Below are 52,297 nucleotides of genomic sequence, written 5' to 3' on the forward strand. Positions count from 1 at the left end.
CCCAAAAACGACTGATCGATTCCCGCCGCCATGCTCGCGTTGCGCAAATGGTTGCTGTCCGGCCTGCTGGTCATCGTGCCCCTGGTCATCACGCTGGGCGTGCTGAACTGGATCATCGGCACGCTCGACCAGACGCTGTGGCTGCTGCCCGAGAACTGGCAGCGGTGGCTGTCGGAGCACAAGGTGCGCGGCCTAGGCGTGCTGCTGACGCTGGCCATCCTGCTGGTCGTCGGCGCCGTCGCCAGCAACTTCATCGGCAAGCGGCTGTTGGGCTGGGGCGATGCCGTGGTGCGCCGCATTCCCGTGGTGCGCTCGATCTACTCCAGCGTCAAGCAGGTTTCGGACACGCTGTTCTCCGAAAACGGCAACGCCTTCCGCACGGCGGTGCTGATCCAGTGGCCTCGTGAAGACGTCTGGACCATCGCGTTCGTGACGGGTGCACCGGGCGGCGAGGTGTTGGCACAGTTGGGCGGCGGCGACTACCTCAGCGTCTACGTGCCCACCACGCCCAATCCCACGGGCGGCTATTTCGTGATGCTCAAGCGCAGCGATTGCATCGAACTCAGGATGAGCGTGGACGACGCGCTCAAATACATCGTGTCGATGGGCGTGGTCGTTCCTGGCGGCCCCGCAGTCATCGCAACCAGATAAAACATCGCGCCCCCGACGGCGCCGGAAATCGACCATGGCCATGCGTTCTCAATACTGCGGTCTCGTGACCGAAGCCCTGCTCGGGCAAACCGTCACCCTTTGCGGCTGGGTCAACCGCCGCCGCGATCATGGCGGTGTGATCTTCATCGACCTTCGCGATCGCGAAGGCTACGTGCAGGTGGTGTGCGACCCCGACCGCGCCGCCACTTTCGCCACCGCCGAGGGCCTGCGCAACGAGTTCTGCGTGCAGGTCACGGGCCTCGTGCGTTCGCGCCCCGAAGGCACGGCCAACGACAACCTCAAGAGCGGCAAGATCGAGGTGCTCAGCCACGAGCTCAAGGTGATCAACCCGTCCGTCACGCCGCCCTTCCAGCTGGACGATGACAACCTTTCCGAAACCACACGACTGACCCACCGCGTGCTGGACCTGCGCCGCCCGGCCATGCAGCGCAACATGATGCTGCGCTACAAGGTCACGATGGAGGCGCGCAAGTTCCTCGACGACAACGGCTTCATCGACATCGAGACGCCGATGCTCGGCAAGTCCACGCCCGAAGGCGCGCGCGACTATCTCGTGCCCAGCCGCGTGCACGACGGCAGCTTCTTCGCGCTTCCCCAGTCGCCGCAACTCTTCAAGCAACTGCTGATGGTGGCCGGCTACGACCGCTACTACCAGATCGTCAAGTGCTTCCGCGACGAGGACCTGCGCGCCGATCGCCAGCCCGAGTTCACGCAGATCGACATCGAGACCTCGTTCATGGCCGAGGACGAGATCCGCGAGATGTTCGAAGGCATGATCCGCAAGGTGTTCCGCGCTGCCGCGCAAGTGGAGCTGCCGCCTTTCCCTGTCATGAGCTACGCGGACGCGATGCACAAGTTCGGCTCCGACAAGCCCGACCTGCGCGTGAAGCTCGAGTTCACCGAGCTGACGGACGTGATGCGCAACGTCGAATTCAAGGTCTTCGCGCAGGCTGCGAGCATGACGGGCGGCCGCGTGGTCGCGCTGCGCGTGCCCGGTGGCGGCGCCGAGGGCGGCCTGTCGCGTGGTGACATCGACGCCTACACCGAGTTCGTCAAGATCTACGGGGCCAAGGGCCTGGCGTACATCAAGGTCAACGATGCGGCGCAGGGCCGCGAGGGCCTGCAGAGCCCGATCGTGAAGAACCTCAACGACGCGTCGCTGGCCGAGATCATCGCCCGCACCGGCGCGCGCGACGGCGACATTCTCTTCTTCGGTGCCGACAAGGAAAAGGTCGTCAACGACGCCATCGGCGCACTCCGCGTGAAGATCGGCCACAGTGCCTTCGGCCGCAAGAACGGGCTGTTCGAGGAACGCTGGGCACCGTTGTGGGTGGTCGACTTCCCGATGTTCGAGTTCGACGAGGAAGGGCAGCGCTGGTCCGCCGTGCACCACCCCTTCACCTCGCCGAAGGACGGCCATGAAGACCTCATGGACACCGCGCCCGAGAAGTGCATCGCCAAGGCCTACGACATGGTGCTGAACGGCATCGAGATGGGCGGCGGCTCGGTGCGTATCCACCGTGAAGAAGTGCAGAGCAAGGTGTTCCGCGCACTCAAGATCAGCGCGGAGGATGCGCAGCATAAGTTCGGCTTCCTGCTCGACGCACTTCAGTACGGCGCCCCGCCCCACGGCGGCATCGCCATCGGCCTCGACCGCTTGGTCATGTTGATGACCGGCGCCGAGTCGATCCGAGACGTGATCGCCTTCCCCAAAACCCAGCGCGCGCAAGACTTGCTCACGCAGGCGCCGAGCCCGGTGGACGAGAAGCAACTGCGCGAGTTGCACATCCGACTGCGCAATACGCAGCCGGCCGCTTAAGACGCGAGAGGCAGCATGGTTCGCCGGCGCTTTCCCGGGGCGCGAAGCCTTCCGCGCTAAGCGCCGGTGTACCGATGTCCGAGCGCCCCTGGAAGATCCCCGAGTCGGTGCTGGTCGTCATCCACACGCCCGCGCTCGATGTCCTGTTGATCCAGCGCGCGGATGCCGATGATTTTTGGCAATCCGTGACCGGCAGCAAGGATCATGCGGACGAGCCGCTCTCTCTCACCGCCGCGCGCGAGGTCGCCGAGGAAACCGGCATCGATTGCCGCGAGGACAGTGCGCTGGCCTGCGAACTGCGCGACTGGGGCTTGCAGAACATCTACGAGATCTACCCGCGCTGGCGCGCCCGCTATGCGCCCGGCGTGACGCACAACACCGAGCATCTGTTCGGCCTGTGCGTGCCCGAGCGCCTGACGCCGACGCTCGATCCACGCGAGCACACGGCTTGGCGCTGGCTGCCCTATCGCGAGGCGGCGGATGCCTGCTTTTCCCCCTCGAACGCGGAAGCCATCCTGCTGCTGCCACAATTTGCGCAATGAACGCGCCGACCAGCCACCTCCGGGTTGCGACTTACAACATTCACAAGGGTGTGCAGGGCATCGGGCCCACCCGGCGACTCGAAATCCACAACCTCGGCCACGCCATCGAGCAACTCGATGCCGACATCGTCTGTCTGCAGGAAGTGCGCAAGATGAACCGGCAGGCCGCCGCACGGTTCCGGCACTGGCCCGAGCTGCCGCAGGCCGACTTTCTCGCGCCGGAAGGCTACACCGCCGTCTACGAGACCAACGCCATCACCAAGCATGGCGAGCACGGGAATGCCTTGCTGACCCGCTGGCCGGTGCTGCGCAAAACGCACCAGGACATCTCCGATCATCGATTCGAGCAGCGCGGCCTGCTGCACGTCTGCATCGACGTCGACGGCCGGCCGGTGCACGCCATCGTGGTGCATCTGGGCCTGATCCGCGGCAGCCGGGTGCGGCAAGTCGCGCTGCTGCGCGAGTTCATCGAGCGCGAGATTCCGGCCGGCGAGCCGCTGGTGGTAGCCGGTGACTTCAACGACTGGGGCGCTCGCATGCGTTACGCCATGAATGCCATGGGCCTGCGCGACACCAGCGACCTGCGGGGGCCGCGCACACTGACCTACCCGTCCCGCCTGCCCGTGACCCAACTCGATTTCATCTACGGGCGCCAGGTCGAGGCTGTTTCGAGCACCGTGCCGCGGGGGCCGATCTGGGCGCGTATGTCCGACCATTTGCCTCTGGTCGCAGATTTTTTGCTATCGAAACAATAGCTTCGAGGGCAGGCGAAATGGGCGCTGCAGGAGCATTCGCCTGCTCTCCATTCACTGTTAGGATGCGCCGATGCTGAGAAAAATAGACACCGCCGGGCCCGCCGAACCGGACACCGGGGACGAGGGCACGCCCGTCTCCGTCAAGATCCGCGAACGCCTGCTCGCTGCCCGCCAGCGCTTCAACGCCAACGACAACATCGCCGAGTTCATCAAGCCCGGCGAGCTCGAGGGCCTGCTCGACGAGGTCGAGCTCAAGATGAAGGACGTGCTCGAGAGCCTGGTGATCGACCTCGAAAACGACCACAACACCGGCAACACCGCCCGCCGCGTCGCGAAGATGTACGTGAACGAGGTGTTCAGGGGCCGCTATGTCACGCAGCCCTCGCTCACCGAGTTTCCGAACGCCGAGCATTTGAACGAGCTCATGATCGTCGGCCCCATCACGGTGCGTAGCGCCTGCTCGCACCATTTCTGCCCGATCATCGGCAAGCTCTGGATCGGTGTCATGCCCAACGAGAAGACCAACGTCATTGGTCTGTCCAAGTACGCGCGCCTGGCCGAGTGGGTGATGAGCCGGCCCCAGATCCAGGAAGAGGCGGTGGTGCAACTGGCCGACCTGATCCAGGAGCGCACGCAGCCCGATGGCCTGGCACTGGTGGTCGAGGCCGAGCACTTCTGCATGCAGTGGCGCGGCGTCAAGGAGATGGACAGCAAGATGATCAATTCCGTGATGCGCGGCGTCTTCCTGAAGGACTCCAACCTGCGGCGTGAATTCCTCGCGCTGATGCCGCGCCGGAGCTGAGGCCATGCTCGTACGCCTGCTCTACGCCAGCCGCGCCGTCGACACCAGCACAGGGGCAATCGAAGCCATCCTGGCCCAATCGCGCACGCACAACACCGCCTGCGGCATCACCGGCATCCTTTGCTACGGAGGGGGCGTGTTCCTGCAGGCGATCGAGGGCGGGCGCATGGCCATCAGCGAACTCTTCGGCCATATCCAGCGCGACGCCCGTCACAAGGACGTGGTGCTGCTGCACTACGAGGAAATCTCGGAACGCCGCTTCGGCGGCTGGACCATGGGGCAGGTCAACCTGTCGAAGCTCAACGTCTCGACGCTGCTCAAGTATTCCGAGAAGCCCGAACTCGATCCCTATTCGGTGTCCGGCAAGGTGTCGCTGGCACTGCTCGAAGAGCTGATGGCCACCGCCGCCATCGTCGGCCGCCACTGAGGTCGGCCGCGGAGCCCGATCTGCTGCTGGGCTGCGACTTCTCGAGCGCGCCCACTGCGCGCAAACCCATCGTCGTTGCCGTCGGTCACCCCGTGCAGGGCGGCGTCGCGCTCGATCGGCTCGAAAGCTTCTCCTCGCTCGATGCATGGGGCCGGTGGCTCAAGGAGATGCCGGCCTGGGTGGGTGCGTTCGACTTCCCTTTCGGCCTGCCACGCGAGCTGGTCGAACAACTGGGCTGGCCCTTGCAGTGGGCGGCGTTGATCGCGCACTACGCCAGCCTCGAACGCGCCAGCATCCGCCAAGCCTTCTCCGCGTTTTGCGCAGCGCGGCCGGTCGGCGGCAAGTTCGCCCATCGCGCGACCGACGGACCGGCGGGTTCCAGCCCATCGATGAAATGGGTCAATCCGCCGGTGGCTTTCATGCTGCACGCGGGCGTACCGCGGCTGGTGGAGGCCGGAGCGACGCTGCCCGGGCTCTACGCACCTTCGGAACCGGGCGCCGGCTTGCGCGTCGCGTTGGAGGCCTATCCGGGGCTGCTGGCGCGCGAGTTCATCGGACGGCGCAGCTACAAAAGCGACGACGCGGCGCGGCAGACAGCCGAGCGGCATGCCGCGCGCAGCGATCTCTTGCACTTGTTGGAAGTAGGTTCTGCCCGCATGGGCGTGCGCCTGGCGCTAACCCCCGAGCAACGCCGCCAACTGCTCGCCGATGCGCAGGGCGACGCGCTCGATGCCGCGCTGTGCCTTGTTCAGGCCGGCTGGGCCGCAGCCCGACGCGACAGCAGCCCGGGGCCCGGCTGGGGTCTTCCGGCGGTGATGGACCCGCTCGAGGGCTGGATCCTCACCGCCTGAGCCATTTTGGCTCGGGGCGCGCTCAGTGACCGAGCCAGTCCTTCAGCTCGTCCGCATGCTCTTCCTCGTCGGTGAGGATTTCTTCGAGCATGCGCCGCGTCGTCGGGTCCTTGTCGCCGATCAGCGCGATCATCTGGCGATAGGTTTCAATAGCGATGCGCTCCGCGACCAGGTTGGCCCGCACCATCGCCTGCAGTTCCGTCGATTCGTCATAGCCGGCATGGCTGCGCTCTTGCAGCGTCTTCGGGTTGAAGTCGGGTTCGCCGCCCAGTTGGACGATGCGCTCGGCGATCTTGTCCGCGTGGGCCGACTCTTCGTTGGCATGCACGAGAAACTCATCGGCGATCGCCGGCGAAGCAACCCCGTTGGCGGTGAAATAGTGACGCTTGTAGCGCAGCACGCAAACCAGCTCCGTCGCCAGCGCGCCATTGAGCAGCTCGACGATGTCGTCGCGCCAAGGGCCATAGCCGGGGGTCACCGCGCCATCGTCCAGGCTCTGTGAAGCCGCCTCGTTGATTGCGGTCTGATCGAGTACCAGGCGTTGGTGAGGCTTGTCTTTTTGGTCAACTGCGGTCGTCATGGAATGTCCTTTCGTGGGGGTTCGGGTGTCTTGTGCATCAGCGTGGTCACGAGATCGGCCACGTCCGAAGTCTTGAGGAGCATTGCCACGACCGCCGTCACCGACAGCAGCCGCCATGGCTTCACGAGTACCAGCAGCGCACCCGTACCGGCGGCTCCTGCGATCAACTTGCCGGGCTGCTCACGTGCGTAGCGCTCCAGGAGCGGGCGCGCGAGCTGGGTTGCCGCATTGGCAGGGTGGCGCTGCCACCAGCGCCGAGCGACTTGCCGGCCGACTTGCAGCCAGGCGATGCGGTCCAGCATGCTTTCGTGCGGAGGAGAGGGCGGTTCGTCGAACCCGACCTCGGGAGCCTCGAACCCGGGTGCTGCATGCAGCCGTGGGTTGCGGCCCTGCAGCTGGGCGACGAGAGCCCTTCGCGACATGGCCAGCCGCTGCTGGGGCGTCAAGGGGTTGTGTTCAGCGGCCATGCCGGTCTCCTGCCGCCTTGAGCGCGCCGATGTCTGCTTCGATCTGGGTCCGCAAGTCGGCGAACCCGTGAAATTCGGATGGACGCGCCGCGATGTAGCCGGCGACGACCGCAATCAGGACGGCGACGCCGGGCACGATGACCAGCACCCAATGGAAGGTGCCATGCAGCATGCCCATCATGACGGCGGTGCCTGCCAAGACAAGCGCCAGCATGACGCTCACCGCGGCGAGCACGCCCGCCACCAGCCTGGCGATCAGTCCCCTGCTGGCTTCGGCCGCCTCCAGTCGCAGCAGCGCTGCATAGTTGGCGGCATGGTCTGCGATCAGCTCGGGATGCCTGAGCACCGTGGAAAAAATGGGATGAAGCATGGTGCTGCAGGCGGCGCCGATGGCGATCGGTTCTCAGGTCAGTAGTCGTCCCGGCTGCGGCGGCTGGCGAGCACGATCAGCGCGGTGATGGCGGCGCCGGCCGCCGCAGCGATCAGCACCGAGCGAACCGGCTGGTCGGCGATGTAGCGACCCGTGACGTCTGCTGCCGCTTCGAAGCGACGTTGAGCGCGGGCGCTCGTGGTCGACGCGGCGTCGAGGCCACGCTGCACGGCCTGCTGCACGCGGGCAGCAAGTTGCTCGACGGTCGGCTCCGCATCGCGGCGCAGATCGCGGACCTTCTCGCCGGCGGCGTTCACCGCGTTCTGCGCATAGGCGCGGGTGGTGTCGATCGCGTCGTTGGCGGTCTGCCGTGCCTCTTCGGCCAGTTGCGATGGGGTCTTGGTCGTGCTCATGAAAGTCCTTCCGGAAAAAAATGGGGCGAGGAGCCTGCGCATCGTAACGATGCTGTCATCGTCGCATCAAGCCCGCGATGAAGCTCGCGAGGGCCAGCACGATGAAGATGATGAAAAGAATCTTCGCGATGCCAACGGCGCTTGCCGCGATGCCACCGAAGCCGAACAGGGCGGCGACCAAGGCGATCACGAGGAACACGACGGCGTAATACAGCATGCTGAACTCCTTTTTTGTGCGAGGGCGTCTCGATGTTGTGGATTCATGCCCCCTCGCATGCACCGATGAATGTCGGCACGTCGAGGAGCTTGAGTCATACGTTAAAGGCGACCCCTCTGCCGACGTGTCAGCAGCCTCGGGCTGGAGGCGTAGGAAAGGGCCGAATCGCGGCCGATTCGGAATTGAATGACGCGGCGCGCGGCCGCGTGTTCAGGCCGGCTGCCCCGCTGTGGTGGCGGGGGCCGCGCTGGACGGAAGGCTGGCGCTCAAGCGCGTGCCCTGGCCCGGCGTCGACGCGATGGCCAGCTTGCCGCCGGCCGCCTCTACGCGGTGCCGCATGCCGGCCAGCCCGTGCGACGCGACGCGTGCGGCGCGTGCATCGAAGCCACGGCCGTTGTCGTTCACTTCGACCACCACGTGGTTGTTGTAGTTCTTCATGACGATGCTGGCTTCGCTCGCGTGCGCGTACTTGCCGATGTTGGTCAGGCTCTCCTGCACCATGCGATACACCGTGAGCTGATTGGCCTCGTCGAGTGCCACGGGTTCCAGCACCATCTCGATCTCGACACCGGAGCGCTCGGCGAACTCGCGGCCGAGGATTTCCAGCGAGGCGATCAGGCCGAGGTTGGCGAGCGACGATGGCCGCAGGTCTTCGATGATCCGCCGCTTGAGCGCGATGCCGCTGTTGAGAAGATCGTTCAGATGCTGCAGCCGCTGGGTCGCGTCGGGCGACTCGGCCAGGCGCGACTTGAGACGGGCCACGTCGAGCTTGGCCGCCGTGAGCAGCGACCCGAGCTCGTCGTGCAGCTCGCGGGCCAGGAAGCCGCGCTCGCTTTCCCGCACGTCCTGCAGGTGGGTGGCAAGCTCGGCGAGCGAGGCGGTACGGTCGCGCACTTCGTCTTCGAGTGCATTGCGTTCGCGCTGCAGCGCTTCCTGCTGACGCTCGCCGGCCGAGCGCAACGCATGCGTCTGGCGCAGATACAGGTAAAAGGCGAGCAGGCCCGCCAGCGCGACCAGCGCGATGCCGATGCGGGCGATGCCCAGCGACTTCGAGATCTGCGCCTGCCCGCGCGTGAGCGCTTCGTTGCTCATCGAGATCAGCTCGCCGGCCTGCTGGCGGATGGCCTCCATCTCTTCGCGCCCGACGTCGGTCGTGATGACGAACTTCCAGGCATCGTCGTTGCCTTCCTGGCGCAGCCGCACGCTCATGTCGATCTCTGCCAGCTTGCGGGCCACGTGCTTGGACAACTGCGCCAGCCGCGCCGCCTCGGCCGGGCGGTTGGCATAGAGCGCCTGCAGGGCGGCCAGTTGGCCGTCGACCTGCTTGATCGCGCCGTCATAAGGTTCGCGATAGCGGGCTTCCCCGGTCAACAGATAGCCGCGCTGGCCCGTTTCTGCATCGACGATGCTCTGCAGCAGGGTGTTGAGGGCCAGCCTGACGCGCTGGGCTTCGCCGACCTCCGTCAGGGCCTTGGTGGACTGCTGGTAGCCCGCTTCGTTGATGCCGACCAGCGCGAGCGCGGCGAGCATCGCGAGTGCCAGGCCGGCGGCCATCTTCGGGAAAGCTAACCAGCGCATGGGGTCTCCGCGAGATGCGAGCAGATCAATTTCGGGAATAATCGTTGTGAACCAGGGAGCGGTTTGCTGCGACGCAAAAGGCCGCGACAGGACTAAGAAGGTATCAGATGATCAAAATCGGAATTGTGGACGACCACGCCATCGTGCGGTCCGGATTGCGCCAGTTCTTTTCGGAGCACGTCGATCTGCGTGTCGTCGGGGAGGCGGCCAGCGGGCGCGAAGCCATCGAGCTGGTGCGCACCACCGAGCTCGACGTGCTGGTGATGGACTTGTCCATGCCCGGGCAGAGCGGCATCGATGCGCTGGCCATGATCCGGGCCAAGGCGCCCGACGTCGGCATCCTGATCCTCAGCGGCTACCCCGAGGAGCACTACGCGATGAACCTGATCCGGCAGGGCGCGAGCGGCTACCTCAACAAGGAATGCGAGCCGATGGAAATCGTCAACGCGATCCGCACCATCTCGCTGGGCCGCCGCTACATCACGCCGGCCGTGGCCGAACTGCTGGCTCGCCAGCTCGACCGCAAGGACGACGCAGCGCCCCACGAACAGCTGTCCGAGCGCGAGTTTCAGGTGTTCCTCAAGCTCGCCAAGGGCGAAACGGCAGGCGACATCGCCAAGACCCTGTCGCTGTCGGTGAAGACCGTGAGCACGTACCGCACGCGGCTGATGGAGAAGATGAACCTGTCCTCCAACAGCGACCTCACCTACTACGCGCTCAAGAACAAGCTCATCGATTGATGGGTGGTGGGCGGCGCTCCGGCGCCGCCGCGAATGCCGAGTGGCTCGTACGGCCATCGGCGTGTTCTCGTTCCCGGGTCAGTTCGAGCCCGAAGTCTGCCGCAGCAGCGCCGATTGCTGGATGCAGAAGTCGATCAGCGCATCGATCTCGTTGGACTTGTCGAACACTGCGTCGACGCCGAACTGCGCGCAGCGCGTCCGGATGTCGGGGGTGGCGTAATTGCTGAGTACCACGATCTTCTGGTGCGGCTGGCGGGCGCTGACGGCTTGCAGCACGCCGAGCCCGCTGCCTTGCTTGAGGAACAGGTCGACGATGGCCAGCTCCCATTGATCGCTGTTCTCGGTCAGCCACTTCACGGCCTCCGATTCGGTTTCAGCAAAACCGACCGCCGAAATACAGGTGAGTTCTTCCAGAGTGCCGACGAGGTTCTCGCGGATCGTGACGTTGTCTTCGACGATGTAGGTTTTCAATCTGGAGTCCATGGAACCGCGCGTCTGTCGGGCGATTGGAGCTGCGAGAACCTTAGCTTATGGCTGAAGTGAAAGCTATGGTCGTAAATGCTATGGGTGGCACCGCCGGATGATGCATCCTCCGACAGGCCGAGCTTGTAGGCTTGTTCTTACGAGCACTGTGGTCGTGCAGCCCGTAGGCGGCGCCCCACAGTGGCTGCGGTCCAGCGCCGACCCTGCGCGATGATGCGCGGCACTTAGGCTCTTCACACATTCCGGCCGCCGCGATCCCCGTTGCGGCCGCACCCTTATCCCGAAGGTGGCGTGATGAAGATGCTGTGGAATTACGGAGCCGTTGCACTGCTGACCTTGGCTGCCGCCGCCATCGTTGCCGGCGGTGAGCCTGCCAATGCAGAACTGCGGCTGGCCGAAGCCGCCCGGTCCGCTTCCGTAGCGGAGACGGCTGCACCGTCTGCTCCCTCCATGTCCACTTCCACTTTCACTTCCGCCGCACCCGATCGAAAGCACACTGTCCCGTGACCGATCTCGCTGTCCCCAAGTCTCGTTCGCCACTCTGGGTCAAGATCGGCGCGGTGCTGCTGGGGCTGCTCGTCGCGTTGCTTCTGGTGCTGGTGTTCTTCCCTTGGGATGTGCTCCGGTGGCCTGTCAATCGATACGTCAGCGACCTCACGGGGCGCAAGTTCGAGATCACGCGCCGACTCGACGTCGACCTGGGTTGGCGGGGCGCCACGATCAAGCTCGACGGCATCGAGTTCGCCAATCCGCCGTGGGCCCGCGACCCCTATCTGGTCAAGGCCGAGCGCGCCGAATTCGAGCTGCGCTTCTGGCCACTGCTGTCGAAGCGCGTCGTGATCCCGCGCATTGCGCTCCAATCCCCAGCCTTGGGCCTGCAGATGGAAGAAGACGGCCGGCGTACCTGGGCGCTGGGCAAGGACACCTCCGATTCAGGCACGGCGCCGGTCATCGGCCTGCTCGAAGTCGACAACGGCACGCTCGATTTCCTCGCCGACTACCAAGGCGTGGACATGCATGCCGACTTCAGCTTCGACTCGGCCCGCGGCGACATGCCGCTGTCCTATCGCATCAAGGGGCGCTATCAGCGTCAGCCGCTCACCGCGCAGGGCCGCACGGGGAATGTGCTGCAGATCGAGGCGGCAGGGCAGCCGCCGTTCCCGATCGAGATCGATGCCACCGCCGGCCGCACCCGGCTCAAGGCCAGTGGCACGGTCGCGGCGCTGGCGACGCTCGACGGCGTCGATGCCAACTTCGACCTCAAGGGCCAGAACCTCGGCGACCTGTACAACCTGCTCGGCATCGCCTTGCCGCAGACCTCACCCTATGCGATCAGCGGCGAGTTGCGCAAGCGCGCCAAGCTGTGGGAAGCCATCGGATTGAAGGGCAAGCTCGGCCTGTCGGACATCGGCGGCGACATGCGCTTCGACCAGTCCGCCAAGCTGCCTTACCTGTCGGGCGCATTGCGTTCCCGGGTGATGGACATGGACGATCTCGGTCCGCTGATCGGCCTGCCGCCCACCGAGCGTTCGGCGAAGGCTGTGGAGGGCGTGGCCCCGCCGCCGACGATCACGGAGGTGAAACGCGCCAAGCGCGATCCTGGCTTGAAGGTGCTGCCGACCACTCCGCTGGATTTCGAACGCCTGCGCGCGATGAATGCCGACGTCAAGTACACGGCGGACAGCATCCGCAACGTGCGCGACGTGCCTTTGGACAAGGGCTCGGTGCAGGTCAAGCTCAAGGACGCCGTGCTGACGCTCGACCCGCTCGCGCTGGGCGTGGCCGGCGGCTCGCTGGCCGGCGCCATTCGCATCGATGCCGCGCAGAACCCGGCTGACATCCGCGCGGCGCTCGACATCCGCGCGATGCAGCTCAACCGGCTGATCCCCAAGGTCGAAACCATGCGGACGAGCTTCGGCAAGCTGGACGGGCGCGTCAATCTGTCGGGACGCGGCAATTCGGTGGCGGGCTGGCTCGGCGGTGCCTCGGGCGACGTGGCCGCGCTGACGGGCCGTGGCGAATTCAGCAACCTGCTGCTCGAGTTCATGGGCCTGGACGGTGGCGAGGTCATCAAGTTCCTGCTGCGCGGCGACCGCAACGTGGTTCTGCGATGCGCTGCGATGGCCTTCGACGTGGACAAGGGCACCATGCACAGCCGGAGCGTGGTGATGGACACCGAGGACACGGTCTTCCGGGTGAGCGGGCAGGCCAGTCTGTCGAAGGAAACCCTGGACTTCGTCATCCGGCCCGAACCCAAGGACATGAGCATCTTGTCGCTGCGGACCCCGCTGCTGGTCAAGGGCACCTTCGGGTCGCCGAGCGCAGGCGTCGAAGCCGTGCCATTGATCACCCGCGGCGCGGCGGCGCTGGCTTTCGGAGCCATCAATCCGCTGCTCGCGCTGGCCGCGACGATCGAGACAGGCCCGGGCTCCGATGCCGACTGCGGCGAGGTGCTGGCCCAGGCCAAGAAGCCTGCGTCGGGTGAAGCCGCCAGCGGCGCGGCCAAGGCCAAGAAGCAATAGGGCGGTACGGCTGAAGGGCAGGCGTTCCGATGGGGGCGCTCAGGCCACCGCCGCCCGGTGCCCGCAGACGCTGCATGCCGGATCGCGCGCCACGCGCAGGGTGTCGAAGGCGCTGCGGCGCCCGTCGAACATCAACAGGCTGCCGGCCAACGATGGCCCGATGCCGGCCAGCAATTTCAGCGCCTCGCTCGCCTCGAGCGTGCCGATCGTGCCCACGACGGGGGCGAACACGCCGAGCACTGCGCAGCGCGTCTCTTCGAAATCCGCGTCCGGTGGGAACAGGCAGGCATAGCACGGCGATGCCGGATCCCGCGTGTCGTACACGCTCAGCTGGCCGTCGAAACGGATCGCCGCACCGGCCACCAGCGGCGTGCCATGCGCCACACAGGCGCGGTTGACGGCATGCCGGGTCGCGAAGTTGTCGCTGCAATCGACCACCACGTCGGCCGTCGGAACCAGTGCGTCGAGCAAAGCCGAATCGGCCCGCTGCACGTGTATGTCGATGCGAATCTCGGGGTTGATATCGCGCATTGCCGCGGCAGCCGACGCAACCTTGGCCTCGCCCACACGCGCGGTAGTGTGGGCGATCTGGCGCTGAAGGTTGGTGAGGTCGACCTCGTCGTCGTCCACCAGCGTGATGCGGCCGACGCCTGCTGCCGCGAGGTACAGCGCCACTGGCGAGCCAAGCCCCCCGGCGCCGATCACCAGCGCGTGCCCTGCGCTGACGCGGGCCTGCCCGTCGATGCCGAATTCTTCGAGGAGGATGTGGCGCGAATAGCGCAGCAGGTCCTGGTCTTCCATGCGCCGCGCGGGCCGATGCCGGCGCTCCCGCGAGGCGGGAGCCGGGAAGACGTGAGCGAATCCGGCAGGGCGGTTCGCGGCTTCCCGATGTGCCGGGATCAGTTTTCCTTCTTCTCTTCCTTGTTCTCGACGATCACCTGCGTCTTGCTGACCAGCACCGGCTGGCCCTTCAGACGGTTCAGCGCCTGCACGAGGGGGAAGTCTTTCTCGTTGCCGAACTCGGGTACCTTGCGGTCCTGCGGCGGCTTCTTGGCTTCTTCCTCGAGGCGCTTGCGGGCTTCGTCGCGGGCCTTTTCGCGTTCCGGGTCCTTCGCCTCCGGGCCTTGGCCGCTGGCGAGGTGCTTTTCGAGGTCGGCCTCGCGCATGCGCAGGGCCGCGAAGGGGCTGCCCTCGGCGCTTTCGTCCACGAGCACGTTGGGCACGATGCCCTTGGCCTGGATCGAGGTGCCGCTCGGCGTGTAGTAGCGCGCCGTCGTGATCTTGAGGCCGGTGTCGGGGCCGAGCGGACGCACCGTCTGCACCGAGCCCTTGCCGAAGGTCTGGCTGCCCATGATCGTGGCGCGCTTGTGGTCTTGCAGGGCGCCGGCGACGATTTCGCTCGCGGAGGCCGAGCCTTCGTTCACCAGCACCACCAGCGGCACGTTCTTGAGTGCGGCGGGCAGGCTGCGCAGCGGGTCGCTGCCGGCACGGCGCTGGTAGTACTCCGGCGCCGCCTTGTAGACCGACTTGCTCTCGGCCAGCTGGCCGTCGGTGGAAACGACGGTGACGTTCTGGGGCAGGAAAGCGGACGAGATCGCCACGGCCGCGTCGAGCAAGCCGCCCGGGTCGTTGCGCAGGTCGAGGACCAGGCCCTTGAGGTTCGGGTCCTGCTTGTAGAGCTCGTCGACCTTCTTGACGAAGTCCTCGACCGTGCGTTCCTGGAATTGCGACAGGCGGATCCAGCCGTAGCCCGGCTCGATCATCTTGCCGCGCACCGACTGCGTGCGGATCTCTTCGCGCGTGATGGTCACGGGGAAGGTGCGGTTCTCGTCCTTGCGGAAGATCGTCAGCAGCACCTTCGTGCTGGCCTCGCCCCGCATGCGCTTGACCGCCTCGTTGAGCGAGAGGCCGCGCACCGCCGTGTCGTCGATGCGCGTGATCATGTCGTTGGGCTTGAGGCCGGCGCGGAAGGCCGGGGAGCCCTCGATCGGCGACACCACCTTGATCAGCCCGTCCTCCTGCGATATCTCGATGCCGACGCCGACGAAGCGGCCGGTGGTGCCTTCCCTGAATTCCTTGAAGGACTTCTTGTCGAAGTACTGCGAGTGCGGGTCGAGCCCGGCGACCATGCCGGAGATGGCGTCGGAGATGAGCTTCTTCTCGTCGACCGCCTCCACGTAATCGCTCTTCACCATCCCGAACACCGCGGCAAGCTGCTGCAGCTCTTCGAGTGGGAGGGGTGCCAGAGAACCGCGTGCAACTGTTTGCAACGAAACCGTGGTCAGTGCGCCTGCAAAGGCGCCGGCTGCGACCCAGCCGGTGATCTTGAGTTTCTGGCCCATGTGTAGGTGTCCTTGTCGCCTGTCAAACGAATATACACAGCTTGGAAGCAAGTTGTCTGCCGTGGTTCCTCGTAGTTGAGGTTCCCGCTGCGATTTGGTTCGCGCTCAGCCCTTGCCTTGCGCGGCCACCGCGGCCGCGGCCTTCTCGGCCGCCGCTGCGTCGCCCAGGTAGTAGTGGCGCAGCGGCTTGAGTTCGTCGTCGAGTTCGTAGACCAGCGGGATGCCGTTGGGAATGTTCAAGCCCACGATGTCGTCGTCGGAAATGCCGTCGAGGTATTTGACCAGTGCGCGGATCGAGTTGCCATGCGCCGCCACCACCAGCCGGCGGCCGGCCCGGATGGCCGGGGCCATCGACTCGTTCCAGAAGGGCAGCACGCGGGCGACCGTGTCCTTCAGGCATTCGGTCAGCGGCACCTGTTCGGGCGCCAGCTTGGCGTATCGCGGGTCGCCGCGCTCGCTGCGCGGGTCGTTGGGTTCCAGCGGCGGCGGCGGCACGCTGTAGCTGCGGCGCCAGACCAGCACCTGCTCGTCGCCGTATTTCTTGGCCGTCTCGGCCTTGTTGAGGCCCTGCAGCCCGCCGTAGTGGCGCTCGTTCAGGCGCCAGGAATGCACCACCGGCAGCCAAGTGCGGTCGAGCTCGTCTAGCGTGTGCCAGAGCGTCCGGGTGGCGCGCTTGAGCACGCTGGTGTAGGCGACGTCGAAGTCGTAACCCTCGGCCTTCAGCAGCCGGCCGGCCTGCTTGGCCTGCTCGACGCCGGTCGGCGTCAGATCGACGTCGGTCCAGCCAGTGAAGCGGTTTTCGAGATTCCAGGTCGATTCGCCATGGCGGATCAATACCAGTTTGTGCATGGGGGAGGGCCTTTGCGAACGCTTGCCAAAACCCGGCATTCTAAAATCCCGCGTTTGCCCAACCGAGGAACCCCGTGAAATTCATCGTCGACAACTGGATGCTGATCCTGATCGCGCTCAGCTCCGGCGCCATGCTGGCCTGGCCGCTGGTGCGCGGCGCCAACAGCGGATCGCTGACGGCGCAGGGCGCGGTGCAACTGATCAACCGCGAACGGGCCGTGCTGGTGGACGTGCGCGAGCCCGAGGAATTCGCGGCCGGCCACATGACCGGTGCCAAGAACGTGCCGCTCGCCCAGCTCGAGGAAAAACTGGCCGCCACGGTCAAGAACAAGACGGTGCCCGTGCTGCTCGTGTGTGCCAGCGGTTCTCGCGCTCAGCGCGCGGTGGCCACGGCCAAGAAACTCGGCTACGAAAAGGCCCAAGCGGTGGCCGGCGGGCTGAAATCGTGGAAAGAGGCTAACCTGCCCGTCGAAAAGGCCTGAAGCCGTCGGGCCTGCACCTTTCCGCTTTCCGAACCTGAACACACGATGCAAGCCGTCAAGATGTACACCACCGCCGTCTGCCCCTACTGCATTCGTGCGAAGCAGATCCTCAAGTCCAAGGGGGTCGAGCAGATCGAGGAAATCCGCGTGGACATGGACCCGCAGGCGCGCACCACGATGATGAACATCACCCAACGGCGCACCGTCCCGCAGATCTTCATCGGCGACACGCATGTCGGCGGCTGCGACGAACTGATCGCGCTCGACGGCCGCGGCGGCCTCGTGCCGCTGCTTCAGGGCGCGTGATCCGGCGGGGCGATAATCGCCCCTTTTCCGGTTTCCGTTCCCGGTTTCCACCGAACGATCCAGCCCGCCGTCGGGACCTTTACGCTCCCCGGCGGGCCTTGTTTTGACCCTCGAAAGATCATCCATGGCCGACCAGCAAGCCCAAGACCCCGTGTTCCAGATCCAGCGCGTCTACCTGAAAGACCTGTCGCTCGAGCAGCCGAACTCGCCGGGCATCCTGCTGGAGCAGGAACAGCCTACCGTCGACATCCAGCTCGGCGTCGACGCCCAGCCCGTGGCCGACGGCATCTTCGAGATCACGGTGTCGGCCACCGTGCAGACCAAGATCCAGGACCGTACCGTGTTCCTGGTCGAGGCCAAGCAGGCCGGCATCTTCGAGATCCGCAACCTGCCCGAAGACCAGATGGGCCCGATCCTCGGCATCGCCTGCCCGCAGATCGTGTACCCCTACCTGCGCGGCAACGTCGCCGACGTGATCCAGCGCGGCGGCTTCCCGCCCGTGCACCTGGCCGAAATCAACTTCCAGGCCATGTTCGAGCAGCAGCAGGCCCAGGCGGCCGGCCAAGCCTCTCCCATCATCACCCAGTAACCAGCACCGCGCATCGCGCAACGGCAGACGATGAAGATCTGCGTGCTCGGGGCCGGCGCCTGGGGAACGGCGCTGGCGATCAATGCGGCGGGTCGGCACGATGTCAGCCTCTGGGCGCGTGACACGGCCCTCGCCCAGCAAATTGCGCTGACCGGCGTCAACGACCGGTATCTGCCGGGCATGCCGGTGCCGGCGTCGATCCTGCTGCGATCCGGGCCGGTGTCGACGGCCGCGGGCGGCGCCAACCTGGTGATCATCGCCACGCCCATGGCGGCGTTGCGCGAGATGCTCGAAGAAGTGCGGGGCGCTTCCTATCCCGTGGCATGGCTCTGCAAGGGCATCGAGCCTGCGCGGCCCGGTGACAGCGGGCTGCTGGCCCACGAGATCCAGGCGCGCGTGGCACCCACCCTCGTCGCAGGCGCCCTCAGCGGTCCCAGCTTTGCGCAGGAGGTCGCGCAGGGCCAACCCACGGCGCTGGTCGCCGCAAGCGCCGACGCCGGCCTGCGCGACGCCCTGGTCGAGGCCTTCCACGGCCCCAGCCTGCGCGTCTATGCCAACGACGACATCGTCGGCGTCGAGGTGGGCGGTGCCGTCAAGAACGTGCTTGCCATCGCCACCGGCCTGGCCGATGGCCTGGCCCTCGGCCTGAACGCACGCGCTGCCCTCGTCACGCGCGGGCTGGCCGAGATGACGCGCCTGGGCGTCGCCCTCGGTGCGCGGCCCGAAACCTTCATGGGCCTGTCGGGCTTGGGCGACCTGGTGCTGACCGCCACCGGCGACCTGTCGCGCAACCGCAAGGTAGGCCTGCTGCTCGCCCAGGGCCAGACACTGGAGCAGGCGGTGGCCTCGCTGGGCCACGTCGCCGAAGGCGTCTATTGCGCGCGTGCCGTCGTGCAGCGCGCGGTCGCCCTCGGCGTGCAAATGCCCATTGCCGAAGGCGTGCTGGCCTTGCTCGACGGCCGCCTCAAGCCTGCCGCGGCAGTGGCCGAGCTGATGGCGCGCGAGCCAGGCGTCGAACGCCATTGAACCCGGGGCCGCACGGCCCGCCAAGCAGACGAGACAACCCCAGAATGGACAACAACTTCTTCGATTTCACCTCGGCCCAAATGGACGAACTCGCCGTGTCCGATGCCCGGCGCGCCCTGCGCGAAGACGCAGGCGATGGCGACCTCACCGCCGCGCTCGTGCCCGCCGGCCGCCGCGCCGCCGCCCGCGTGGTGGCGCGCGAGCAAGCCATGCTGTGCGGTGCGCCCTGGGTCGAGGCGGTGGTGCGGCAGCTGGATCCCCAGGCCGCCTTCACCTGGCACGGCATGGAAGGCTTGCCGTTCAGCGCCGGCCAGGTGCTGTTCGAGATCAAGGGCGACGCAAGGGCACTGCTCACGGCCGAGCGCACCGCGCTCAACTTCCTGCAACTGCTCAGCGGTGTCGCCACCAAGACCGCGCGCTACGTCGCCATCGTTCGCGGCACGCGTGCTGCCATCGTCGACACCCGCAAGACGCTGCCGGGCCTGCGCCTGGCGCAGAAGTACGCGGTGCGCGTCGGCGGTGGCGTCAACCACCGCATCGGCCTCTACGACGCGATCCTGATCAAGGAGAACCACATCGTTGCGGCCGGCGGCGTCCGTGCCGCCCTGCAGGCCGCCGAGCGCGCGGCATCGAAGGCGAGGTTCGTCGAGATCGAGGTCGAAACCCTGGCGCAGCTCGACGAGGCGCTGTCCCATGGCGCCCGCATGGTGCTGCTGGACAACATGGACTTGCCGACCCTGCGCGAGGCCGTGCGCATCAACGACGGCCTGGGCGACAAGCGCGCCATCCTCGAGGTCTCCGGCGGCGTCACGCTCGACGGCCTGCGCGCGCTGGCCGACACCGGAGTCGACCGCATCTCGATCGGTGCGCTGACCAAGGACGTCCAGGCCGTCGATTACTCGATGCGCTTCCAGGAAAGCTGAAGGACGCCGACATGACATCCGCCTTGATCAGCGTCGACTACGAGCAGCCCGTGCTGCCGCCGGATGCCGGCAGCGTGTGCGACACCCGTCATGCCTGGGCCCGCGTGCCCGCCGAGCCTTCCGCGGCCGAACGCGAGGCGCTCAAGCAGCGCATCCGCCGCCTGCTGCGCGAGCGCGATGCGGTGATGGTGTCGCACTACTACGTGCATCCCGACCTGCAGGACCTCGCCGAGGAAACCGGCGGCCTCGTCAGCGATTCGCTCGAGATGGCACGCTTCGGCCGCGACCATCCGGCCCGCACGCTGGTGGTGTCGGGCGTGCGCTTCATGGGCGAGACCGCCAAGATCCTCTCGCCCGACAAGCGCGTGCTGATGCCCGACCCGGATGCCACCTGCTCGCTCGACCTCGGCTGCCCGGCCGACGAGTTCACCGCCTTCTGCGACCAGCATCCCGACCGAACCGTGGTGGTCTATGCCAACACCAGCGCCGCGGTCAAGGCGCGTGCCGACTGGCTGGTCACGTCCAGCTGCGCGCTCGACGTGGTGCGCGCGCTCAAGGCGCAGGGGCGCAAGATCCTGTGGGCGCCCGACCGCCACCTGGGCGACTACATCCGGCGCGAGACCGGCGCCGACATGCTGAGCTGGGAGGGGGCCTGCATCGTGCACGACGAGTTCAAGTCGCTCGAGCTCGAACTGCTGATCGAGGCCCATCCCGGTGCGAAGGTGCTGGTGCATCCCGAGTCGCCCGCGTCCGTCATCGCACTGGCGGACGCAGTGGGCTCCACCTCCGGCATCCTCGCGGCAGCCGCACGCATGGATGCGCGCGAGTTCATCGTGGCCACCGACACCGGCCTGCTGCACAAGCTGCGCACGCTGAATCCGGGCAAGACCTTCATCGAAGCGCCCACCGCCGGCAACGGCGCCACCTGCAAGAGCTGTGCGCATTGCCCCTGGATGGCGATGAACGGGCTGGCCGGTCTCGCGCACGCGCTCGAAACCGGCGTTGGCGAGGTCTACGTCGATCCCGCGCTGGGCCTGCGCGCCCGCCTGCCGATCGACCGCATGCTCGACTTCACGGCGGGGCTTAGAAAGGGCCTGCCGGCCGGCAGCCTCGTGGCCGGCATCGGCGCGGCCTGATGACCGCGCTCTCGGCACTCATCGATTTTTCTTGCCCCGCCGATCCGGGTGGCCCGCGCCTGCGGCATGCCTTCGGCGCACCCCGCGAGACCCTGGTGGCGCACACGCCGGCGCAGGTGCGGCCGCTGCTGGATGCGGTAGAGCGCCATGCGCAGCAGGGGCGCTGGTGCGTGGGCTACCTGCGCTACGAAGCGGCGTCGGCCTTCGATCCCGCGCTCGCGGTGCACGACGCAGAAACCGCAGGCCGGCCGCTCGCCTGGTTCAGCGTGCATGACGAGGCGCAGCCCTGGCCAGACGACGCGGTCAAGCCCGAGCCCGAGTCCGAGCCCACGGTGCATTGGCACGAGAGCATCCCGCGCGCATCCTTCGATCACGCCTTGCAGCGCGCCCACAGCGCCATCGCAGAAGGCGAGCTCTACCAGGTCAACTACACGGCCCTGCTGCGCGGCGAGCTGCGCGACGCGACCGATGCGGATGCCGCGTCGCAGGGAAGGGCGCTCTTTGCCGCGCTCAAACGCGCGCAGCCGGGCGGCTACGCAGCCTGGATCGACACCGGCGACGAACAGCTCTTGTCGGTGTCGCCCGAACTGTTCTTCGATTGGACCGAGGGCCGCCTGCTGGCGCGCCCCATGAAAGGCACCGCCCCGCGCGGTGCCACCGCCAAGGAAGACGCAACCGCCGCCGCCCGCCTGCGTGCGTCGGCCAAGGAGCGCGCCGAGAACGTCATGGTCGTCGACCTGCTGCGCAACGACATGTCGCGCGTTGCGCTGCCGAACTCGGTGTGCGTGCCGCGGCTGTTCCACGTCGAGGCCTTGCCCACCGTGTGGCAGATGACCTCCGACGTCCAGGCGCACACGCGCCCGGGCTGCACGCTGGCCGATGTCTTCGCGGCGCTTTTTCCGTGCGGCTCGGTGACGGGGGCTCCCAAGGTCAGCGCCATGCGCCTGATCCGTGCGCTGGAGCCCGAAGCGCGCGGCATCTACTGTGGCGCGGTCGGCGTGGTTCGCCCGGGTGGCGCGGCCACCTTCAACGTGCCGATCCGCACCGTCACCTTGCAAGGTGCCGAAGCCCGCTGCGGCATCGGCAGCGGCATCACGGCCGATGCGAAGGCCGACGACGAATGGCAGGAATGGCGCCACAAGCGCGCCTTTCTCGACCGCGCGAGCCGGCCCTTCGAGCTGCTCGAAACGCTGTCGATGAGCGAAAGCCGGTTGCGCGATGGGCCGGCGCACCTGGGACGCATGGCGGCCGCTGCGCAGCACTTCGGCTACCCGTGGCACGGCGACGCCGTGGCGCAGTCGATCCACGGTATGCGCTGTGCCCACCCGCACGGCGTCTGGCGCGTGCGCCTGTTGCTCGACGCCGCCGGCCGTATGCAGGCACGGGCCTTCGCGCAGGACGCGGCACCGCCAAGAGTTCGCCTGCAGTTGGCGGACCGGCCCTTCGAGGCTGCCGACAGCGAATTCGTGCGCTTCAAGACCACGCGTCGCGACCACTACGAGGCTTTCGCGCCCACGCGGCCGGGCTTGTTCGACACGCTGCTCTGGAACCGGCGCGGCGAGTTCACCGAGTGCACGCGCGGCAACGTCGCCTTTCGCATCGACGGCCGTTGGCTGACGCCCCCATTGCAATGCGGCTTGCTGGCCGGCATCGGCCGCATGCACTGGCTGCGAGAGGGGCGCCTGGCCGAAGGCGTGGTGCGCGTGCAGGATCTCCCCCGCGTGGAAGCACTGGCCTTCCTGAACAGCCTGCGCGGCTGGATCGAGGCGGAACTCGAAGCGACGGCGCCCTGAAGCGGGGCTGCTACCTGGCGTCTTCCATCGCCAGCACGCAGGCATCGCCCAGCGCCTCGCGCCACACCCGCACCTGCGTGGGCGCCGGCCGCATGTCGCAGAGCGCACGGGCGATGAACAGGCACAGGTTCTCCAGCGTCGGGATGCCGAGGCCGGGCACTTCGTCGAGCAGGCGATGGTCCAGTTGCTGGCGCACGCCCTGCAGGCGCTCGCGCAGCAGGCCCAGGTCGATGACCATGCCCGTGGCCGCATCGGGTGGGCCGCTGACCGACACCTCGGCATGGTAGGTGTGACCGTGGATGCGCCGGCTTCCTTCTGTCTCGATGTCGCGTCGCAGCGTGTGCGCGGCGTCGAAGAAGAAGCGCTGGCTGAGCGTGAGTCGGGTCAAAGCTGACATGGTGACTTCGCTCAGCGGATGCCGGTCATCTTGTGCGTCTGCAGGCTCAGGCGCCAGGCGGGGCGCTGAAGGCAGACGTCGATGCACAGCGCGAGGTTGCCCTGTGCCGAAGGTCCGTCCATCGGCTGCAGGAAGCGGTGGTCGAAGCGGCCCTCGGCCTGCAGCAGGTCCAGGTCGAGCCCCGGCTGCGGCCAGACCACCTTCAATTCCTGCCCGCTGCGCTGCACCCAATCCGCGCCGGCCTTGGGGCTGATGCAGAGCCAGTCGATGCCGGCCGGCGCGGCGATGGTGCCGTTGCTTTCGATCGCGATGCGGAAGCCGCGTGCATGCAGTGCGGCCACGAGCGCGTCGTCGACCTGCAGCAGCGGTTCGCCGCCGGTGAGCACGACGAGGCGATGGCGTTCGTCGCCATTCGGCCATTGCCGCGCGATTGCTTCGGCCAGCGCTTCGGGGCTCGCGAACCGGCCGCCCAGCGTGCCGTTTGTGCCCACGAAATCGGTGTCGCAGAAGCGGCAAACGGCGGCGTCGCGGTCGCGCTCGCGGCCGCTCCAGAGGTTGCAGCCCGCGAAGCGGCAGAACACGGCCGGCATGCCGGCTTGCGCGCCTTCGCCTTGCAGGGTGTAGAAGATTTCCTTGACGCTGTAGCTCATCGGGTCATCGGGTCATCGGTTCATCGGAAGACGGAGTCGCATCGATCTCCAGGTTGTCGATGAGCCGCGTGGTGCCCAGCCTTGCCGCGCCCAAGGCCACCAGCGCGTCGCCAGCTTCGGGCGCCTTCAGGTCGCTGCGCCGGCGCAGCACCATATAGTCGGGATGCCAGTTGCGCGCTTCCATCACGCGCATGGCGCGGGCTTCGATCGCGGCCAGGTCGCGTTCGCCTTCGCGCACCGCCTGGGCCATGGCCTGCAGCGTCTTCGACAACTGCACCGCCTCCGCGCGCTCGGCTTCGCTGAGGTAGCCGTTGCGCGAGGACAGCGCCAGCCCGTCGCCGGCACGCCGCGTCTCCGCCCCCACGATCTCGATCGGCAGCGCGAACTGGCGAACCATGTGGCGGATGATCATCAGCTGCTGGTAGTCCTTCTTGCCGAACATCGCGAAGCGCGGCTGCACGCAGGCGAAGAGCTTCATCACCACCGTGCACACGCCGGTGAAGAAGCCGGGCCGGAAATGCCCTTCGAGGATGTCGGCCAGCGCGGGATCGGGATGCACCTTGCAGGTCTGCGGCTCCGGGTACAGGGCGTTCTCGTCCGGCGCGAACAGCACATCGCAGCCCGCCGAGCGCAGCTTCTCGCAGTCGCTGTCCCAGGTGCGCGGATAGGTGTCGAAGTCTTCGTGCGGCAGGAACTGCAGGCGGTTCACGAAGATGCTGGCCACGGTCACGTCGCCGAGCGGCCTGGCTTGTCTTACGAGGTCGAGGTGGCCTTCGTGCAGGTTGCCCATGGTGGGCACGAAGGCCGGGCGGGAAAAGCGGGCCAAGTGCTCGCGCAGTTGGGGGATGGTGCGTGCGATGTGCATGGGGTGGTCGTCCTACCAGGCGTGGAGCCGGTCGTCGGGAAAGCTGCCGTCCTTCACGGCCCGCACGTAGGCCGCCATGGCCTGGGCGATGCCGCCGGCGTCTTGCATGAAGTTGCGCACGAACTTCGGCATGCGCCCGAGGTTCATGCCCAGCATGTCGTGCAGCACCAGCACCTGGCCGGCGGTGCCGCGGCCGGCGCCGATGCCGATGGTGGCGCAGTGCTGAAGCGCGTCGGTGAGCTCGGCCGCCAGCGTGGCCGGCACCATTTCGAGCACCAGCATCGCGGCGCCCGCGTCCTGCAGTGCCAGGGCCTGCTCGCGCAGCACAGCCGCGGCCGCCTCGCCCTTGCCCTGCACACGGTAGCCACCCAGCGCGTGCACCGTCTGCGGCGTGAGGCCGAGGTGGGCGCATACGGGAATGCCGCGTTCGACCAGGAAGCGCACGGTGTCGGTGGTCCAGCCGCCGCCTTCGAGCTTGACCATGTGGGCGCCGGCCTGCATCAGCACCGTCGCGCTTTGCAGCGCCTGCTCGCGCGATGTCTGGTAGCTGCCGAAGGGCAGGTCGGCGACGAGCCAGGCCGTGCCTTGCACGCGGTGCAGGCCGCGGAACACGCATTCGGTGTGGTGGCGCATCGTCTCCAGCGTCACGCCGACGGTGCTGTGCAGTCCCTGGCACACCATGCCGACCGAGTCGCCGACCAGGATGCATTCGACGCCGGCCGCATCCGCCATGGCGGCGAAGGTGGCGTCGTAGGCGGTCAGCATGGTGATCTTTTCGCCGCGCGCATGCATGTCGGCCAGGCGCGGCAGGCTCAGCGGCTTGCGCTGCGAAGGCGGCGAGGCCGGCGGCAGAGTGCCGTACGGCGTGGCCGCGCCGGCAGGGGGGGTAACGGACATGGTGGGGCTTTCGGCATGGCGCAGCCGATCGTCTGCGCGGATGCGAGATGAGACAACGTCGTGCGCCGCTGGCGCGGCGCCGCCGGTCGGCCTGGTGCTAGGCGAGAACCGCTTCGGCCGCGGCGGCCTGCACAGGGATGTGCGCGCGCTCTTCCTTGACGTGGTTGGCGTCGTTCACGAACACCAGCTTCGGCTTGTGGCCCCGCACCTGGTCTTCGGGCACCAGGCCGAACGCGGCAATGATGACCAGGTCGCCCACCGAGGCGCGGCGCGCGGCCGAGCCGTTCAGCGAAATGATGCCGCTGCCGCGCTGGCCGCGGATCGCGTAGGTCACGAAGCGCTCGCCGTTGTTGATGTTCCAGACGTGGATCTGCTCGTTCTCGGCCAGGTTGGCGGCTTCCAGCAGGTCTTCGTCGATGGCGCAGGAGCCTTCGTAATGCAGCTCGCAATCGGTGACGACGGCGCGATGGATCTTTGACTTGAGCAGGGTACGGAACATGGGGAGGTTCGGGACGGGGGAAACGAAGAAGCCCGCGCGCAGCTGCGACGGCGGGGCGGCGGCGGCAGCGTCGGGCGCAACCGCGTCAAGCCGCCGAATGCTAGTGGAGAAGCACCCGAAGAAAAAACCCGCCCCGGTACTTTGCACCCGGTTTCAGACGGACGGCGGCACCAAGATGGTCGGTGCCGCGGGCGCGGCCAGCGCCGGGTAGTCGCGGCTGAAGTGCAGGCCGCGGCTTTCGCGCCGCGCCTGGGCCGAGCGCACGATGAGCTCGGCCACCTGCACCAGGTTGCGCAGTTCGAGCAGGTCGCGGCTCACGTGGAAGTGCGCGTAGAACTCCTCGATCTCGCGGGTGAGCAGCGCAATGCGGTGCGCGGCGCGCTCCAGCCGCTTGTTGGTGCGCACGATGCCCACGTAGTCCCACATGAAGCGGCGCAGCTCGTCCCAGTTGTGCGAGATCACCACCGTCTCGTCGGCGTCGGTGACGCGGCTGTCGTCCCACGCGGGCAGCCCGACGTGCTCGCGCGCCGGCGCGCCGGCGATCACCTGCGCGGCTGCCTGGGCGAACACCATGCATTCGAGCAGCGAATTGCTGGCGAGCCGGTTGGCGCCATGCAGGCCGGTGCAGGCGGTCTCGCCGATGGCGTAGAGGCCCGGCACGTCGGTGCGTCCGGCCAGGTCGCTCAGCACGCCGCCGCAGGTGTAGTGCGCGGCCGGCACCACCGGGATCGGCTCGCGCGTGATGTCGATGCCCAGTTCCGCGCAGCGCGCGAGGATGTTCGGAAAGTGCTCGTGCAGGAAGGCCGGGCTCTGGTGGGAGATGTCGAGATGCACGCAGTCCAGTCCGTGCCGCTTCATCTCGTAGTCGATGGCACGTGCCACCACGTCGCGCGGCGCCAGTTCGGCGCGCGCGTCGTGCGCCGGCATGAATCGCTTGCCGCCGGCCGAGGCGGGCAGCTTGAACAGCCCGCCTTCGCCGCGAACGGCCTCGCTGATCAAAAAGGACTTGGCATGCGGGTGGTACAGGCAGGTCGGGTGGAACTGGATGAACTCCATGTTCGCCACCCGGCAGCCGGCCCGCCAGGCCGCCGCGATGCCGTCGCCGGTGGCCGTGTCGGGGTTGGTCGTGTAGAGGTACACCTTGCCCGCGCCGCCCGTGGCCAGGACGGTGTGCGGCGCACGGAAGGTCAGCACTTCGTCGGTGAGGTCGTCGAGCGCGTAGAGACCCAGGCAGGCCGGGTCTTTCAGGCCCAGCTTGCTACCGGTGATCAGGTCGACCAGGGTGTGCTGCTCGAACAGCGTGATGTTCGGCGTGCGGTGCACCGCCTCGATCAGCGTGCGCTGCACGGCGGCGCCGGTCGCGTCGGTGGCGTGCACGATGCGGCGCTGGCTGTGGCCGCCTTCGCGCGTCAGGTGCAGCTCGCCGTTTTCCAGCGAGAAGGGCACGCCGAGTTCGCGCAGCCAGGCGATGGCGCCGGGCGCATGCTCGACCACGAAGCGCGTGGCCGCCAGGTCGCACAGGCCGGCGCCGGCCACCAGCGTGTCGTCGACGTGGGACTCGAGGCTGTCTTCCTCGCCCAGCACCGCGGCGATGCCGCCTTGCGCCCACTGGCTCGCGCCATCGGACACGGCCCGCTTGGTGATCACCGCCACGCGGTGGGTGGGCGCGAGATGCAGCGCGGCGCTGAGGCCGGCCAGCCCGCTGCCGACGATCAGAACGTCGAAGTCCAGGGTTGCCATGGGAAGCGAATGAAAAAGATCAGGCGGGAGAGTACGCGAGGCGCACGTAGATGGGCGCGAAGGCTTCGGCCTGGGTGATCTCGATCAGCGTCTCCTTCGCCAGCTCGAGCATGGCGATGAAGGTGACCACCATCACTTGCGTGCCGCGGTGGATTTCGAACAGCTTCTCGAACTCCACGAACTGGCGGCCCTGCAGGCGCCGCAACACGATGCTCATGTGCTCGCGCACGCTGAGTTCCTCCCGCGTGATCTTGTGGTGCTGCACGAGCTTGGCGCGCCGGAGGATGTCGGCCCACGCATCGCGCAGGTCGACCACATTGACGTCCGGGAAGCGCGGCTTGAGCGACTGCTCGATGTAGACCTGCGCCTTCCAGAACTCGCGCCCGGCCTGCGGCATGTTGCTGATCGCGGCGGCCTGGAGCTTGGCTTGCTCGTATTCGAGCAGGCGCCGCACCAGCTCGGCGCGCGGGTCCTCGACCTCTTCGCCGTCGGCCGTCTTCTTGGGCGGCAGCAGCATGCGCGACTTGATCTCGATCAGCATCGCGGCCATCAGCAAGTACTCTGCCGCGAGCTCGAGGTTGGTGCGGCGCACCTGGTCGACGTAGGTCAGGTACTGGCGCGTCAGCCCCGCCATGGGAATGTCGAGGATGTTGAAGTTCTGCTTGCGGATCAGGTAGAGCAAAAGGTCCAGCGGCCCCTCGAAGGCCTCTAGGAAGACCTGCAGCGCCTCGGGCGGGATGTACAGGTCGTTCGGCAGCGCGAACAGCGGCTCGCCGTAGAGGCGGGCCAGCGCGACCTGGTCGACCACCTCGGGCATGGGGCCGATAGGCGGCGCGTCTTCGTCGACGACCACTTCGGTGCCGGCCGTACTGGCCTCGTCGGCCGCGGCCGGGTCCCGGTGGGTCGTGACGGGCCGGATCGGCACTGACTTACTTCGCGTGCGTCTGGTAGACGTAAGGCTGCTGCGCCACCCGGGCCTCGCCGTATTCCGCCTGGGCGTTGCGGTCGATGTGCTTGTCCCAGAGGAGGCCGCGGCGGCGCGCTGCTCGGCTTCAAGCGTCGGCTTCTTCTGCTTCATGTCTTCGATGAAGTTGGTGATTTCGGAGGTGTAGTGGGGGCGGGCGAAGAGGGACATGGCGTGGGACCTTTGAGGCGGGGCGATTTTACCGGGGCGGGATTCCGCATCCCGACACCCGGCGATTCCTGCTTGTGACCGGCGGCGTCTCGCGTTAGGGTGGGCCATCCCAACCACAAGAAGGAGTCCGCCCATGCGCCGCCATTCGTTGTACCTCGTCTCCGCCGCCGCGGCCATCGCCACCCTGGCCGCCTGCGGGAGCATGTCCGGTTCGTCGCAGAGCAAGACGAGCTTTTTCGTCACCAGTGCCAACCCCGGCAAGGGCGCGGACTTCGGCGGCTTGACCGGTGCCGACGCCTATTGCCAGAGCCTGGCATCCAGGGCCGGCGCCGGCGGCAAGACCTGGCGCGCCTACCTGAGCAACAGCGCCATGGCCGGCAGCCCTGCGGTGAACGCGCGCGACCGCATCGGCAGCGGCCCCTGGTTCAACGTCAAGGGCGACCAGGTCGCCGCCAGCGTGGACGAGCTGCACGGCCCCGGCAGCAAGCTGAACAAGCAGACTGCGCTGACCGAGAAGGGCGAGGTCATCAGCGGCCGCGGCGACGCGGTCAACCTGCACGACATCCTGACCGGCTCCAGCCCCGACGGCCGCGCCGTCAGCGACGCCAAGGACAACACCTGCGGCAACTGGACCAAGAGCGGCGAAGGCTCGGCCATCGTGGGGCACCACGACCGCACGGGCCTGGACGACAGCGCGCCGGCCAAGTCCTGGAATTCGTCGCACGCGACGCGCGGCTGCGGCCTGGACGCTCTGAAAACGACCGGCGGCGGCGGCCTGCTTTACTGCTTCGCGCAGTGATGCGTCGCTTCGCGGGGCTGCGTGCGCTTCCTTGCATGGCCTTGCTGGCGCTGATGTTCAGCCTGGCGGCCTGCGACCCCAAGCGCATCAGCGAACTGGAAGAGGGCGTGGCCACCGAAGCGGACGTTCGCGCGCGCTTCGGCGAGCCCGAGAACATCTGGGATTCGCCGGCCGGCCGCGTCTTCGAATACAACCGCCAGCCGCAGGGCCAGAAGAACTACATGATCACCATCGGCCCCGACGGCAAGATGGCCGCGCTGCGCCAGGTGCTCACCCCCGAAAACTTCGCCAAGGTCCAGCTCGGCATGGCCATGGAAGACCTGCGCAAGCTGCTGGGCAAGCCCGCGAAGCGCACGCCCTACCCGCTGAAGAAGCAGACCGAGTGGGAATGGCGCTGGGTGCAGCCGCCGAGTTCGTCGATGGTGTTCGTCGCCACGCTGAACGACGACCAGCGCGTGGTGAGCGCGGGCTCGTCGCCCGATCGCGGCACCGAAGCGCCTTGACGGCTCAGGCCGTCTCCTTTAGCACCTCGCGCAGCATCTCGACGAAGGCCGCGGCCGCTGGCGCCAGTGCCCTGTCCTTGCGCCGGTAGATCCCGATCGTGCGGCTCAGCGCGGGGCGCACCAGCGGCCGCGAGGTCAGGGTCGGATGGTCCGCGACCGGTAGCGCGATGGTCGGCAGGACGCCGATGCCGAAGCCCGCTTCGAGCATGCCATGCACGGTCGCCAGGTGCGACACCGCGGTGGAACGGGCCAGCACCACGTGGTTGCGGGTGAGTTCGTCTTGCACGATGCGCGCCATGCCGCTCGACGTCGACAGGGCGATCAGGTGCTGTCCGTTCAGGTCGGCCCAGGCCACGCGCTGCTTCGCGGCCAGCGGATGGCGACGGTCGCAGACGAAGTGGAAACGGTCTTGCTTGAGCGGCTCGAAGACCATGCCGTGGCCGGGCGCGGCGGGCTCGACCGTCACGCCCAGGTCGACGGCGCCGGCCTGCACCGAGGCCAGGATGCCGGCGGCCACGTCGTCCTGCATGCTGACCTCCACCTCGGGGTAGCGCTGCGCACAGCGCCGGATGGCCAATGGCATCACGCGGCCCGCGACCGAGGACACGCAGGTCACCATCACCCGGCCGCGCCGCGACTTGGCGACGTCGCCCACCTCTTGCACCAGCCGGTCGAAGTCCCCCAACACCCGGACGGCGCCCTGAAGAAAAGATGCACCGAGTTCTGTCGTCGACACCTGGCGCGAGGTGCGGTCGAAGAGCGTGACGCCCAGCTCGCGCTCCAGCTCGGAGATGGCCAGCGACAAGGCCGGCTGCGAGACATGCACGGCCTCTGCGGCGCGGCGGAAGCTCGCATGGGCGCCCACGGCCACTGCGGCGCGCAGATGTCGGATCGTCACGTTCATCGGGAATGCTCGGAAGTGCCGTCGATTTAAAAACCGGATCGATGGATAAGAACAATCGAATTGTCTTACCGAAGCGCGGATCGTACGCTCGCGGCCATGAACTCACCGACCTTCACGCTCCCCGACATCGGCGCCGACGCGCGCCGCGCTTTCGACGCCTTGAAAAAGGGCGGCATCGCGATCTTTCCGGTCGACGTCGGCTACACCATCGCGGGTGGCTCGGCGGCTTCGCTGGCGCGCATCTTCAAGGCCAAGGGCCGGGCCCCCACCAAGCTCAATGCGATGGTGGGCGACATGACCATCCACCGCGAGCTGCACGTGCTCGACGAGCGCGCCAGCGCCATGGTGAGCTGCCTGACCGAGTCCTACGACCTGCCCATCGGCGCCATCGCACCCTACCGCACCGAACACCCGCTGATGCGCGCGCTGGACCCGACCGCGCTGGTCGGCAGCACCAAGGACGGCACGGTGGCGATGCTGCTCAATGCCGGCCCCCTGCACCGGGAGCTGTGCCGCCTGAGCCGCGAAGAGTGCTTTCCGATCTTCGGCTCGTCGGCCAACCTCACCAACACCGGCACCAAGTTCCGCGTGCAGGACATCCCGCAGGAACTGCTGTCGCTCGCCGACGTCGTGGTCGACCATGGCCTGCGCAAATACCACCGCTACCAGCGCTCCGCCACGCTGATCAACTTCCAGACCATGGACGTGGTGCGCGTCGGCTCGTGCTACGAACTGGTGGCGGACGTGCTGCAACGGCATTTCGGCGTCGAGCTGCCGCCCGCCGATTGAGCGCCGAAGCACCCACCACAAGAACAGGAGACACCATGAAGATCGTCAAGCGGCAGCTGCTGCGAACCACCTTGGCCGTCGCGTTCGCCGCGATCGCCGCACCCCTTCCCGCGCTGGCCCAGAAGTACCCCGACAAGCCGATCCGCCTCGTCGTTCCTTTCGCGGCGGGCGGCGGCACCGACATCATCGCGCGCGACATGGCACCCAAGCTCAGCGAGATGCTGGGCCAGCCGGTGGTCATCGACAACCGCGGCGGCGCCGGCGGCAACATCGGCTCGGACCTGGTCGCCAAGGCACCGGCCGACGGCTACACCATCCTTTTCGGCTCGAACACGCTGTCGATCAACGCCGCGCTCTACAAGAACCTGGGCTTCGACCCGGTCAAGTCCTTCGAGCCCATCGGCATGGTCGCCACCGCGCCGCTGGTGCTGGTGACCAATGCCGAACTGCCCATCGACTCGGTGGGCAAGCTGATCGCCGAAGCCAAGGCCAAGCCCGGCACCATGAACTGGGCCACGCCCGGCAACGGCACGCCGCACCACCTGGCCGAAGAGCTGTTCAACAAGATGACGGGCGCCAACCTCACGCTGGTGCAGTACAAGGGCGGAGGCCCGGCCATCAACGACCTGCTGGGCAAGCACACGCAGGCCAGCGTGCTGACCTTGTCCTCGGTCAAGCCCTTCATCCAGAGCGGCAAGCTGCGCGCGATCGGCGTCGCGACGCCGACGCGCACGGCGCTGATGCCGGACGTGCCGACCATCGCCGAGGCGGGCGTGCCGAACTATCGGGCCGAGCTGTGGTACGGCCTGTTCGCACCCGCTTCAACGCCGCAGCCGATCGTGCAAGCGCTCAATACGGCGCTGAACAAGGTGCTGAACGACGCGCAGGTGAAGCAGCGCTTTCTCGACCAGGGCTACGAGCCGAAGGCCGGGTCGGCGACGCAGCTCAAGGATCTGCTCGCGGAAGACATGGCGCGCAGTGCGAAGTTGATTGCGGAGGCGGGGATCAAGCCCGACTGAAGCGCTTCAGTCCGCCGGGGGCTTCGCAGCAGCAGGCTCCAGTTCGAACTCCCTCAACCACCGCCACAACGTCGACCGACTCACCCCCAGCTGCTGCGCCGCCCGCTGCCGGTTCCCCTCGGCCAGCCGCATCGCTTCGAGCACGCGGTCTTGCGTCGACAGCGTGCCCTGCGGATGCCGTGCGTACAACTCCGGGCAGTCGTGGCGCAACTCGTCCCAGCGCACGTCGTCGATGCGGTCGAACTGCAGCAGGAACACTGCGACGCGCTCGCAGATGTTCTCGAGCTCACGCACGTTGCCGGGCCAGTCCCAGGTCATGAAGCGCGGCAGCAGCGGCGCCAGTGCGGCATCGGCATCGAGCGGCGAACCCAGCCGCTGCAGGCAGCGGGTGGCATGCGCCTGGGCCAGCAGCGCGATGTCTTCGCCACGCTCGCGCAGCGGCGGCAAGGGCAGGCGCAGGGTGTTGATGCGGTAGTAGAGGTCTTGCCGGAAGCGCTTGGCCGCGATCATGTCTTCGAGCGGCTGGTGGGTCGCGGCGATCACGCGCACGTCGACCGGGATCGGCGCGGTCGCGCCGAGCCGGGTAATTTCTCGCTCCTGCAGCACGCGCAGCAGCCGCGTCTGCAGCGACACCGGCATGTCGCCGATCTCGTCCAGGAACAGGGTGCCGGTGTGCGCCGTCTCGAACAGCCCGCGCTTGCCGCCGCGCCGCGATCCGGTGAAGGCGCCTTCTTCGTAACCGAAGAGTTCGCTCTCCAGCAGCGCCTCGGGAAAGGCGGCGCAGTTGACGGCGACGAAGGGGCGGTCGGCACGCACGCTGTCGTTGTGGATGGCCTGCGCGAAGAGTTCCTTGCCGACGCCGCTCTCGCCGGCGATCAGCACGCCCATGTCGGTCCGCGCGAAGCGGCGCGCGGCGCTCACCGCGCGCAGGAAGGCGGGGCTCTGGCCGACCAAGCTGTCGAAGCCGTGTTTCGCGGCATTCTGGTGGCGCCGCTGCTGCATGCGCAGGCTGGTGTCGGCCTCCTGGATGCGGTGTGCGTCGTAGAGCGTGAGCGCCGCGCCGACCAGTTCGCCGTGCTCGCGGATCGGCGTGCGGTTCGCGATCCAGTCGCGCTGGCGGTAGCGCTGCACGGCGGCGCGCTCGGCGGTGCCGGCGTCCAGCGTGCCTTGCAATGAAAGCTCGGGCTCCACCTGGTCGAGACGCTGGCCCAGCAGCGGGCGGTGCGCCTGGCCCAGCAGCGCCTGCATCGGCGGGTTGACCGCGATGATGCGGTTGTCCCGGTTCACCGCGAGCACGGCCTCTTGCAGGTTGTGCAGCACGCCGTTGAGTTGCTCGTAGCGGCCGGCTTCGAGCCGCGCCACACGCGCCAGTTCGAGCGCGTCGTCGAAGCCCTTGCGCACGCTCGCCAGTGAATAGGCCAGCAAGCCGTGCAGTCCCGCTTCCTCGGCCAGCTCTACCACCAGGCTCGACCCGACGATCACCTCGAAGCCGTCGCGCCGCAGCTGCTCGAAGCGCTCGCGGGCGTCGTCGGGGGTCTGGTAGGCGTATTGCGTGATCTCGATGTTGAGCAGGTCCTTCACCGCGTCGAGCTCGGGGATGGTGTCGCCGTACATCACCACGCCGACGCGGTTCGCGATGCGGCGTGCCTTGATCAGCGCCTGCAGCAGGTCGAAGCCGCCGAGCTGGATGGTCGCGACCGGCGCTTCCAGGCCGGCGCGCAGGATGCTCGCGTTCGAGCCTGCGCTCACGAACACGTCGACCAGCCCGCGCTCCAGCCGGTCGCGCGCGATCGCGAGCGCGCCGCCGAAGGTGCCATCGACCACCTCGATCTCGGCCCTGCCGGTGTATTCGGCGACCACCGGCATGGCGAATTCGCGGATCTGGCGGTAGCTCAAGAAGCAGAGGCGGGGCAGGCGGGTGCGGTCGAAGGTGGCCATGGCGATGTTTCACTGAGACGCGGAGATGTCTCGCGAGTGTCGCATGCATCGTCTGGCCGACATGGGTCCGCACACGAAATCCTTGTAAATCAACAAGTTAAGGCAGCTCGTGCGCTTGGCATGCCGCGTGCAATACAGGTGCAACAAGTTCGATGGAGAAACACTTGGCCCTGGAACACATCACCGTCCTCGACCTGACCCATATGTTGTCGGGCCCCTACGGCACCATGCTGCTGGCCGACCTCGGCGCGCGCACGATCAAGGTGGAGCCGCCCGGCACCGGCGAAGGCACGCGCCGATTGCTCGAGAACGACCCCGACTACGCCCGCGACGGCATGGGCGCCTATTTCCTCACGCTCAACCGCAACAAGCAGAGCGTGTGCGTCGACCTGAAGAGCGAGGCCGGCCGCGCTGTGTTCCTCGACCTCGTGCGGCATGCCGACGTGGTCTTCGACAACTTCAGCGTCGGCGTGACCGAGCGGCTCGGCATCGACTACGCATCGCTGGCCAAGGTCAACCCGCGCGTCGTGACCTGCTCGGTCACCGGCTTCGGCCAGACCGGCCCCGACACCCAGCGCCCCGCCTTCGACCAGGTGGTGCAGGCCATGGGCGGCGGCATGTCGATCACCGGCACGCCCGAGACCGGCCCCACGCGCAGCGGCATTCCGATCGGCGACCTGGGCGGTGGCGTGTTCGGCGCGATGGGCGTGCTGGCCGCGCTGGCCGAGCGCGAGCGCACCGGCCGCGGCCAGCACGTCGACGTGTCGATGCTCGATGCGCAGATCTCGCTGCTCAACTACATGGCCACCATGCACTTGATGTCGGGCCACGTGCCGGCTGGCATCGGCAACGGCCACTTCGTGCACGTGCCCTACAACAGCTACCCGACGGCGGACGGCCACATCATCGTCGCCTGCATCGGCGACGGCTTCTTCGAGCGCTTCGTCGAGTTCATCGACCTGCCCGCGCTGCGAAAGCCCGAGTACCGCAACCAGCCGGTGCGCTACGCGGCCAAGGCCGAGATCGACGCGATCGTCGGCGAGGCGCTCAAGCAGAACACCACGGCGCACTGGCTCGAGCGCCTGCGCGCAGCCCGCATCCCGTGCGGGCCGGTCAACGACTTCGCCCAGGCGCTCGGCGACCCGCAGGTGCTGGCGCGCGACATGGTGGTCGAGGTGCCGCTGCAGAGCGGCGAAACGCTGCGCATGCCGGGCAACCCGATGAAGCTGTCCGCCGCGCCGAAGAAGACCTACACCGCGCCGCCGGTGCTCGGCGAGCACACGCAGCAGGTGCTGTCGGAAGTGACCGGCTATTCGCCGGAGCGGCTCGCAGCGCTGCGCAGCGCCGGCGCGATCGCCTGAGGCACGCCATGGAGCCCATCCACATCACCGACGTCGCGCCGCGCGACGGCCTGCAGAACCAGCAGGTGCACCTGCCGGTCGAGTCCAAGCTGGAACTGATCCGCCTTCTGGCCGATGCAGGCGTGCGCAGCGTGGAGGCGACCAGTTTCGTCTCGCCGCGCGCCGTGCCGCAGATGGCTGATGCGGGCGAGCTGGTGCCGCAACTGCGGGCCGCGCTGCCCGCGCTGCGCAGCTCGGTCCTGGTGCCCAACCTCAAGGGCCTGGAGCGCGCCCACGTGGCCGGCGCGCAAGAGATCGCCGTGGTCTTGTCGGCCACCGAGACGATGAACCGCAAGAACATCAACATGGGCCTGGAGCAGGCGACCGAGGTCAGCGAGCAGACGCTGGCCGCGGCGCAGCGCCTGGGGTTGCGCACGCGCGCCTACGTGGCGGTGGCCTTCGACTGCCCCTTCGAGGGCGAGACCCCGCTTGCCGAGGTGGTGCGCCTGGCCGCGCGCATGCATGCCGCGGGCGCCGGCGAGATCGTGCTGGCCGACACCATCGGCTCGGCATCGCCGGGCCAGGTCAAGGAGCGCGTCGCGGCCGTGCGCGAGGTCGTACCCATCGAGCGGCTCGCGCTGCACCTGCACGACACGCGCGGCATGGGCGTGGCCAACGCCTGGGCCGGCCTGGAAGCCGGCGTGCGCCGCTTCGATTCGAGCGTGGGCGGCATCGGCGGCTGCCCGTTCGCGCCGGGCGCGGCCGGCAACCTGGCCACCGAAGACCTGGTGCTGATGGCCGAACGCAGCGGCTTCGACACCGGCATCTCGATCGCCGGCCTGCTCGCGGCCGTCGACTTCGCGCAGGACGAACTGCAGCGCCCGCTCGGCGGACGCTCCATCCACTGGTTGCGCCGGCACACACTTTCCCAACCGACGACTTCCGGGTCGTGACATCGCTTCAACTCTCAAGGACAAAGAATGAAAAACATTGGCAACGGCGAAGTACCCCAAGGCGACGCGCTGCGTGCAGAGGCGCGTGAGATCTTCGGCATCATGAGCGCCGGTGGCGTCGCCATCATGCCCTTCGACGTTTCTTATGCGATCTTTGCGCACACCGCGCGCGCAGTGGAACGCATCTACGAAATCAAGAACCGCAGCTCCGCCAAGCCCAACGGCGTGATCGGCAACTGGGACATCTTTTCGGAAGTGGTGGATACCGACCAGAAGGACAAGGACCTGGTCAGTTGCGTGATCCGCGACAACAACCTGCCGCTGTCGATTGTGGCGCCTTACCGCGCCGATCACGACTTCCTGCGCACCACGCAATTCGGCGCGCTGCGCCGCTCGACCAAGGGCCCGACCATGGACCTTCTGCTCAACGGTGGCGACCTGCACGGTGAGCTGGCCCGGATGTCGCTTGACGCCGCCGTGCCGTTGATGGGTTCTTCTGCCAATCGCTCATTGACGGGCAACAAGTTCAAGCTGCACGACATCGAACCCGAGGTGCTGCAGCAGGTCGACATCAACGTCGATCACGGCACCTGCAAATACGCGAACCCCTGGCTGGTGGGCAGCACGATCCTCGAGATGGGCACGCGTCGCGTGCTGCGCTTCGGCTGCTGCTACGAGGAAATCCAGGCGCTGTTGAAACGCGAATTCAAGCTCGACCTGCCCGACCGGCCGACGTCCGGCTCCATGAGCCTGGTCTGAAGGCGCGCGCCACCCCCACAGGAGACATACGATGAAAAAGATTCGCAAACACGCGCGCGCCTTGCTCGGCGCGCTTCCCCTCATCTTGCTGGGCGTCGGCATCGGGAGCGCACAGGCCCAAGGTAACTACCCCGACAAGCCCATCAAGGTGATCGTGCCCTACAACGCTGGCGGCGGCACCGACCTGTTCGCCCGCGTGGTGAGCCTCGAGATGGGCAAGCAGCTCGGGACGCCGGTGGTGATCGAGAACAAGCCCGGCGCCGCCGGCATGCTCGGTGGCGCCGCGGTGGCGCAGGCGCCTGCCGACGGCTATACCTTGCTGGTCGATCAGTCGTCGATCGCGACCAATCCGCAGCTGTACGCCAAGGTGCCCTTCGATGTGACCAAGGATCTGGCGCCGGTGATCCTCGGCGTGACCCTCGAGAACGTGCTGCTGGGAAGTCCTCAATTGCCGGCCTCGAACATCAAGGACGTCATCGCGCTGGGCAAGGCCAAGCCCGGCACGCTGAACTACGCATCGACCGGCATCGGCTCGCCCCAGCACCTTTCCATGGAGATGTTGCGCGACCAGGCCGGACTGCAGATGGTGCACGTGCCGTACAAGGGCGGCAATCCCGGCATCCTCGCCACCAGCATGGACGAGGTGCAACTGTTCTTCATCAGCACGTCGACCGCGCTGCCCTTCATCAAGGCGGGAAAGGTGAAGGCCATCGGGAGCGGCGGCCTGACGCGTTCGCCCCAGATGCCCGACGTGCCGACGCTTCATGAATCGGGCTTGCCGAATTTCCAGGCGGTCGGTTGGCTTGCCTACTTTGCGCCTGCGGGCACGCCTGCGCCCATCGTGAAGAAACTGAACGAAGCGCTGCAGAAGTCGCTGGCCAATCCCGAGGTGGTCAAGACATTGCGGGCGCAGGGATTCGAGCCCGCAGGTGGCGCACCGGCGGAACTGACGGCGGTCGTCAAGCGCGACATGGAGCACTACGGCCAGATCATCCGCAAGGTAGGGATCAAGGCGGACTGACCCACATCGGAGTCGCAAGGCGCCCGCCTCGTACTCACGCCGCCGGCCGAGTTCCGCCAGTTCCTGGCCGGCGAGACCCGCAAGTGGGCGCAGGTCGCCCAGCGCGGCGGCATCCAGGCCGAGTGAGCGAGCCGACGCCGCGCGGGCACGCGGCCGGCCACAAGATTTCAGCAAGCACAAGAACGGAGACACGCATGACCACTTTCGACACCGCCCGCCGACGCGGGCTGCTGATCGCACCGCTGCTGGCGCTGGCCTGCCTTGCGCCGGCCGCCGCGGCGGACGACTACCCGAACAAGCCGGTGCGCCTGATCGTGCCCTTCGCACCCGGCGGCGTCACCGACACCGGTGCGCGCGTGGTCGCCGAGCGGCTGGGCCAGCGCCTGGGCCAGCAGGTGGTGGTCGACAACCGCCCCGGCGCCTCGGGCAACATCGGCACGCAGATGGCCGCCGCCGCCGCACCTGACGGCTACACGCTGGTGGTGGGCTTCGACGGCACCATGGTCATCAACCCGCACGTCTACACCAAGGTGCCCTTCGACCCGGTGAAGGACTTCGCCCCGGTCAGCAAGATCGGCGACGCGGTGCTCATCATCGTCACGCATCCCTCGGTGCCGGTGAAGAGCTTCAAGGAGCTGGTCGACTACTCGAAGACCCATTCCGGCGGCGTCTCCTACGGCAGCGCCGGCACCGGCAGCACGCCGCACCTCGCGGGCGAATTGCTCAAGGCGCGCACCGGCGCGAACTTCGTCCACATCCCCTACAAGGGCGGCGGCCAGGCCATGGCCGACGTGGTGGGCGGCACGCTGCCCATGCTCTACACGGCGGTGGCGGGCGCCTACCCGTTCGTGCAGAAGGGGCAGATCAACCCCATCGCGGTGTCGAGCGCGCAGCGCCTGCCTTCGCTGCCCAACGTGCCGACCGTGGCCGAGTCGGGCGTGCCGGGCTTCGAGTCGAATTCGTGGATCGGCATCCTCGCGCCCGCGAAGACGCCGCAGCCCATCGTCGACAAGCTTCAGCGCGAGCTGCGCGCCGTGGTGCAGTCGGCGGACATCAAGGAACGACTCGCCTCGCTGGGCATCACGGCCTCGGGCAACACGCCGGCCGAGTTCGGCAAGCAGATCGAGACCGACCTGGCCAAGTACGCCGAGATCGTGAAGACGGCGAAGGTCAAGGTGGACTAGCCTCGGGGCCGTGCCCGGCTTCTGCCGGGCGGCCGGTCGCGATCTCGTCGGCGAATCCGGAGCGCACGATCGCTTCCATCGGCTGGGGCTGCAGCGATTCGATGCGCAGCTGCCCGCCGCGCGCCAGCACCGCCTTATGCACCTGGCGCAGCGCATCGAGGCCGGTCGCATCGAGCGAGATCAGGTGCATCGCATCCAGCACAACCACCATGCCGCGCGGCGCGCGCTCGATGGCCTGCACGGTCGGGTCGAGCTTGGCGGCGGCGCCGAAGAACAGGGCGCCATACAGCTTGAAGGTCAGCTCCGGCGGCTCCAGCGACACCATCTCCACGCTGAAGAGCTGGCTCATGCGCCGCACGAAGAGCACGCAGGCCAGCACGATGCCGGCCTGCACCGCCACCGTGAGGTCGAACACGACGGTGAGGAAGAAGGTGCCCAGCATCAGCAGCCGGTAGTGGCGGCTGAAGCGGCGCAGCATCGTGGGCGAGAACTCGCGCCATTCGCCCATGTTCAAGCCCACGAACACGAGGATGCCGGCCAGCACCGGTAGCGGCACGTGCTGCGCGAGCGGCGCCGCGGCCAGCACCACGATCAGCAGCGTCACCGCATGCACGATTCCCGCCACCGGAGAACTCGCACCCGCGCGAACGTTGGTCACCGTGCGTGCGATGGTGCCCGTGGCCGGCATGCCGCCGAAGAAGGGCGTCACCAGGTTGGCGACGCCTTGTGCCATCAGCTCCTGGTTGGGATCGTGGCGCGGCTGGCTGCTGACCTGGTCGGCCACCCGCGCGCACAGCAGTGATTCGATGGCGCCGAAGAGGGCGATGGTGAGGGTGGGCGTGACGAGCTGCTTGACGGTTTCCCATGAAAAGTCGGGCAGGGCGAAGGCAGGCAGGCCGTCGGGGATGCCGCCGAAGCGGGTGCCGATGGTGTCGACCGGCAGGTCGAATCCCCAGGAGACGAACGTGAGCGTGACCAGCGCGACGATCGGCCCCGGCACGCGCGCGCCCGCGCGCACGGCGCGGTGCTCGGCCGCCCTGCCCAGCGCCAGCCGCACCAGGTAGCCGAGGCGGCTCTTGTCGCGCAGCAGCGTCGGCCACATGAACAGGCCGAGCAGGCAGGCCAGCCCCAGCGCGAAGGCATAGGGGTTGAAGCTACCGATGTGGATGGCCAGCGTGTGCAGCTGCGAGAACATGTCGGCCGGCATCTTCGGAATCGCCAGGCCGAGCCAGTCCTTGATCTGCGAGAGCAGGATCAACACCGCGATGCCGTTGGTGAACCCGATCACGATGGACACCGGCACATAGCGCACCAGGGTGCCCAGCCGAAGCAGCCCCATCAGGAACAGCAACACGCCGGCACATGCCGTCGAGATGAGCAGGTTGGCGACGCCGTAGCGCTCGACGATGCCGTAGACGATCACGATGAAGGCACCGGCCGGCCCGCCGATCTGCACGGCCGACCCGCCGAGCGCTGCGATCAGGAAGCCCGCGATGATCGCGGTCCAGATGCCGGCTTCGGGCTTGAGCCCCGAGGCGATGGCGAAGGCCATGGCCAGCGGCAGCGCCACGATGCCCACCGTGACGCCGGCGCCGAGGTCCTTGAGAAAGCGTTCCCTGTCGTAGCCTGCCAGCGCGTCGATCAGTCGAGGGCGGAAGCGGGCGATCGGCAGGGGCGAACTCATGCCGCCATTGTGGACGCGCCGGCTTGCGCTTCGATGCCGGATTGCAGGTCGCCGTCGGTGCCAGTCGTTGCTAGTCGTTGCTCGGCAGCACCGCATCGGCCGCCGCGCCCACCGCCTTGCCGGTGATGCGCGCGGTGCCGATGGCGGCATCGGCAGCGAGGCCGACTGCGCCAGCCGTCACGCTCACGGCCGTGCTGGCCACCGTGACGACCGCGCAGCCGGGCAGCAGGAACGTGGCGGCGAGCAGCAGGGCGATGCGTTTCATGGGCAGCTTCCTCGTTGGGCGCGTCAGCGTACCCGCATGCCGGGCGTCGCGCCAGGCCAGGGCTCGAGCACGTGAATGCCGGGTTGCGACTTCTCGTCGGCATGGCTGGCGGCCAGCACCATGCCTTCGGAGACGCCGAACTTCATCTTGCGCGGCGCCAGGTTCGCGACCAGCACCGTCAGCTTGCCCACCAGCTGCTCGGGCTGGTAGGCCGAGGCGATGCCGGAGAACACGTTGCGCGTTCGGCCCTCGCCGGCATCGAGCGTGAGGTGCAGCAGCTTGGTCGACCCTTCCACCTTCTGGCAGTCGACGATCTTCGCGATGCGCAGGTCGATCTTGGCGAAATCGTCGATGGTGATGGTGGGCGCGATGCCTTCGCCGCCCGGCAGTTGGGCGGCTGGCGCTGCGTCTGCCGGCGGCTCGGGCGGCTCGAACAGCGCGTCGATCTGCTTCGCGTCGACGCGCTGCATCAGGTGCTTGTAGTCGCTGATGGTGTGGCCTTCTCCCAGCAGGTGCGCCGCGTCGGCGAACACCAGCGGCTCGCTGCGAAGGAAGGCTTCGACCTGCTCGGCCAGCACGGGCAGCACGGGCTTCAGGTAGATCGTCATCAGGCGGAAGGCCTCGATGCAGGTGGTGCACACGTCGTGCAGCCGCGCCTCCATGCCGGCCTGCTTGGCCAGCTCCCAGGGCTTGTTCTGGTCGACGTACTCGTTGACCTTGTCGGCCAGCAGCATGATTTCGCGCAGCGCGCGGGCGAAGTCGCGCCCGTCGTAGAGCGCGGCCAGGGGCTGGGCCGCCTGCTGCAGCGTGGTCAGCAGCGCAGCGCCGTCGCCGCTCACGATGCCGAGCTTGCCGCCGAAGCGCTTGGCGATGAAGCCCGCGGCCCGGCTCGCGATGTTGATGTACTTGCCGATCAGGTCGGCGTTGACGCGCGCGACGAAGTCGTCGGGGTTGAAGTCGACGTCTTCCACCTTGGCATTGAGCTTGGCGGCGATGTAGTAGCGCAGCCACTCGGGGTTCATGCCGATCGACAGGTACTTGAGCGGGTCGATGCCGGTGCCGCGGCTCTTGCTCATCTTTTCGCCCGACACGGTGATGAAGCCGTGTACGTTGACTTGGCTCGGCGTCTTGCGGCCGCAGAACTCGAGCATGGCCGGCCAGAACAGCGTGTGGAAGTAGACGATGTCCTTGCCGATGAAGTGAACCTGCTCCACGGCAGGGTCGGCCACGTATTCGTCGAAGCTTTGCGTCGTGCGCGAGGGCTCGTGCCAGTGCGCGGCGGCCTGGCCCTTGTCGAAGTGGTTCTTCAGGCTGGCGAGGTAGCCGATGGGCGCATCGAGCCACACGTAGAAGTACTTGCCAGGCGCGTCGGGGATCTCGATGCCGAAGTAGGGCGCCTCGCGCGAGATGTCCCAATCGGCCATGCCGGCTTCGAACCATTCGCTGGCCTTCTTCGCCATCTCGGGCTGCAGCTTGCCGTCCTGCGTCCAGCCCTTCAGGAACTCGACCACCTTCGGGTCGGACAGCTTGAAGAAGAAGTGCTCCGAGCTGCGCAGTTCGGGCGCGGCACCCGTCAGCGTCGAATAGGGGCTGATCAGCTCCGTTGGCGCGTACACGCTGCTGCACACTTCGCACGAGTCGCCATACTGGTCCTTCGCGTGGCATACCGGGCATTCGCCCTTGATGTAGCGGTCGGGCAGGAACATGCCCTTCACCGGGTCGTAGAACTGCTCGATGGTGCGGTTGGCGATCATGCCGCCGGCCTTGAGCTTGCGGTAGATACCTTGGGCCAGCTCGGTGTTCTCGGCGCTGTCGGTGGAATGCCAGTTGTCGAAGCGGATGTGAAAGCCGTCGAGGTAAGGCTTGCGGCCGGCCGCGATCTCGCCGACGAATTCCTGTGGCGTCTTGCCGGCCTTTTCGGCAGCGATCATGATCGGTGCGCCGTGCGCATCGTCCGCACCCACGAAGTGCACCATGTGGCCCTGCATCCGCTGGAAGCGGACCCAGATGTCGGCCTGGATGTATTCCATGATGTGGCCGACGTGGAACTTGCCGTTGGCATACGGCAGGGCGGTGGTGACGAAGAGCTTGCGCTGGGGCATCGGAAGGCGCTTTCTGGGGAACTGCGAATGCCGCGGCCCATGCGGGCGCGGGACGGGCATTTTAGGCGCCGCCCGACGCTTACACTTCGATCCCCCTCGCGAGCCCTCACGCCATGACCTCCACCGTGCCGACCCTTTCCGCCATCGAAACCCGCGTGCTCGGCGTGCTGGCCGAGAAGCAGCGCACCGTGCCCGACAGCTACCCGCTGAGCCTCAATTCCCTGGTCTCCGGCTGCAACCAGAAGACCAGCCGCAATCCGCTGATGGAACTCACCGACACCCAGGTGCAGGCCGCGCTCGACAGCCTCAAGGGCTACAGCCTGGTCATGGAATCGAGCGGCAGCCGCGTCGCGCGCTACGAGCACAACGTCGAGCGCGTGCTGCGCGTGCCCTCGCAGTCGACCATCCTGCTCACGGTGCTCATGCTGCGCGGCCCGCAGACGGCGGGCGAACTGCGCATCGCGACGGAGCGCATGCACAACTTCGCCGACATCTCTTCGGTCGAGGCCTTTCTCGACGAGCTGTCCGAGCGCGCGGCCGGCGCGCTGGTCGTGAAACTCGCCCGCCTGCCGGGTGCGCGCGAAAGCCGCTGGATGCATCTGCTTTCCGGCCCGCCGGCCGAGCCGGTATACGACGCTGCCAGCGCGCCTGCTTCCGCGGCGCCGGGCGATGCGTCGTTGGGCGAAGTGGCGGCGCTCAAGCTCAACGTGGCACGCCTCGAGTCCGAGGTGGCGGCGCTGAAGGCGCTGACGGCGCGCATCTGCTCCGAGCTGGGTATTGCGGACGGGGCTTGAGCTTCAGGCGGTAATGTGGCGCCGTACTGACAAAAGGCACACATTCAACTAGCATGGGTATGAAGTCGTTTCGGTGGGGCCCGGAGAAGAATGAAGTTCTCAGGGCGGATCGGGGGATCTCGTTTGAGAGCATCGTTGTCGCCATTGAATCCGGCGGGTTGCTGGATGTCTTGGCGCACCCCAATCGGTCAAGGTATCCCCGGCAGCGGGTTCTCGTAGTGGCTTGGGATGGGTACGCCTATTTGGTACCGTTTGTCGAAGAGGAAGAGTATTTCTTTCTGAAAACCGTCATTCCCAGCCGCAAGGCGACGCGGGACTATTTGGGTTCAGGGGAACTGGATGATGAACATGGATGACGAACGTGAGATCTCCAATGCCTACGACAAAGGCAAGCTCAAGTCGGTGGCGACCAAGGCGGAGCTGGCCAAGTTCAGGACGGCGGCGCGTGCGACTGCGCTCAAAGACAGACGAGTCAATATTCGTCTTTCGTCCGGCGACCTGAACGACATCCAGGTCAAGGCGCTCGAGGAAGGCATGCCGTATCAGACCTTGATCGCGAGCGTGCTGCACAAGTATGTGACGGGGCGCCTCGCCGAGCGGCCGGAGGATACGGCTTCAGCGACGCGCGCAGTAGCACGTAAGCGTCGCTCAGCTTCGGCCAGCTGATCGAGTCGAAAAGCCTGCCTTCAGGCCTCTTCGCGCACCACCACGTCGGAGGCCAACGCATCCTCCACCACCTCGCGCGTCAGCGACGGTGCGAACGATTCGATGAACGCGTGCACGTAGCCGCGCAGGTAGCTGCCGCGCCGCACGGCCAGCCGGGTCTGGTTGATGCCGAACAGCTCGCCGGCGTCGAGCGCGCGCAGGTGGGTGTCGCGTTCGGCCTCGAAAGCGATGCCGGCCACCACGCCGACGCCCATGCCCAGCTGCACGTAGGTCTTGATCACGTCGGCGTCCATCGCGGTCAGCACGATCTGGGGTGCGAGGCCGTTGTCTTCGAAGGCGCGGTCGATGCGGGTGCGGCCGGTGAAGCCGTTGTCGTAGGTGATCAGCGGGTGCTCGGCCAGTGCCTCCAGCGTGAGCGGGCCGTCGAGCAGGTCGTGCCCCGGGGGCACGACCACCGAATGCGTCCAGCGGTAGCAGGGCAGGGCGATGAGTTGCGGGTAGTCGCCGAGCGCCTCGGTCGCGATGCCGACGTCGGCCTCGCCGTCGATCAGCATCTGCGCGACCTGCTTGGGCGAGCCCTGGTGCAGGTGAAGGCTGACGTCCGGAAAGCGACCGCGGAATTCCTGCACCGCCACCGGCAAGGCATAGCGCGCTTGCGTGTGGGTGGCAGCCACCGACAGCCGACCGCTCTGGCGCGCGACGAACTCCTGGCCGGCATGCCGCAGGTTGCTGCTCTCCTGCAGCATGCGTTCGATGATGGGCAGCACGTGGCCACCGGGCTCGGTGAGGCCCGTGAGGCGCTTGCCGGCCCGCACGAACAGCTCGATGCCCAGCTCTTCCTCGAGCTCGCGGATCTGCCGGCTCACGCCCGGCTGGGAAGTGTGGAGGGTGTTGGCGACCTCGGTCAGGTTGAAGCCGCAGCGCACGGCTTCGCGCACCGAGCGCAGTTGTTGGAAATTCATGTTCTGCAGCGGGCAAGCGACGCCCTTCGAGGGCGAGGCAGGCCATTGTCCCGGGCGATGACATTCAAGGGAACGACTGAATCGTTGAATCCAAATGATCAATTCATCTTTGCCGGCGGTCGGCGGTCGGCGGTCGGCGGTCGGCGGTCGGCGGTCGGCCGGGCGATCGGCCGGGCGATTGGCTGCTCTTTTGAGCAATAATCTTTGCTCAAAGGAGCAGATTGCATGACAGGCAGCAAACCGGCGGGCAGGAAGGCGGCGGAGACGCAGGCTGGGCTCAAGTACGCCAGGACCCCACCCGCGCCGGCGGTGTCGGCCCATGAACGCCACTTGAGTGGCTACTCGTCGCGGGCCAACGGCAGCCGCCGCTACTTCGAGGCTGTGTTCCTGTACGACCCCCTCGAGCGCATCGAACTCGTCAAGGCCGGCGTGCCCGCGCAGACCACGCTGGCCCTGGCCAACGCCATGGGCATCAGCAAAGACCGCCTGTTCCAGACGCTGGGCCTGCCGCGCGCCACCATCGATCGCAAGCTGCGCGAAGGCAAGGTGCTGTCGAGCGACGAGTCCTCGCGCGTGCTGGGCATGGCCCGGTTGGTGGGGCAGGTGCAGGCCATGGTCGAGGCCTCCGGCGACCCGGCCGGCTTCAACGCCGCCGAATGGGTGGCCCAGTGGCTGGCCCGGCCTGTCGGCGCGCTCGGGGGGCGCCAGCCCGGCGAGTTCATGGACACCGCCGAGGGCCAGGCCCTGGTGTCGAATCTCTTGAAGCGCGCCGTCTCGGGTGCCTACTCGTGATGCGCATCTGGCGCATCGCTGCCGACACCCGCGAATACACGGCCGACGACCTGAGCGGCAAGGGCGCCGAATCCACCGGCGGCCGCTGGAACCTCGAAGGCAGCCCGGTCGTCTACTGCGCCGGCTCGGTGGCGCTCGCCTGCCTCGAAACGGTGGTGCATCTCGACTTGGCAGGGCTTCCGTTGAATCGCTTCCTGGTGGCGGTCGACGTGCCCGACAAGGTCTGGGCGGCGCGCGAGCAGTGGCTGCCCGACACGCTCCCCGTCGGCTGGAGCGCGATCCCCGAAGGCAAGGTTTCGGTGGATGCCGGCGAAAGGTGGCTGAGTGCCCGAAGCTCGGCCCTTCTGCTCGTGCCTTCGGTCCTCGTCCCCGAGGAATTCAACGTGCTCGTGAACCCGCGCCATCCCGACGCTCGCCAGTTGGCCGCGACCAAGCTGCGTCCATGGCTCTTCGACCAGCGCCTGCGCACGTGGCCCGCGCGCTGAATCAGGCCATGCCACCGCTGCCCGACCTGGTTTCGGCACCGCACTAGACTACCCGCCATCAGGAGCACTCCCCACATGCCAGCCAATCCCCAGGCGCTCACCGAAGCGCTCAAGAGCGTCCTCGACCCGAACACGGGCAAGGACTTCGTCAGCACCAAGGCGCTGAAGAACCTGCAGGTCCACGAGGGCGAGGTCTCGTTCGACATCGAGCTCGGCTACCCCGCGAAGAGCCAGATCCCCGCGCTGCGCAAGGCGCTGGTGGCGGCCGCGAAGGCCGTGCCGGGCGTCGAGAACGTGTCGGCCAACATCACGACCCGGGTCATCAGCCATGCGGTGCAGCGCGGCGTTCAGTTGATGCCCAACGTCAAGAACATCATCGCCGTGGCGTCCGGCAAGGGCGGTGTCGGCAAGAGCACCACCGCCGCCAACCTGGCGCTGGCGCTGGCGTCCGAAGGCGCGCGGGTCGGTTTGCTCGACGCCGACATCTACGGCCCCAGCCAGCCCATGATGCTCGGCATCTCGCGCCGGCCCGAGAGCGAAGACGGCAAGACCATGGAGCCGCTCGAAAACCACGGCGTTCAGGTGATGTCGATCGGCTTCCTGGTCGACCAGGACGAGGCCATGATCTGGCGCGGCCCGATGGCCACGCAGGCGCTCGAGCAACTGCTGCGCCAGACCAACTGGAAAGACCTCGACTACCTGATCGTCGACCTCCCGCCCGGCACCGGCGACATCCAACTCACGCTGTCGCAGCGCGTGCCGATGACCGGCGCGGTGATCGTGACCACGCCGCAGGACATCGCGCTGCTCGACGCCCGCAAGGGCATCAAGATGTTCGAGAAGGTGGGCGTGCCCATCCTCGGCATCGTGGAGAACATGGCGGTGCACGTGTGCTCGAACTGCGGCCACGCCGAGCACATCTTCGGTGCCGAGGGCGGCAAGAAGATGGCCCAGGAATTCGGCATGCCCTACCTGGGCGCGCTGCCGCTGGACATCAACATCCGCCTGCAGGCCGACAGCGGCAAGCCTACCGTGGTGGCCGACCCGGATGGCGAGGTGGCTGGCATCTACAAGTCGGTGGCGCGCCTCGTGGCGGTGGGCATCGCCGAAAAGGCGAAAGACTTCTCGGCCAAGTTCCCAACGATCACCGTCAGCAAGAACACTTGACGCGATGAACCTGCTCGCCTCGATGCGCTATCTCGTCGCGTTGAGCGAGCACCGCCACTTCGGCCGCGCCGCGCAGGCCTGCCACATCACTCAGCCGGCGCTGTCGAATGCGCTGCGTGCGCTCGAGACCGAATTCGGCGTGGTCATCGTCAAGCGTGCCCGCGCCTATGCCGGCCTCACGCACGAAGGCGAGGCGGTGCTGGCCGCGGCGCACCGCATGCTGCACGAGAACGAGGTGCTGCAGCAGTTGCTGAAAAGCGAAGAAGACCACCCGCGCGGCCACCTGCGCATGGCGGCCGTGCCGACGGCGATCCCCATCCTCACGCGCTTCGCCGGCCGGCTGCAGGCGCGCCACCCGGGCATCTCGCCGAGCGTGCTGTCGATGAGCTCGCTCGAACTCGAAACCGGGCTCGAAAGCCTGTCGGTCGACATCGCGCTCGGCTACACCGAGCGCATGAACGTGCGCGAGGTCAAGCTCACGGCCTGGCCGCAAAGCATCGAGCACTACTTCCTCGTGCGCCGCTCGGCATCCGCCAAGGCATTGCGCATCGGCGACCCCATCGGCTGGGCCGAGGCCGGCCGGCTGCCGCTGTGCCTGTTGACGCCGGAGATGCACAACCGCGCGATCCTCGACCAGGCCTTTGCCACGGCGGGCGTTTCGGTCGTGCCCGCCATCGAGACCAATTCGGTGCTGACGCTGGCGCTCAGCGTGGGCACCGACAACGTCAGCGCTGTGCTGCCGGGCGCCATGGTCGATGCCATCCGCAGCCATGGCCAGCTGGAGGCGCTGCCGCTCATCGGGCCTGAGGTGCGAACGCCGATCGGGTTCATGACGCAGACGGCCGTGCGGCCTTCGCGTGCCCTGGAGGCCGCGCTGGCGCTGATGCAGAGCGCCGAATGGCAGCAGGAAGTGGCGGAACACAGCGGAGCGCTGCGGGCTTGAGGGCCGGCCGCGCAAGTGCGGGCCGCTCCGTCATTTCTTTCTTGAATCGCCCGATGTGCGATTCCAATTTGCCGAAAGCGGCAAGCCGCGCCACAGTGCGGAAACTACACCCAGTCCGTCCCGACGGCCAAGGCAATGAATTCCCGGAACATCGAGGCGATCCCGCTCGCCACCCCCGACCAGCTGCGAGAACGCATCCGGCGCAAGAGCAAGCTCAAGGGCCGCCAGCCCGAGGCGCACGCGCTGTCGGAAGTCGGCATGCTCATCGGCCAGAGGCCCGACGCGGGCTGGCCGCGCGACCTGCTGATCGAGCACCTGCATCGACTCAACGACGCATACCGCGGCCTGCACGAGCGCCACCTGGTGGCGCTGGCCTCGCTGACGAACATTCCGATGGCCGAGGTCTACGAGGTCGCGACCTTCTATCACCACTTCGAGATCCTGCGCGGCGACGCCCAGGCGGCGGCCATCACGGTGCGCGTGTGCGACGGGCTGGCTTGCGAACTGGCCGGTGCGCAAGACCTGCTGGCACGTCTGCCGGCGCTCCTGGGCACGGCGGGCCGCGACGACGTGCGCGTGATCGCGGCGCCCTGCATCGGCCGCTGCGAGCAGGCGCCGGCCGTGGCCGTGCACCAGCGCGCCTTGCCGCTGGCCGACGCCGACAAGGTGCTGCAAGCGCTGGAGGCCGAGCCGCCGGTGCGGAGCACGGGCGATTTCGATCCCGCCGCCCTGGCCGAATGCAGCGTTTCGCCCCCACCCGCGGCGATCGAAGCGCTGCCCGCGTACGCCGACTACGCCACCTACCGCTCGCACGGCGGCTATGCGCTTGCCGCTGCCGTGGTCAACGGCGAAGAGGATGCCGAGGCGGTCATCGCCGCGATGGAGGATTCCGGCCTGCGCGGCCTGGGTGGCGCAGGCTTTCCGGCCGGCCGCAAGTGGCGGATCGTGCGCGGCCAGCCTGCGCCGCGCCTGATGGCGGTCAACATCGACGAAGGCGAGCCCGGCACCTTCAAGGACCGCACCTACCTCGAACGCGATCCGCACCGCTTTCTCGAAGGCCTGCTGATCGCCGCCCAGATGGTGGGCACCGAGGCCTGCTACATCTACCTGCGCGACGAATACCACGACTGCCGCGCGCTGCTCGAAGCCGAACTCGCCAAGCTGAAGGCCGACCCGCCCTGCGAGCTGCCGCGCATCGAATTGCGGCGCGGTGCCGGCGCCTACATCTGCGGCGAGGAGTCCGCGATGATCGAGAGCATCGAAGGCAAACGCGGCGAGCCGCGCATGCGCCCGCCCTACATCGCCCAGGTGGGCCTCTTCGGTCGGCCCACGCTGGAGCACAACTTCGAAACGCTCTACTGGGTGCGAGACATCGTAGAACGCGGCCCGCAGTGGTTCAGCGGTTTCGGGCGGCATGGCGGCAAGGGGCTGCGCAGTTTCAGCGTGAGCGGACGCGTGAAGCAGCCCGGCGTCAAGCTGGCGCCTGCCGGCATCACCGTGCGAGAGCTGATCGACGAGTACTGCGGCGGCATGCTGGACGGACATGATCTGTACGCCTACCTGCCCGGCGGCGCCTCGGGCGGCATCCTGCCCGCGCGCATGGGCGACATCCCGCTCGACTTCGACACGCTGCAGCCGCATGGCTGCTTCATCGGCTCCGCGGCGGTGATGGTGCTCAGCCAGCACGACCGGGCACGCGATGCCGCGCGCAACGTCATGCGCTTCTTCGAGCACGAGAGCTGCGGCCAGTGCACACCCTGCCGGGTGGGCACGGCCAAGGCCGCCGCGCTGATGGAGGCCCCGGTGTGGGACCAGGCCACGCTCGAAGACCTGGCGCAGGTGATGGGCGGTGCGTCGATCTGCGGGCTGGGTCAGGCGGCCCCCAACCCGATCCGCTGCATCCAGAAGTACTTTCCCGAGGAGATCGCATGAACGCGCCTGCCAAGCTTGCGGAGCTGGTGCGGCAGACGGTCGAGTTCACGCTCGACGGGCGCGCGGTCCAGGCCTTCGAGGGCGAGAGCATCCTGCGGGCGGCCGAGCGGCATGGCGTCGAGATCCCGCGGCTTTGCTACACGGAAGGCCTGCGGCCGGACGGCAACTGCCGCGCCTGCGTGGTCGAGATCAAGGGCGAGCGCACGCTGGCGCCCAGCTGCTGCCGCAGCGTGGCCGCGGGCATGGAGGTGCAGGCGACCAGCGAGCGGGCGCTGAAGAGCCAGCGCATGGTGGTGGAGATGCTGCTGTCGGACATGCCGGAGCGGGGGTACAAGTGGAACGATGGGGACGAAAGTGCAAGCGAGGGTGCAGGTGAGGGCGAGGCGGTAGGCCAGCACGGCGAACTCACCCAATGGGCCGACCGCCTCG

At 67.5% G+C, this 52,297-nt stretch carries 58 protein-coding genes and 1 pseudogene; 35 read left to right on the plus strand and 24 right to left on the minus strand.

Features of this window, described 5'->3' with window-relative positions; genetic code table 11:
* Nucleotides 1-30 precede the first annotated feature (30 nt).
* The 7 genes from B0W80_RS20780 to B0W80_RS20810 all read left to right on the plus strand — a co-directional run bounded on the left by B0W80_RS20780 (nt 31) and on the right by B0W80_RS20810 (nt 5,868).
* Nucleotides 31-651 (plus strand): DUF502 domain-containing protein, encoded by a 621-nt coding sequence (locus tag B0W80_RS20780; RefSeq protein ID WP_077001065.1) that lies wholly within the window; start codon nt 31-33, stop codon nt 649-651.
* 34 nt (nt 652-685) lie between these two features.
* Nucleotides 686-2,491, plus strand: a complete 1,806-nt coding sequence (aspS, locus tag B0W80_RS20785) for an aspartate--tRNA ligase (RefSeq protein ID WP_077001066.1) — start codon at nt 686-688, stop codon at nt 2,489-2,491.
* A gap of 74 nt (nt 2,492-2,565) precedes the next feature.
* Entirely contained in the window at nt 2,566-3,033 is a 468-nt protein-coding gene (gene nudB / locus B0W80_RS20790; protein ID WP_077001067.1) for a dihydroneopterin triphosphate diphosphatase, read from the plus strand.
* Nucleotides 3,030-3,788: an endonuclease/exonuclease/phosphatase family protein gene (locus tag B0W80_RS20795; RefSeq protein WP_077001068.1), complete on the plus strand. Its 759-nt coding sequence runs from the start codon at nt 3,030-3,032 to the stop codon at nt 3,786-3,788. Before nudB ends, B0W80_RS20795 begins: the two co-directional genes overlap by 4 nt.
* Before the next feature lie 70 nt (nt 3,789-3,858).
* The gene (folE, locus tag B0W80_RS20800; protein WP_077001069.1) at nt 3,859-4,590 is read left to right on the plus strand and encodes a GTP cyclohydrolase I; all 732 of its coding nucleotides are present in this window, start codon (nt 3,859-3,861) and stop codon (nt 4,588-4,590) included.
* 4 nt (nt 4,591-4,594) lie between these two features.
* The gene (locus B0W80_RS20805) at nt 4,595-5,017 is read left to right on the plus strand and encodes a BLUF domain-containing protein (protein WP_077001070.1); all 423 of its coding nucleotides are present in this window, start codon (nt 4,595-4,597) and stop codon (nt 5,015-5,017) included.
* A 20-nt stretch (nt 5,018-5,037) separates the two neighbouring features.
* A complete protein-coding gene (locus B0W80_RS20810) occupies nt 5,038-5,868 on the plus strand; it encodes a DUF429 domain-containing protein (RefSeq protein ID WP_077001118.1) in 831 nt (276 codons plus the stop codon).
* 22 nt (nt 5,869-5,890) lie between these two features.
* On the opposite strand, the gene B0W80_RS20815 is transcribed toward B0W80_RS20810, so the two are convergent.
* The 6 genes from B0W80_RS20815 to B0W80_RS20840 all read right to left on the minus strand — a co-directional run bounded on the left by B0W80_RS20815 (nt 5,891) and on the right by B0W80_RS20840 (nt 9,493).
* Complete coding sequence (locus B0W80_RS20815) at nt 5,891-6,448, minus strand: bacterioferritin (protein ID WP_077001071.1); 558 nt, start codon at nt 6,446-6,448, stop codon at nt 5,891-5,893.
* Nucleotides 6,445-6,915 carry a hypothetical protein gene (locus B0W80_RS20820; RefSeq protein ID WP_077001072.1) on the minus strand — a complete coding sequence of 157 codons (471 nt, stop codon included), beginning with the start codon at nt 6,913-6,915 and terminating at the stop codon, nt 6,445-6,447. Before B0W80_RS20820 ends, B0W80_RS20815 begins: the two co-directional genes overlap by 4 nt.
* Nucleotides 6,905-7,261, minus strand: coding sequence for a hypothetical protein (locus B0W80_RS20825; RefSeq protein WP_256856637.1), 357 nt, complete (start codon nt 7,259-7,261; stop codon nt 6,905-6,907). Before B0W80_RS20825 ends, B0W80_RS20820 begins: the two co-directional genes overlap by 11 nt.
* Nucleotides 7,262-7,323: 62 nt before the next feature.
* Nucleotides 7,324-7,698 (minus strand): hypothetical protein, encoded by a 375-nt coding sequence (locus tag B0W80_RS20830; protein ID WP_077001074.1) that lies wholly within the window; start codon nt 7,696-7,698, stop codon nt 7,324-7,326.
* Nucleotides 7,699-7,753: 55 nt separating this feature from the next.
* On the minus strand, nt 7,754-7,915 hold the full coding sequence (locus B0W80_RS20835; RefSeq protein WP_077001075.1) for a DUF1328 domain-containing protein: 162 nt from the start codon (nt 7,913-7,915) through the stop codon (nt 7,754-7,756).
* Between the two features lie 210 nt (nt 7,916-8,125).
* Nucleotides 8,126-9,493 carry a CHASE3 domain-containing protein gene (locus tag B0W80_RS20840; RefSeq protein WP_077001076.1) on the minus strand — a complete coding sequence of 456 codons (1,368 nt, stop codon included), beginning with the start codon at nt 9,491-9,493 and terminating at the stop codon, nt 8,126-8,128.
* A gap of 107 nt (nt 9,494-9,600) precedes the next feature.
* Between B0W80_RS20840 and B0W80_RS20845 the strand changes: the two genes are divergently transcribed.
* A complete protein-coding gene (locus tag B0W80_RS20845) occupies nt 9,601-10,233 on the plus strand; it encodes a response regulator transcription factor (protein ID WP_077001077.1) in 633 nt (210 codons plus the stop codon).
* A gap of 78 nt (nt 10,234-10,311) precedes the next feature.
* Here the strand turns inward: B0W80_RS20845 and B0W80_RS20850 are convergent, their stop codons facing one another.
* A complete protein-coding gene (locus B0W80_RS20850; RefSeq protein WP_077001078.1) occupies nt 10,312-10,716 on the minus strand; it encodes a response regulator in 405 nt (134 codons plus the stop codon).
* Nucleotides 10,717-11,010: 294 nt separating this feature from the next.
* Here B0W80_RS20850 and B0W80_RS35075 point away from each other — a divergent pair, with 294 nt between their 5' ends.
* Nucleotides 11,011-11,223, plus strand: coding sequence for a hypothetical protein (locus tag B0W80_RS35075; protein WP_143684715.1), 213 nt, complete (start codon nt 11,011-11,013; stop codon nt 11,221-11,223).
* Nucleotides 11,220-13,238: an AsmA family protein gene (locus B0W80_RS20855; protein ID WP_077001079.1), complete on the plus strand. Its 2,019-nt coding sequence runs from the start codon at nt 11,220-11,222 to the stop codon at nt 13,236-13,238. The genes B0W80_RS35075 and B0W80_RS20855 overlap by 4 nt, the downstream gene beginning before the upstream one ends.
* Nucleotides 13,239-13,277: 39 nt before the next feature.
* Here the strand turns inward: B0W80_RS20855 and B0W80_RS20860 are convergent, their stop codons facing one another.
* The 3 genes from B0W80_RS20860 to gpmA form a co-directional block, all read right to left on the minus strand.
* Nucleotides 13,278-14,039, minus strand: a complete 762-nt coding sequence (locus B0W80_RS20860) for a molybdopterin-synthase adenylyltransferase MoeB (protein ID WP_077001080.1) — start codon at nt 14,037-14,039, stop codon at nt 13,278-13,280.
* A gap of 98 nt (nt 14,040-14,137) precedes the next feature.
* Entirely contained in the window at nt 14,138-15,580 is a 1,443-nt protein-coding gene (locus B0W80_RS20865; protein WP_077001081.1) for a S41 family peptidase, read from the minus strand.
* A 105-nt stretch (nt 15,581-15,685) separates the two neighbouring features.
* Complete coding sequence (gene gpmA / locus B0W80_RS20870) at nt 15,686-16,429, minus strand: 2,3-diphosphoglycerate-dependent phosphoglycerate mutase (RefSeq protein ID WP_077001082.1); 744 nt, start codon at nt 16,427-16,429, stop codon at nt 15,686-15,688.
* Between the two features lie 74 nt (nt 16,430-16,503).
* Here gpmA and B0W80_RS20875 point away from each other — a divergent pair, with 74 nt between their 5' ends.
* From B0W80_RS20875 to pabB, 7 genes are all read left to right on the plus strand, one after another.
* The gene (locus B0W80_RS20875) at nt 16,504-16,911 is read left to right on the plus strand and encodes a rhodanese-like domain-containing protein (protein WP_077001083.1); all 408 of its coding nucleotides are present in this window, start codon (nt 16,504-16,506) and stop codon (nt 16,909-16,911) included.
* A 45-nt stretch (nt 16,912-16,956) separates the two neighbouring features.
* Nucleotides 16,957-17,217, plus strand: coding sequence for a glutaredoxin 3 (gene grxC / locus B0W80_RS20880; RefSeq protein ID WP_077001084.1), 261 nt, complete (start codon nt 16,957-16,959; stop codon nt 17,215-17,217).
* Between the two features lie 124 nt (nt 17,218-17,341).
* Entirely contained in the window at nt 17,342-17,806 is a 465-nt protein-coding gene (gene secB, locus B0W80_RS20885) for a protein-export chaperone SecB (protein ID WP_077001085.1), read from the plus strand.
* Nucleotides 17,807-17,836: 30 nt separating this feature from the next.
* A complete protein-coding gene (locus B0W80_RS20890; protein ID WP_077001086.1) occupies nt 17,837-18,832 on the plus strand; it encodes an NAD(P)H-dependent glycerol-3-phosphate dehydrogenase in 996 nt (331 codons plus the stop codon).
* Nucleotides 18,833-18,876: 44 nt separating this feature from the next.
* Nucleotides 18,877-19,755 carry a carboxylating nicotinate-nucleotide diphosphorylase gene (gene nadC, locus B0W80_RS20895; RefSeq protein WP_077001087.1) on the plus strand — a complete coding sequence of 293 codons (879 nt, stop codon included), beginning with the start codon at nt 18,877-18,879 and terminating at the stop codon, nt 19,753-19,755.
* An 11-nt stretch (nt 19,756-19,766) separates the two neighbouring features.
* Entirely contained in the window at nt 19,767-20,891 is a 1,125-nt protein-coding gene (gene nadA / locus B0W80_RS20900; protein WP_077001088.1) for a quinolinate synthase NadA, read from the plus strand.
* Complete coding sequence (gene pabB, locus B0W80_RS20905; RefSeq protein ID WP_077001089.1) at nt 20,891-22,684, plus strand: aminodeoxychorismate synthase component I; 1,794 nt, start codon at nt 20,891-20,893, stop codon at nt 22,682-22,684. The genes nadA and pabB overlap by 1 nt, the downstream gene beginning before the upstream one ends.
* Nucleotides 22,685-22,694: 10 nt before the next feature.
* Here the strand turns inward: pabB and B0W80_RS20910 are convergent, their stop codons facing one another.
* The 8 genes and pseudogenes from B0W80_RS20910 to B0W80_RS20945 all read right to left on the minus strand — a co-directional run bounded on the left by B0W80_RS20910 (nt 22,695) and on the right by B0W80_RS20945 (nt 28,867).
* Nucleotides 22,695-23,081: a 6-carboxytetrahydropterin synthase gene (locus B0W80_RS20910; RefSeq protein ID WP_077001090.1), complete on the minus strand. Its 387-nt coding sequence runs from the start codon at nt 23,079-23,081 to the stop codon at nt 22,695-22,697.
* An 11-nt stretch (nt 23,082-23,092) separates the two neighbouring features.
* Nucleotides 23,093-23,731, minus strand: coding sequence for a 7-carboxy-7-deazaguanine synthase (queE, locus tag B0W80_RS20915; RefSeq protein WP_077001091.1), 639 nt, complete (start codon nt 23,729-23,731; stop codon nt 23,093-23,095).
* A gap of 4 nt (nt 23,732-23,735) precedes the next feature.
* Nucleotides 23,736-24,596 (minus strand): pantoate--beta-alanine ligase, encoded by an 861-nt coding sequence (gene panC / locus B0W80_RS20920; protein ID WP_077001092.1) that lies wholly within the window; start codon nt 24,594-24,596, stop codon nt 23,736-23,738.
* A 12-nt stretch (nt 24,597-24,608) separates the two neighbouring features.
* The gene (gene panB, locus B0W80_RS20925) at nt 24,609-25,493 is read right to left on the minus strand and encodes a 3-methyl-2-oxobutanoate hydroxymethyltransferase (protein ID WP_077001093.1); all 885 of its coding nucleotides are present in this window, start codon (nt 25,491-25,493) and stop codon (nt 24,609-24,611) included.
* Between the two features lie 97 nt (nt 25,494-25,590).
* A complete protein-coding gene (panD, locus tag B0W80_RS20930; RefSeq protein ID WP_077001094.1) occupies nt 25,591-25,992 on the minus strand; it encodes an aspartate 1-decarboxylase in 402 nt (133 codons plus the stop codon).
* A 153-nt stretch (nt 25,993-26,145) separates the two neighbouring features.
* Nucleotides 26,146-27,732, minus strand: coding sequence for an L-aspartate oxidase (gene nadB / locus B0W80_RS20935; protein ID WP_077001095.1), 1,587 nt, complete (start codon nt 27,730-27,732; stop codon nt 26,146-26,148).
* 19 nt (nt 27,733-27,751) lie between these two features.
* Nucleotides 27,752-28,549, minus strand: coding sequence for a ScpA family protein (locus B0W80_RS20940; protein ID WP_077001119.1), 798 nt, complete (start codon nt 28,547-28,549; stop codon nt 27,752-27,754).
* Nucleotides 28,550-28,661: 112 nt separating this feature from the next.
* A pseudogene (locus B0W80_RS20945) lies at nt 28,662-28,867 on the minus strand (DUF3460 family protein).
* A gap of 133 nt (nt 28,868-29,000) precedes the next feature.
* On the opposite strand from B0W80_RS20945, the gene B0W80_RS20950 reads away from it, so the two are divergent.
* On the plus strand, nt 29,001-29,666 hold the full coding sequence (locus B0W80_RS20950) for a hypothetical protein (RefSeq protein ID WP_077001096.1): 666 nt from the start codon (nt 29,001-29,003) through the stop codon (nt 29,664-29,666).
* Nucleotides 29,666-30,169: an outer membrane protein assembly factor BamE gene (locus B0W80_RS20955; RefSeq protein ID WP_077001097.1), complete on the plus strand. Its 504-nt coding sequence runs from the start codon at nt 29,666-29,668 to the stop codon at nt 30,167-30,169. Before B0W80_RS20950 ends, B0W80_RS20955 begins: the two co-directional genes overlap by 1 nt.
* Before the next feature lie 4 nt (nt 30,170-30,173).
* Here the strand turns inward: B0W80_RS20955 and B0W80_RS20960 are convergent, their stop codons facing one another.
* Entirely contained in the window at nt 30,174-31,073 is a 900-nt protein-coding gene (locus B0W80_RS20960) for a LysR family transcriptional regulator (protein ID WP_077001098.1), read from the minus strand.
* Nucleotides 31,074-31,169: 96 nt separating this feature from the next.
* Here B0W80_RS20960 and B0W80_RS20965 point away from each other — a divergent pair, with 96 nt between their 5' ends.
* Both B0W80_RS20965 and B0W80_RS20970 read left to right on the plus strand, forming a co-directional pair.
* The gene (locus B0W80_RS20965) at nt 31,170-31,862 is read left to right on the plus strand and encodes a Sua5/YciO/YrdC/YwlC family protein (RefSeq protein ID WP_077001099.1); all 693 of its coding nucleotides are present in this window, start codon (nt 31,170-31,172) and stop codon (nt 31,860-31,862) included.
* Between the two features lie 35 nt (nt 31,863-31,897).
* On the plus strand, nt 31,898-32,881 hold the full coding sequence (locus tag B0W80_RS20970) for a tripartite tricarboxylate transporter substrate binding protein (RefSeq protein ID WP_077001100.1): 984 nt from the start codon (nt 31,898-31,900) through the stop codon (nt 32,879-32,881).
* 6 nt (nt 32,882-32,887) lie between these two features.
* On the opposite strand, the gene prpR is transcribed toward B0W80_RS20970, so the two are convergent.
* Nucleotides 32,888-34,819, minus strand: coding sequence for a propionate catabolism operon regulatory protein PrpR (gene prpR, locus B0W80_RS20975; protein WP_077001101.1), 1,932 nt, complete (start codon nt 34,817-34,819; stop codon nt 32,888-32,890).
* A 164-nt stretch (nt 34,820-34,983) separates the two neighbouring features.
* Between prpR and B0W80_RS20980 the strand changes: the two genes are divergently transcribed.
* The 5 genes from B0W80_RS20980 (at nt 34,984) to B0W80_RS21000 (ending at nt 40,076) form a co-directional block, all read left to right on the plus strand.
* The gene (locus B0W80_RS20980; RefSeq protein ID WP_077001102.1) at nt 34,984-36,180 is read left to right on the plus strand and encodes a CaiB/BaiF CoA-transferase family protein; all 1,197 of its coding nucleotides are present in this window, start codon (nt 34,984-34,986) and stop codon (nt 36,178-36,180) included.
* 8 nt (nt 36,181-36,188) lie between these two features.
* On the plus strand, nt 36,189-37,112 hold the full coding sequence (locus B0W80_RS20985) for a hydroxymethylglutaryl-CoA lyase (protein ID WP_077001103.1): 924 nt from the start codon (nt 36,189-36,191) through the stop codon (nt 37,110-37,112).
* 27 nt (nt 37,113-37,139) lie between these two features.
* Nucleotides 37,140-37,871 (plus strand): L-threonylcarbamoyladenylate synthase, encoded by a 732-nt coding sequence (locus tag B0W80_RS20990; protein WP_077001104.1) that lies wholly within the window; start codon nt 37,140-37,142, stop codon nt 37,869-37,871.
* Nucleotides 37,872-37,902: 31 nt separating this feature from the next.
* The gene (locus tag B0W80_RS20995; protein WP_077001105.1) at nt 37,903-38,892 is read left to right on the plus strand and encodes a tripartite tricarboxylate transporter substrate binding protein; all 990 of its coding nucleotides are present in this window, start codon (nt 37,903-37,905) and stop codon (nt 38,890-38,892) included.
* Nucleotides 38,893-39,086: 194 nt separating this feature from the next.
* Nucleotides 39,087-40,076, plus strand: a complete 990-nt coding sequence (locus B0W80_RS21000) for a tripartite tricarboxylate transporter substrate binding protein (RefSeq protein WP_077001106.1) — start codon at nt 39,087-39,089, stop codon at nt 40,074-40,076.
* On the opposite strand, the gene B0W80_RS21005 is transcribed toward B0W80_RS21000, so the two are convergent.
* From B0W80_RS21005 to metG, 3 genes are all read right to left on the minus strand, one after another.
* On the minus strand, nt 40,063-41,760 hold the full coding sequence (locus B0W80_RS21005; protein ID WP_077001107.1) for a SulP family inorganic anion transporter: 1,698 nt from the start codon (nt 41,758-41,760) through the stop codon (nt 40,063-40,065). The genes B0W80_RS21000 and B0W80_RS21005 overlap by 14 nt on opposite strands.
* Before the next feature lie 70 nt (nt 41,761-41,830).
* Nucleotides 41,831-42,025: a hypothetical protein gene (locus B0W80_RS21010; protein ID WP_077001108.1), complete on the minus strand. Its 195-nt coding sequence runs from the start codon at nt 42,023-42,025 to the stop codon at nt 41,831-41,833.
* Nucleotides 42,026-42,048: 23 nt separating this feature from the next.
* Nucleotides 42,049-44,127, minus strand: a complete 2,079-nt coding sequence (metG, locus tag B0W80_RS21015; protein ID WP_077001109.1) for a methionine--tRNA ligase — start codon at nt 44,125-44,127, stop codon at nt 42,049-42,051.
* 113 nt (nt 44,128-44,240) lie between these two features.
* Here metG and B0W80_RS21020 point away from each other — a divergent pair, with 113 nt between their 5' ends.
* The 3 genes from B0W80_RS21020 to B0W80_RS21030 are packed head-to-tail and all read left to right on the plus strand — an operon-like array spanning nt 44,241 to nt 45,587.
* The gene (locus B0W80_RS21020) at nt 44,241-44,921 is read left to right on the plus strand and encodes a YceH family protein (protein WP_077001110.1); all 681 of its coding nucleotides are present in this window, start codon (nt 44,241-44,243) and stop codon (nt 44,919-44,921) included.
* Between the two features lie 53 nt (nt 44,922-44,974).
* A complete protein-coding gene (locus B0W80_RS21025) occupies nt 44,975-45,277 on the plus strand; it encodes a hypothetical protein (RefSeq protein ID WP_218668926.1) in 303 nt (100 codons plus the stop codon).
* Nucleotides 45,270-45,587: a hypothetical protein gene (locus B0W80_RS21030; protein WP_218668927.1), complete on the plus strand. Its 318-nt coding sequence runs from the start codon at nt 45,270-45,272 to the stop codon at nt 45,585-45,587. The genes B0W80_RS21025 and B0W80_RS21030 overlap by 8 nt, the downstream gene beginning before the upstream one ends.
* 20 nt (nt 45,588-45,607) lie before the next feature.
* Here B0W80_RS21030 and B0W80_RS21035 read toward each other — a convergent pair whose 3' ends face one another.
* Complete coding sequence (locus B0W80_RS21035; RefSeq protein ID WP_077001113.1) at nt 45,608-46,549, minus strand: CysB family HTH-type transcriptional regulator; 942 nt, start codon at nt 46,547-46,549, stop codon at nt 45,608-45,610.
* 225 nt (nt 46,550-46,774) lie between these two features.
* Between B0W80_RS21035 and B0W80_RS36235 the strand changes: the two genes are divergently transcribed.
* From B0W80_RS36235 to B0W80_RS21065, 6 genes are all read left to right on the plus strand, one after another.
* Nucleotides 46,775-47,341, plus strand: coding sequence for an antitoxin Xre-like helix-turn-helix domain-containing protein (locus B0W80_RS36235; RefSeq protein ID WP_256856638.1), 567 nt, complete (start codon nt 46,775-46,777; stop codon nt 47,339-47,341).
* The gene (locus tag B0W80_RS21045) at nt 47,341-47,826 is read left to right on the plus strand and encodes an RES family NAD+ phosphorylase (RefSeq protein WP_077001114.1); all 486 of its coding nucleotides are present in this window, start codon (nt 47,341-47,343) and stop codon (nt 47,824-47,826) included. The genes B0W80_RS36235 and B0W80_RS21045 overlap by 1 nt, the downstream gene beginning before the upstream one ends.
* A 75-nt stretch (nt 47,827-47,901) precedes the next feature.
* Nucleotides 47,902-48,993 (plus strand): iron-sulfur cluster carrier protein ApbC, encoded by a 1,092-nt coding sequence (apbC, locus tag B0W80_RS21050; protein WP_077001115.1) that lies wholly within the window; start codon nt 47,902-47,904, stop codon nt 48,991-48,993.
* Nucleotides 48,994-48,997: 4 nt separating this feature from the next.
* Complete coding sequence (locus B0W80_RS21055) at nt 48,998-49,936, plus strand: LysR substrate-binding domain-containing protein (protein WP_077001116.1); 939 nt, start codon at nt 48,998-49,000, stop codon at nt 49,934-49,936.
* Nucleotides 49,937-50,071: 135 nt separating this feature from the next.
* Nucleotides 50,072-51,868, plus strand: coding sequence for an NADH-ubiquinone oxidoreductase-F iron-sulfur binding region domain-containing protein (locus B0W80_RS21060; RefSeq protein ID WP_077001117.1), 1,797 nt, complete (start codon nt 50,072-50,074; stop codon nt 51,866-51,868).
* Nucleotides 51,865-52,297 (plus strand): 2Fe-2S iron-sulfur cluster-binding protein (locus tag B0W80_RS21065; RefSeq protein ID WP_143684716.1); only part of this gene is annotated, 433 nt, incomplete at its 3' end. The genes B0W80_RS21060 and B0W80_RS21065, both read left to right, overlap by 4 nt.

This window comes from Variovorax sp. KK3, assembly GCF_001984055.1.
Lineage (GTDB): Bacteria > Pseudomonadota > Gammaproteobacteria > Burkholderiales > Burkholderiaceae_C > Variovorax.

Excerpts from the sequence above, each read along its gene's own strand:
- B0W80_RS20780 (WP_077001065.1), top strand. The coding sequence starts at position 31 with ATGCTCGCGTTGCGCAAATGGTTGCTGTCCGGCCTGCTGGTCATCGTG.
- aspS (WP_077001066.1), top strand. The coding sequence starts at position 686 with ATGGCCATGCGTTCTCAATACTGCGGTCTCGTGACCGAAGCCCTGCTC.
- nudB (WP_077001067.1), top strand. The coding sequence starts at position 2,566 with ATGTCCGAGCGCCCCTGGAAGATCCCCGAGTCGGTGCTGGTCGTCATC.
- B0W80_RS20795 (WP_077001068.1), top strand. The coding sequence starts at position 3,030 with ATGAACGCGCCGACCAGCCACCTCCGGGTTGCGACTTACAACATTCAC.
- folE (WP_077001069.1), top strand. The coding sequence starts at position 3,859 with ATGCTGAGAAAAATAGACACCGCCGGGCCCGCCGAACCGGACACCGGG.
- B0W80_RS20805 (WP_077001070.1), top strand. The coding sequence starts at position 4,595 with ATGCTCGTACGCCTGCTCTACGCCAGCCGCGCCGTCGACACCAGCACA.
- B0W80_RS20815 (WP_077001071.1), bottom strand. The coding sequence starts at position 6,448 with ATGACGACCGCAGTTGACCAAAAAGACAAGCCTCACCAACGCCTGGTA.
- B0W80_RS20820 (WP_077001072.1), bottom strand. The coding sequence starts at position 6,915 with ATGGCCGCTGAACACAACCCCTTGACGCCCCAGCAGCGGCTGGCCATG.
- B0W80_RS20830 (WP_077001074.1), bottom strand. The coding sequence starts at position 7,698 with ATGAGCACGACCAAGACCCCATCGCAACTGGCCGAAGAGGCACGGCAG.
- B0W80_RS20835 (WP_077001075.1), bottom strand. The coding sequence starts at position 7,915 with ATGCTGTATTACGCCGTCGTGTTCCTCGTGATCGCCTTGGTCGCCGCC.
- B0W80_RS20840 (WP_077001076.1), bottom strand. The coding sequence starts at position 9,493 with ATGCGCTGGTTAGCTTTCCCGAAGATGGCCGCCGGCCTGGCACTCGCG.
- B0W80_RS20845 (WP_077001077.1), top strand. The coding sequence starts at position 9,601 with ATGATCAAAATCGGAATTGTGGACGACCACGCCATCGTGCGGTCCGGA.
- B0W80_RS20850 (WP_077001078.1), bottom strand. The coding sequence starts at position 10,716 with ATGGACTCCAGATTGAAAACCTACATCGTCGAAGACAACGTCACGATC.
- B0W80_RS35075 (WP_143684715.1), top strand. The coding sequence starts at position 11,011 with ATGAAGATGCTGTGGAATTACGGAGCCGTTGCACTGCTGACCTTGGCT.
- B0W80_RS20860 (WP_077001080.1), bottom strand. The coding sequence starts at position 14,039 with ATGGAAGACCAGGACCTGCTGCGCTATTCGCGCCACATCCTCCTCGAA.
- B0W80_RS20865 (WP_077001081.1), bottom strand. The coding sequence starts at position 15,580 with ATGGGCCAGAAACTCAAGATCACCGGCTGGGTCGCAGCCGGCGCCTTT.
- gpmA (WP_077001082.1), bottom strand. The coding sequence starts at position 16,429 with ATGCACAAACTGGTATTGATCCGCCATGGCGAATCGACCTGGAATCTC.
- grxC (WP_077001084.1), top strand. The coding sequence starts at position 16,957 with ATGCAAGCCGTCAAGATGTACACCACCGCCGTCTGCCCCTACTGCATT.
- secB (WP_077001085.1), top strand. The coding sequence starts at position 17,342 with ATGGCCGACCAGCAAGCCCAAGACCCCGTGTTCCAGATCCAGCGCGTC.
- B0W80_RS20890 (WP_077001086.1), top strand. The coding sequence starts at position 17,837 with ATGAAGATCTGCGTGCTCGGGGCCGGCGCCTGGGGAACGGCGCTGGCG.
- nadC (WP_077001087.1), top strand. The coding sequence starts at position 18,877 with ATGGACAACAACTTCTTCGATTTCACCTCGGCCCAAATGGACGAACTC.
- nadA (WP_077001088.1), top strand. The coding sequence starts at position 19,767 with ATGACATCCGCCTTGATCAGCGTCGACTACGAGCAGCCCGTGCTGCCG.
- pabB (WP_077001089.1), top strand. The coding sequence starts at position 20,891 with ATGACCGCGCTCTCGGCACTCATCGATTTTTCTTGCCCCGCCGATCCG.
- B0W80_RS20910 (WP_077001090.1), bottom strand. The coding sequence starts at position 23,081 with ATGTCAGCTTTGACCCGACTCACGCTCAGCCAGCGCTTCTTCTTCGAC.
- queE (WP_077001091.1), bottom strand. The coding sequence starts at position 23,731 with ATGAGCTACAGCGTCAAGGAAATCTTCTACACCCTGCAAGGCGAAGGC.
- panC (WP_077001092.1), bottom strand. The coding sequence starts at position 24,596 with ATGCACATCGCACGCACCATCCCCCAACTGCGCGAGCACTTGGCCCGC.
- panB (WP_077001093.1), bottom strand. The coding sequence starts at position 25,493 with ATGTCCGTTACCCCCCCTGCCGGCGCGGCCACGCCGTACGGCACTCTG.
- panD (WP_077001094.1), bottom strand. The coding sequence starts at position 25,992 with ATGTTCCGTACCCTGCTCAAGTCAAAGATCCATCGCGCCGTCGTCACC.
- nadB (WP_077001095.1), bottom strand. The coding sequence starts at position 27,732 with ATGGCAACCCTGGACTTCGACGTTCTGATCGTCGGCAGCGGGCTGGCC.
- B0W80_RS20940 (WP_077001119.1), bottom strand. The coding sequence starts at position 28,549 with ATGCCCGAGGTGGTCGACCAGGTCGCGCTGGCCCGCCTCTACGGCGAG.
- B0W80_RS20950 (WP_077001096.1), top strand. The coding sequence starts at position 29,001 with ATGCGCCGCCATTCGTTGTACCTCGTCTCCGCCGCCGCGGCCATCGCC.
- B0W80_RS20955 (WP_077001097.1), top strand. The coding sequence starts at position 29,666 with ATGCGTCGCTTCGCGGGGCTGCGTGCGCTTCCTTGCATGGCCTTGCTG.
- B0W80_RS20960 (WP_077001098.1), bottom strand. The coding sequence starts at position 31,073 with ATGAACGTGACGATCCGACATCTGCGCGCCGCAGTGGCCGTGGGCGCC.
- B0W80_RS20965 (WP_077001099.1), top strand. The coding sequence starts at position 31,170 with ATGAACTCACCGACCTTCACGCTCCCCGACATCGGCGCCGACGCGCGC.
- B0W80_RS20970 (WP_077001100.1), top strand. The coding sequence starts at position 31,898 with ATGAAGATCGTCAAGCGGCAGCTGCTGCGAACCACCTTGGCCGTCGCG.
- prpR (WP_077001101.1), bottom strand. The coding sequence starts at position 34,819 with ATGGCCACCTTCGACCGCACCCGCCTGCCCCGCCTCTGCTTCTTGAGC.
- B0W80_RS20985 (WP_077001103.1), top strand. The coding sequence starts at position 36,189 with ATGGAGCCCATCCACATCACCGACGTCGCGCCGCGCGACGGCCTGCAG.
- B0W80_RS20990 (WP_077001104.1), top strand. The coding sequence starts at position 37,140 with ATGAAAAACATTGGCAACGGCGAAGTACCCCAAGGCGACGCGCTGCGT.
- B0W80_RS20995 (WP_077001105.1), top strand. The coding sequence starts at position 37,903 with ATGAAAAAGATTCGCAAACACGCGCGCGCCTTGCTCGGCGCGCTTCCC.
- B0W80_RS21000 (WP_077001106.1), top strand. The coding sequence starts at position 39,087 with ATGACCACTTTCGACACCGCCCGCCGACGCGGGCTGCTGATCGCACCG.
- B0W80_RS21005 (WP_077001107.1), bottom strand. The coding sequence starts at position 41,760 with ATGAGTTCGCCCCTGCCGATCGCCCGCTTCCGCCCTCGACTGATCGAC.
- B0W80_RS21010 (WP_077001108.1), bottom strand. The coding sequence starts at position 42,025 with ATGAAACGCATCGCCCTGCTGCTCGCCGCCACGTTCCTGCTGCCCGGC.
- metG (WP_077001109.1), bottom strand. The coding sequence starts at position 44,127 with ATGCCCCAGCGCAAGCTCTTCGTCACCACCGCCCTGCCGTATGCCAAC.
- B0W80_RS21020 (WP_077001110.1), top strand. The coding sequence starts at position 44,241 with ATGACCTCCACCGTGCCGACCCTTTCCGCCATCGAAACCCGCGTGCTC.
- B0W80_RS21025 (WP_218668926.1), top strand. The coding sequence starts at position 44,975 with ATGGGTATGAAGTCGTTTCGGTGGGGCCCGGAGAAGAATGAAGTTCTC.
- B0W80_RS21030 (WP_218668927.1), top strand. The coding sequence starts at position 45,270 with ATGGATGACGAACGTGAGATCTCCAATGCCTACGACAAAGGCAAGCTC.
- B0W80_RS21035 (WP_077001113.1), bottom strand. The coding sequence starts at position 46,549 with ATGAATTTCCAACAACTGCGCTCGGTGCGCGAAGCCGTGCGCTGCGGC.
- B0W80_RS36235 (WP_256856638.1), top strand. The coding sequence starts at position 46,775 with ATGACAGGCAGCAAACCGGCGGGCAGGAAGGCGGCGGAGACGCAGGCT.
- B0W80_RS21045 (WP_077001114.1), top strand. The coding sequence starts at position 47,341 with ATGCGCATCTGGCGCATCGCTGCCGACACCCGCGAATACACGGCCGAC.
- apbC (WP_077001115.1), top strand. The coding sequence starts at position 47,902 with ATGCCAGCCAATCCCCAGGCGCTCACCGAAGCGCTCAAGAGCGTCCTC.
- B0W80_RS21055 (WP_077001116.1), top strand. The coding sequence starts at position 48,998 with ATGAACCTGCTCGCCTCGATGCGCTATCTCGTCGCGTTGAGCGAGCAC.
- B0W80_RS21060 (WP_077001117.1), top strand. The coding sequence starts at position 50,072 with ATGAATTCCCGGAACATCGAGGCGATCCCGCTCGCCACCCCCGACCAG.